At 57.4% G+C, this 45,309-nt stretch carries 37 protein-coding genes; 17 read left to right on the top strand and 20 right to left on the bottom strand.

Annotation, left to right across the window (positions count from 1 at the left end):
• Nucleotides 1-44: 44 nt before the first annotated feature.
• From CH74_RS07625 to CH74_RS07660, 8 genes are all read right to left on the bottom strand, one after another.
• Nucleotides 45-1,643: an isocitrate lyase gene (locus tag CH74_RS07625; RefSeq protein ID WP_048306868.1), complete on the bottom strand. Its 1,599-nt coding sequence runs from the start codon at nt 1,641-1,643 to the stop codon at nt 45-47.
• Nucleotides 1,644-2,049: 406 nt separating this feature from the next.
• A complete protein-coding gene (locus CH74_RS07630; RefSeq protein WP_048306869.1) occupies nt 2,050-2,493 on the bottom strand; it encodes a GNAT family N-acetyltransferase in 444 nt (147 codons plus the stop codon).
• Nucleotides 2,494-2,510: 17 nt separating this feature from the next.
• Nucleotides 2,511-3,728, bottom strand: a complete 1,218-nt coding sequence (locus tag CH74_RS07635) for a cupin domain-containing protein (RefSeq protein WP_048306870.1) — start codon at nt 3,726-3,728, stop codon at nt 2,511-2,513.
• A complete protein-coding gene (gene purB, locus CH74_RS07640; protein WP_048306871.1) occupies nt 3,725-5,089 on the bottom strand; it encodes an adenylosuccinate lyase in 1,365 nt (454 codons plus the stop codon). Before purB ends, CH74_RS07635 begins: the two co-directional genes overlap by 4 nt.
• A 66-nt stretch (nt 5,090-5,155) precedes the next feature.
• A complete protein-coding gene (hflD, locus tag CH74_RS07645) occupies nt 5,156-5,797 on the bottom strand; it encodes a high frequency lysogenization protein HflD (RefSeq protein ID WP_048306872.1) in 642 nt (213 codons plus the stop codon).
• Nucleotides 5,794-6,939: a tRNA 2-thiouridine(34) synthase MnmA gene (gene mnmA, locus CH74_RS07650; RefSeq protein ID WP_048306873.1), complete on the bottom strand. Its 1,146-nt coding sequence runs from the start codon at nt 6,937-6,939 to the stop codon at nt 5,794-5,796. Before mnmA ends, hflD begins: the two co-directional genes overlap by 4 nt.
• Nucleotides 6,940-7,014: 75 nt before the next feature.
• Nucleotides 7,015-7,464: an NUDIX domain-containing protein gene (locus tag CH74_RS07655; RefSeq protein WP_048306874.1), complete on the bottom strand. Its 450-nt coding sequence runs from the start codon at nt 7,462-7,464 to the stop codon at nt 7,015-7,017.
• Nucleotides 7,461-8,054, bottom strand: a complete 594-nt coding sequence (locus tag CH74_RS07660) for a pseudouridine synthase (protein ID WP_048306875.1) — start codon at nt 8,052-8,054, stop codon at nt 7,461-7,463. Before CH74_RS07660 ends, CH74_RS07655 begins: the two co-directional genes overlap by 4 nt.
• Before the next feature lie 117 nt (nt 8,055-8,171).
• Here CH74_RS07660 and icd point away from each other — a divergent pair, with 117 nt between their 5' ends.
• From icd to clpA, 3 genes are all read left to right on the top strand, one after another.
• The gene (gene icd / locus CH74_RS07665) at nt 8,172-9,428 is read left to right on the top strand and encodes an NADP-dependent isocitrate dehydrogenase (protein ID WP_048306876.1); all 1,257 of its coding nucleotides are present in this window, start codon (nt 8,172-8,174) and stop codon (nt 9,426-9,428) included.
• A gap of 199 nt (nt 9,429-9,627) precedes the next feature.
• On the top strand, nt 9,628-9,990 hold the full coding sequence (clpS, locus tag CH74_RS07670; protein WP_048306902.1) for an ATP-dependent Clp protease adapter ClpS: 363 nt from the start codon (nt 9,628-9,630) through the stop codon (nt 9,988-9,990).
• A 96-nt stretch (nt 9,991-10,086) separates the two neighbouring features.
• Nucleotides 10,087-12,351 (top strand): ATP-dependent Clp protease ATP-binding subunit ClpA, encoded by a 2,265-nt coding sequence (gene clpA / locus CH74_RS07675; RefSeq protein ID WP_048306877.1) that lies wholly within the window; start codon nt 10,087-10,089, stop codon nt 12,349-12,351.
• A gap of 216 nt (nt 12,352-12,567) precedes the next feature.
• Here clpA and infA read toward each other — a convergent pair whose 3' ends face one another.
• The 3 genes from infA to aat form a co-directional block, all read right to left on the bottom strand.
• A complete protein-coding gene (gene infA / locus CH74_RS07680; RefSeq protein ID WP_013332816.1) occupies nt 12,568-12,786 on the bottom strand; it encodes a translation initiation factor IF-1 in 219 nt (72 codons plus the stop codon).
• Nucleotides 12,787-12,925: 139 nt separating this feature from the next.
• Nucleotides 12,926-13,663 carry an arginyltransferase gene (locus CH74_RS07685; RefSeq protein WP_048306878.1) on the bottom strand — a complete coding sequence of 246 codons (738 nt, stop codon included), beginning with the start codon at nt 13,661-13,663 and terminating at the stop codon, nt 12,926-12,928.
• A 4-nt stretch (nt 13,664-13,667) separates the two neighbouring features.
• Entirely contained in the window at nt 13,668-14,372 is a 705-nt protein-coding gene (aat, locus tag CH74_RS07690) for a leucyl/phenylalanyl-tRNA--protein transferase (protein ID WP_048306881.1), read from the bottom strand.
• Nucleotides 14,373-14,617: 245 nt separating this feature from the next.
• On the opposite strand from aat, the gene CH74_RS07695 reads away from it, so the two are divergent.
• Together CH74_RS07695 and lolA are read left to right on the top strand one after the other, a co-directional pair.
• Nucleotides 14,618-17,917 (top strand): DNA translocase FtsK, encoded by a 3,300-nt coding sequence (locus tag CH74_RS07695; protein WP_082140339.1) that lies wholly within the window; start codon nt 14,618-14,620, stop codon nt 17,915-17,917.
• A 155-nt stretch (nt 17,918-18,072) separates the two neighbouring features.
• Nucleotides 18,073-18,705 carry an outer membrane lipoprotein chaperone LolA gene (gene lolA, locus CH74_RS07700; protein WP_048306883.1) on the top strand — a complete coding sequence of 211 codons (633 nt, stop codon included), beginning with the start codon at nt 18,073-18,075 and terminating at the stop codon, nt 18,703-18,705.
• Between the two features lie 31 nt (nt 18,706-18,736).
• Here the strand turns inward: lolA and CH74_RS07705 are convergent, their stop codons facing one another.
• Nucleotides 18,737-20,338 (bottom strand): phospholipase D family protein, encoded by a 1,602-nt coding sequence (locus tag CH74_RS07705; RefSeq protein ID WP_253272999.1) that lies wholly within the window; start codon nt 20,336-20,338, stop codon nt 18,737-18,739.
• A gap of 26 nt (nt 20,339-20,364) precedes the next feature.
• Nucleotides 20,365-21,723, bottom strand: a complete 1,359-nt coding sequence (locus CH74_RS07710; RefSeq protein ID WP_048306884.1) for a replication-associated recombination protein A — start codon at nt 21,721-21,723, stop codon at nt 20,365-20,367.
• 198 nt (nt 21,724-21,921) lie between these two features.
• Between CH74_RS07710 and CH74_RS07715 the strand changes: the two genes are divergently transcribed.
• Complete coding sequence (locus CH74_RS07715; protein WP_216594729.1) at nt 21,922-22,503, top strand: hemerythrin domain-containing protein; 582 nt, start codon at nt 21,922-21,924, stop codon at nt 22,501-22,503.
• 9 nt (nt 22,504-22,512) lie between these two features.
• Here CH74_RS07715 and CH74_RS07720 read toward each other — a convergent pair whose 3' ends face one another.
• From CH74_RS07720 to CH74_RS07735, 4 genes are all read right to left on the bottom strand, one after another.
• Nucleotides 22,513-23,775, bottom strand: coding sequence for a Y-family DNA polymerase (locus tag CH74_RS07720; RefSeq protein WP_048306886.1), 1,263 nt, complete (start codon nt 23,773-23,775; stop codon nt 22,513-22,515).
• Between the two features lie 2 nt (nt 23,776-23,777).
• The gene (locus CH74_RS07725; protein ID WP_053070670.1) at nt 23,778-24,218 is read right to left on the bottom strand and encodes a LexA family transcriptional regulator; all 441 of its coding nucleotides are present in this window, start codon (nt 24,216-24,218) and stop codon (nt 23,778-23,780) included.
• Between the two features lie 113 nt (nt 24,219-24,331).
• Entirely contained in the window at nt 24,332-25,432 is a 1,101-nt protein-coding gene (locus CH74_RS07730; RefSeq protein ID WP_053070671.1) for a 2Fe-2S iron-sulfur cluster-binding protein, read from the bottom strand.
• A gap of 38 nt (nt 25,433-25,470) precedes the next feature.
• The gene (locus tag CH74_RS07735) at nt 25,471-27,108 is read right to left on the bottom strand and encodes an ethylbenzene dehydrogenase-related protein (protein WP_172656315.1); all 1,638 of its coding nucleotides are present in this window, start codon (nt 27,106-27,108) and stop codon (nt 25,471-25,473) included.
• A gap of 486 nt (nt 27,109-27,594) precedes the next feature.
• Between CH74_RS07735 and murI the strand changes: the two genes are divergently transcribed.
• The 5 genes from murI (at nt 27,595) to CH74_RS07760 (ending at nt 37,031) form a co-directional block, all read left to right on the top strand.
• The gene (murI, locus tag CH74_RS07740) at nt 27,595-28,392 is read left to right on the top strand and encodes a glutamate racemase (protein ID WP_048306887.1); all 798 of its coding nucleotides are present in this window, start codon (nt 27,595-27,597) and stop codon (nt 28,390-28,392) included.
• 48 nt (nt 28,393-28,440) lie between these two features.
• On the top strand, nt 28,441-29,562 hold the full coding sequence (trmA, locus tag CH74_RS07745; RefSeq protein WP_048306888.1) for a tRNA (uridine(54)-C5)-methyltransferase TrmA: 1,122 nt from the start codon (nt 28,441-28,443) through the stop codon (nt 29,560-29,562).
• Nucleotides 29,563-29,763: 201 nt separating this feature from the next.
• A complete protein-coding gene (locus CH74_RS07750) occupies nt 29,764-34,611 on the top strand; it encodes an NAD-glutamate dehydrogenase (RefSeq protein WP_048306889.1) in 4,848 nt (1,615 codons plus the stop codon).
• Nucleotides 34,612-34,821: 210 nt separating this feature from the next.
• Nucleotides 34,822-35,982 (top strand): hypothetical protein, encoded by a 1,161-nt coding sequence (locus CH74_RS18965; protein ID WP_048306890.1) that lies wholly within the window; start codon nt 34,822-34,824, stop codon nt 35,980-35,982.
• Nucleotides 35,983-36,017: 35 nt separating this feature from the next.
• Nucleotides 36,018-37,031, top strand: coding sequence for a quinone-dependent dihydroorotate dehydrogenase (locus tag CH74_RS07760; protein WP_048306892.1), 1,014 nt, complete (start codon nt 36,018-36,020; stop codon nt 37,029-37,031).
• Between the two features lie 143 nt (nt 37,032-37,174).
• Here the strand turns inward: CH74_RS07760 and rmf are convergent, their stop codons facing one another.
• Nucleotides 37,175-37,381: a ribosome modulation factor gene (gene rmf / locus CH74_RS18220; RefSeq protein WP_082140338.1), complete on the bottom strand. Its 207-nt coding sequence runs from the start codon at nt 37,379-37,381 to the stop codon at nt 37,175-37,177.
• Nucleotides 37,382-37,615: 234 nt separating this feature from the next.
• Here rmf and rlmKL point away from each other — a divergent pair, with 234 nt between their 5' ends.
• Nucleotides 37,616-39,844 (top strand): bifunctional 23S rRNA (guanine(2069)-N(7))-methyltransferase RlmK/23S rRNA (guanine(2445)-N(2))-methyltransferase RlmL, encoded by a 2,229-nt coding sequence (gene rlmKL, locus CH74_RS07765; RefSeq protein WP_048306894.1) that lies wholly within the window; start codon nt 37,616-37,618, stop codon nt 39,842-39,844.
• Nucleotides 39,841-40,164, top strand: coding sequence for a glutaredoxin family protein (locus tag CH74_RS07770; protein WP_048306895.1), 324 nt, complete (start codon nt 39,841-39,843; stop codon nt 40,162-40,164). Before rlmKL ends, CH74_RS07770 begins: the two co-directional genes overlap by 4 nt.
• Before the next feature lie 12 nt (nt 40,165-40,176).
• Here CH74_RS07770 and CH74_RS07775 read toward each other — a convergent pair whose 3' ends face one another.
• Nucleotides 40,177-40,455, bottom strand: coding sequence for a hypothetical protein (locus CH74_RS07775; RefSeq protein ID WP_048306897.1), 279 nt, complete (start codon nt 40,453-40,455; stop codon nt 40,177-40,179).
• Between the two features lie 109 nt (nt 40,456-40,564).
• On the opposite strand from CH74_RS07775, the gene pdxB reads away from it, so the two are divergent.
• The 3 genes from pdxB to CH74_RS19485 are packed head-to-tail and all read left to right on the top strand — an operon-like array spanning nt 40,565 to nt 42,564.
• Entirely contained in the window at nt 40,565-41,716 is a 1,152-nt protein-coding gene (gene pdxB, locus CH74_RS07780) for a 4-phosphoerythronate dehydrogenase PdxB (RefSeq protein WP_048306898.1), read from the top strand.
• A gap of 45 nt (nt 41,717-41,761) precedes the next feature.
• Nucleotides 41,762-42,073, top strand: a complete 312-nt coding sequence (locus tag CH74_RS19480; RefSeq protein ID WP_253273000.1) for an MOSC N-terminal beta barrel domain-containing protein — start codon at nt 41,762-41,764, stop codon at nt 42,071-42,073.
• Complete coding sequence (locus CH74_RS19485; protein WP_253273001.1) at nt 42,049-42,564, top strand: MOSC domain-containing protein; 516 nt, start codon at nt 42,049-42,051, stop codon at nt 42,562-42,564. Before CH74_RS19480 ends, CH74_RS19485 begins: the two co-directional genes overlap by 25 nt.
• A gap of 41 nt (nt 42,565-42,605) precedes the next feature.
• On the opposite strand, the gene CH74_RS07790 is transcribed toward CH74_RS19485, so the two are convergent.
• The gene (locus tag CH74_RS07790) at nt 42,606-43,658 is read right to left on the bottom strand and encodes a class I SAM-dependent methyltransferase (protein ID WP_048306900.1); all 1,053 of its coding nucleotides are present in this window, start codon (nt 43,656-43,658) and stop codon (nt 42,606-42,608) included.
• A 167-nt stretch (nt 43,659-43,825) separates the two neighbouring features.
• On the opposite strand from CH74_RS07790, the gene CH74_RS07795 reads away from it, so the two are divergent.
• Nucleotides 43,826-45,127, top strand: coding sequence for a winged helix-turn-helix domain-containing protein (locus CH74_RS07795; protein ID WP_048306901.1), 1,302 nt, complete (start codon nt 43,826-43,828; stop codon nt 45,125-45,127).
• The last annotated feature ends 182 nt before the right edge of the window (nt 45,128-45,309 follow it).

The following is a 45,309-nucleotide window of genomic DNA, read 5'->3' on the forward strand; positions in this document are numbered from 1 at the left end:
AAAGCCTCCCCTCGCACTAGACAGCATTTAAGCCTGAATCGTGTTTAACCAAACTGCCCCATGGTGTTGTCCTTGCCTCCTGCCTTGAGTGCACCTTCACCGGAGAAGAACTCCTTGTGGTCGTCGCCCAGGTTGGAGCCGGCCATGTCCTGATGCTTGACAGTGGCGATACCCTCGCGGATCTCCTTGCGTTGCACACCGGCCACATAGGCCAGCATGCCTTCGTCGCCGAAGTAGCCCTTGGACAGATTGTCCGTGGACAAAGCCGCAGTATGATAGGTCGGCAGGGTAATCAAGTGATGGAAGATACCCGCTTCCCTAGCGGCGTCACGCTGGAAATTCTGAGTCCAACGATCCGCTTCCTTGCCGAGCTCGGTATCATCGTATTCGACGCTCATCAGACTGGCGCGGTCGTAGTTTGAGACGTCCTTGCCTTCCTGTTCCCAGGCATCGAACACCTGCTGACGGAAATTCAGCGTCCAGTTGAAGGACGGGCTGTTGTTGTAGACCAGCTTGGCATTGGGTACCGCTTCACGGATGCGGTTGACCATGCCGGCAATCTGGCCGACGTGAGGCTTCTCAGTCTCGATCCACAATAGATCGGCGCCGTGTTGCAGGCTGGTGATGCAGTCCAGCACGACCCGGTCTTCGCCGCTGCCCTTCTTGAACTGGTATAGACCGCTGGCCAGACGCTTGGGCTTGATCAGCTTGCCATCCTGCTTGAGTACCACGTCGCCGTTGTTGATGTCCGAGGCGGAAGCGATCTCTTCACCATCCAGGAAGCTATTGTACTGATCGCCCAGATCGCCGGGTTCATTGGTCACGGCGATCTGTTGAGTCAGGCCGGCCCCCAGGGAATCGGTACGCGCCACGATCACACCGTCGTCGACACCCATTTCCAGGAAGGCGTAGCGCACGGCGTTGATCTTGGCCAGGAACTCGGCATGGGGCACGGTGACCTTGCCATCCTGGTGACCGCACTGCTTGACGTCGGAGACCTGGTTTTCGAGCTGAATGGCGCAGGCGCCGGCTTCGATCATCTTCTTCGCCAGCAGGTAGGTGGCTTCCTCGTTGCCGAAGCCTGCATCGATGTCGGCAATGATCGGCACCACATGAGTCTCGAAACCGTCGATCTTGCTCTCGATCTCCTTGACCTTCACATCGTTACCCGCCTGCTGAGCTTCTTCCAGGCTGCGGAACAGGTGATTGAGTTCCCAGGCATCCGCCTGCTTCAGGAAGGTATAAAGCTCTTCGATCAGGGCCGGTACCGCGGTCTTCTCATGCATCGACTGGTCCGGCAGGGGACCGAATTCCGAACGCAGAGCGGCGACCATCCAGCCGGACAGGTACAGGTAGCGGCGCTTGGTGGTGCCAAAATGCTTCTTGATGGAGATCAGCTTCTGCTGGCCGATGAAGCCATGCCAGCAGCCCAGAGACTGGGTGTACTGAGCGCTGTCCGCGTCATAGGCTGCCATGTCGTCCCGCATGATCTGAGCGGTGTACTTGGCGATATCCAGGCCAGTCTTGAACCGGTTCTGCAGGCGCATGCGGGCTGCGTGCTGGGGATTGATGCCATCCCATTTGCCAGCCTGGGCTTCACGCAGTTGGGCAATAGCCTTGATCTCTCTTTGAAATGCTGACATGGAATCATCCTTCATCAGTTGAAAAAAATGCTTGAGCTGCTTGGGCGATCCGAAACACCCTGACGCATCGATACAAAAGTGTTGTCACAATCGACCGGTGTAGCATGATGCATAATGTCATGCTGCACCAGCGAAGCCTCGGTCTCGTTGCCACCATCGATGGACGATCGGTGGTAATGAACGCGCTAGAGACAAGCCGATATCAGAGCGATTGAAGAAACCCGTAGATAATGACTACATATCTGTCGCGCTGACGTTCCAAACTTGTCATGACCAGCACTATCACCCATGGGAGTAGGCATTAACAACTATTACTTAGGGGTAGAGAGGGTTGTAGTTTGACTACAGAACGAGTCGTTCGGTACTGCTCCTGTAGTTAAATTCCGAAGAATAAGAAGGAGAGAGATTAGAAATGATCGCGTCGTTCGCCCAAGGACAGCCGCATGCTGCGATGCGGTATGCCGGCGTCGAGAAATTCGTCACCGAAGGCTTGAAAGCCGAGTTTGCGATAAAAGCTCAAGGCTTGTAGTTGAGCATCCAGCAGCACTTCAGGATCGCCACGTTTCAGCGCTGCCGCGATGATGGCGCCCATCAACTGCTCGCCGACGCCCTGGCCGCGCTCCTCCTTGATCACGGCGACGCGGCCGATGTGGCCGTCCGGGAGCAGTCGCGCCGTGGCAATGGCATGATCGTCGCGGCATACCAGAAAATGCAGACACTGGGGGTCGCGTCCGTCCCATTCCTCTTCCTGGGGAACCGCTTGTTCTTCGATGAAGACAAGCCGGCGGATATCGCCGGCGGCTGATTTCAGCTGCTGCCAGCTGCCTTGGTGAATCACAGTCCGAGACATGGGGCTCATTTCCTTGCTTACTCTTCCTGTTCGCTATCGTAGTGCTCTAACTCATAAGGCCAGCTCAGGCTGCCACGATCGAGCAGTTGCTTTAGCAACTCGGCGCTGCCGGTATGGGACAAGGCATCAACATTGATGGGCTCACTGCCTGCCAAAAGCTTCGCCAGTTCGATATTACATGCCTGACCATCGCCGTCGACGAACAGGGTGGCGCCTGAGTCGCCATGATACCGATAGGCGAAACGCGACCCCAGGCTGCGCTCGAGTACCGCGCCTTCCTGTAATTCTGCGACAAGCGCATCAATGTCCGTGGGTGATTCACTGGGCACGAGTTGATCCGCGTACTTGGGTTGCGTCATGGCGCGACCAAACCACGCGCTCATCTGGGCTGGGTCATCGAGAGTGTCGAGAAGAAGGGCGCGCAGGCGTGCGATGGCGGCATCGTCGATTTCTCCCGCATGAGTCTGAGGCGCAAGATCCGGATCGGTATAGCGACGTGAGTCCGGCAGCTGCTCGCCCAGGTAGTCGGCGAATGAGGTAATCGCCTCATCCGCGGATAGTGCGCGAAAGCCCACGGAAAAGGTCATGCAGTCCTCGGAGCGGCTGACGCCGTGATGAGCGATACCCGGTGGCAGATAGAGCATGTCGCCGGGTTCGAGCAGCCAGTCCTGACCAGGCTGAACCTCGAAGCTTTCGAGAATGCGCAGATCGATGCCTGGAATAATGGGGGCATCGTCGCTGATCTTGCCCCCAAGCTGCCAATGTCTCATGCCGCTTGCCTGAAGCAGAAAGACATCATACTGATCGACGTGTGGACCGACGCTACCGCCGGGAGGGGCGTAGCTCACCATGATGTCGTCCAGGCGCCAGCGGGGCAAAAAATGAAAATGCTCGAGTAGCGCGTTGATCTCGGGCACATAGTGATCCACCGCCTGAACCAACAGCGTCCAGTTCTTCTCCGGCAGATGCGCGAAGGTTGCCTCATCGAAGGGGCCATGACTGACCTTCCAGGGCTTGTCCTGACCATGTCCATCTTGGCCATGCTCTTCTACGAGCCGCGCCTCGATGCCGTCCTCGCAGGCCAAGCCGGCCAGCTCGTCCGGGGAAAGCGGTGGAGCGAAATCAGGAAAGGCACCGCGAATCAGCAGCGGTTTCTTTTGCCAGTACTCGGCTAGAAACTCGGCAGCGCTGAGGCCGCTCAGCAGCGTCAGCGGTTCGTTGGCAGCGGTACTCATAGTGAACGGGCCTGTTCCACGGCGTTGCCGATATAGGTGCCGGGTGTCAGGGCCTTGAGCTCGGTCTTGACGTCATCCGGCAGTTCCAAGCCATCGATGAAGGCGGCAAAACCGATCTGATCGATGCGCTTGCCGCGGGTCAGAGCCTTGAGTTTTTCGTAGGGCTTTTCGATGCCGTAGCGACGCATCACCGTTTGAATCGGCTCCGCAAGCACCTCCCAGCTATTGTCGAGGTCGTCGTTCAAGCGTGCCGGATTGGCCTCGAGCTTGCTGACACCTTTGAGGGTGGCCTGATAGGCAATGAGGCCATAGGCTAGCCCCACCCCCAGGTTACGCAGCACCGTAGAGTCGGTGAGATCGCGCTGCCAGCGCGAGATCGGCAGCTTCTGAGCCAGATGGCCAAGCAATGCGTTGGCCAGGCCCAGATTGCCCTCGGCGTTCTCAAAATCGATGGGGTTGACCTTGTGGGGCATGGTCGAAGAGCCGATTTCGCCTTCCACGGTCTTCTGTTTGAAATATCCCAGAGAGATATAGCCCCAGACATCACGCTCGAAATCGATCAGGATGGTATGGAAGCGGCAGATAGCATCGAACAGCTCGGCGATATAATCGTGAGGTTCGATCTGGGTGGTATAGGGATTGAAAGTTAACCCCAGGCTCTCGACGAACTGCCCGGCATTTTCCTGCCAGTCGATTTCCGGGTAGGTAGTCAAGTGGGCGTTGTAGTTGCCCACCGCGCCATTGATCTTGCCCATTATCTCCACGGCCTGGATCTGCTTGAGCTGGCGGCGCAGACGATAGGCGACGTTGGCCATTTCCTTGCCCAAGGTCGTGGGGCTGGCGGTCTGGCCATGGGTGCGGGAAAGCATGGGCTGCTCGGCATGCTCATGAGCCAGGCGTTCGATGGCGGTGACGACTTCCTGCATGATCGGCAGCAGATCGCCGAGACCGTCCTTGAGCATCAGGGCGTAGGAGAGATTGTTGATATCCTCGCTGGTACAGGCGAAATGGATAAATTCGGATACAGCCTGCAGCTCCGACTGGTCTGCGATCTTTTCCTTGAGAAAATACTCCACCGCCTTGACATCGTGGTTGGTGGTGCGCTCGATATCCTTGATGCGCTGGGCGTCGTCCACCGAGAACTCGGCAATCAGCCGATCGAGAAAGGCCTGGGCATCGCTTGAAAGCGCCGGCACTTCCTGGATGCCCTCATGGGCTGCCAGGGCCTCCAGCCAACGCACTTCCACGGTGACCCGGGCGCGAATCAGACCGAACTCGCTAAAATGCTCGCGCAGGGTCTCGGTCTTGTTGCCGTAGCGGCCATCGACGGGAGAGAGGGCGGTAAGCGAAGAGAGCTGCATGGGGTTCTTCCGGTAGGTCGGACGCCCTTGAGGAGTCGGCGTCTAGAGGTCAATGTTCGAATCGAATCAGAGCAGTCGATCCAGAGATTTTTTCATTGCGCCGCGTTGGAGCAACAGTTTCCAGCGCCGGCCACCTTGCTGATGCCAGAGCAGGGCAAAACGAATACCTGATAGCAGCAGGGCGCGAACCCGTTCCGGCATCATGCGTTGCTGCAACAATGAAGGTTCGCCCTGCACCACAATGCGCTGGCGAAAGGTGGAGATGGTGTTCTGATAGAGCTCCCCAAGGCTTGCGACGACGTTTTCATGGGTGCCGCCGAAGTGCTCCGCCTGATCCTGAATGCGGACAAGGCGCTCTCCTAAGGTGTCCAACATCTCCGTCTGCTGGCGCAGCTTCTGCATCAGCATCAACAAAGTGAAGCCATAGCGCAGCACGTTGGGATTGATATCCCGTTCCCGGCCCACCACGGCGTTCAATATCTTGAGGCCTTGACGCAGATTGTTGTGGTGGCCGCCGTAAATGGCCTCGAAATTTTCCGGATCTGTGTCCAACGTGGCATTGATCAACGTTTCCCAAGCGCGTTCGTCGCACTGCCCGGTGCGGGCCAGCTGATCGACCAGCGTTGCTGCCTGAAATACGCCGGCCAGGGCAATGACCTGGCGGGCAGTAGGATCGTTCGGGGCCGTTTGAAAGGGAACTACGCTCATGCCGCCCGCGCCTCTTGTTGTCCTGTACTGCAAATCACCCCGCCACCCAGGCAGACATCGCCCTCGTAAAGCACCAGGGACTGACCCGGCGTCACCGCCCATTGGGGCGCATCGAATATCACATCGACACCGCCGTCGTCTCGCAGGCGCAGGTGACAAGGCTCCTCTGCCTGACGATAGCGGGTCTTGGCGGTCAGTCTTGACGGGCTAGCGGGAAAGGAGAGGGAAGGCGGAGTGCCGGCGATCCACTCCATCGCTTCCGTGGTCAGGGTGTCCGTGTAGAGCAGCGGATGATGCTTGCCCTGCACCACGATCAGGACGTTACGCTCGAGATCCTTGGCCGCCACGTACCAGGGCGCGTCAGGGTAGTTGGCCAGACCACCGATACCCAAGCCCTGACGCTGACCCAGGGTGTAGTACATCAGCCCGAGATGGTCACCGATGATATCGCCTTGCGGTGTTTCGATACGACCGGGCTGGGCGGGCAGGTACTGCTGGAGAAAGTCGCGAAAGCGGCGTTCGCCGATGAAACAGATGCCGGTGGAATCCTTCTTTCTGGCGGTAACAAGCGCGTGCTGCTCCGCCAGCTTCCGCACCCGGGGTTTTTCCAGTTCGCCGACCGGGAACAGCGTACGGGCGATAGCGGCTTCCGGGACTGCATGCAGAAAATAGCTTTGATCCTTGTTGGCATCGAGCCCCTTGAGCAGTCGGGGGCGGCCGTCACGTTCGCCGCGACGCACATAGTGGCCGGTGGCGATCATGTCCGCGCCGAGCATTTCGGCATACTCGAGAAAGACCTTGAACTTGATTTCCCGGTTACACAGGATGTCCGGGTTCGGCGTTCGCCCGGCCCGGTACTCTTCAAGAAAATGCTCGAATACATTGTCCCAGTACTCCGCAGCGAAATTGGCGGTATGTAGCTTGATACCCAGCTTGTCGCAGACCGCTTGAGCATCTGCCAGATCCGCCTTGGCGGTGCAGTATTCGGAGCCGTCGTCCTCGTCCCAGTTCTTCATGAACAGGCCTTCGACCTGGTAGCCCTGTTCCAGCAGCAACAGCGCGGACACGGAGGAGTCGACGCCGCCGGACATACCGACGATGACCTTTCCTGACGTGGCGCAAGACTCCGTGACTTCAGACATGAACGCTCTCGACTGAGAAGTGTGAGAATTTGATTGCGCGAAAGTATACCTGAAATCGGCCTGGGGCTTCGAGGGTCACCGCTCGTGGATGATATCGAGTGGATAAAGCTTTCCGCCGCGCAAATCCCGTAGGCGTTGCATGACCAGCGGGCTGCGCAGCCGCCCGGCACGATTGAGATCGTCGATTTCATCCAGGGTCAGCCAGTGCGCAGCAATGATGCCCGTATCCAGAGGATTGTTGAGCCGGGCCAGAGGCAGGCCCACGAAGCCATGGCTATGAAAGACCAGACCATCCTTGGTCGTATGGATGTAAAGCCCCAGGTAGTCGGTGATGGCTACTTGCCAGGCGGCCTCCTCGCGAGTTTCGCGAATCGCCGCCTCGGTTAGACGCTCCCCTGGCTCCAAGTGGCCGGCGGGCTGATTGAACAGACTGAAGGGGCCGCCGCGGTCTTCCTCTACCATCAAATAGCGCCCGCTACGCTCGATGACCGAGGCAACGGCGACCCGGGGTGTCCAGCGTTTCATGAGCGTCTCCTTGAGGCTCTGGAAAAGGTGGAGCGTCGCTTTATCGGCGCATGCAGTGTCTCACTGCGCCATTGACCCGTTGCCAACCCAGATAGCTGCCAGGGGCCAATGGCGGTACGAATCAGGCGCAGCGTAGGGTGGCCGATATGTGCCGTCATGCGCCTCACCTGGCGATTGCGCCCTTCACTGATGGTGATCTCAAGCCAGCTCACCTTGGTCTCGGCACGCCGACGGATCGGCGGCTTGCGCGGTGCCACGGCGGGTTCCATCAAACGTTGGACCCGCGCTGGTCGCGTCACGCCATCCTTCAATGCGACACCCTTGCGCAAGGCATCGATGGCTTTGTCGTTGGGTTCGCCCTCGACCTGAACCCAGTAGGTCTTGGGCTGCTTGTGCCGGGGATCACTGATGCGATGAATCAGTTCGCCGTCGTCCGTGAGCAGCAACAGTCCTTCGGAGTCGTAGTCGAGCCGGCCCGCGGCGTAGATGCCGGGTACATCGATGATGTCTTTCAGGGTGGCGCGTCCTTGATCATCGGTAAACTGGGAAAGCATCCGATAAGGTTTGTGAAGCAAATAGAGGGTACTCACGGGTCTTGGCGATCTCCGCCTAAAGATTGTCGGCATCTAGCAAGGCAAAGCCTACTCGGGGTCCATGAGGCGATGCTATACTTTCGGTTCTACTGATTACAGCACAGGGAGTCATCAATGGGATTCCAGAAAATTGTCGTTCCTGAGGGCGGCGAAAAGATCACCGTCAACGACGACGATACCTTGAACGTGCCAAATGAGCCGGTCATTCCTTTCATCGAAGGTGACGGTATCGGGGCCGATGTTACCCCGGCCATGAAGATCGCCATCGATGCAGCGGTTCAGAAAGCCTACAACGGCGAGCGCAAGATTCACTGGATGGAAGTCTATGCCGGTGAGAAGGCGACTCAGGTCTACGATGCGGATACCTGGCTTCCCGAAGAAACCCTTGAGGCGGTCAAGGACTACGTGATCTCTATCAAGGGGCCGCTGACCACTCCGGTAGGGGGTGGCATTCGGTCGTTGAACGTGGCGCTGCGTCAGAAGCTCGATCTGTACGTCTGCCTGCGTCCGGTACGCTGGTTCGAGGGCGTGCCCAGTCCGGTCAAAGGTCCCAAGGACGTGGACATGGTCATCTTCCGCGAGAACTCCGAGGACATCTACGCCGGCATTGAGTGGAAGGCGGGGTCCGCGGAAGCCGAGAAGGTCATCAAGTTCCTGCGCGAGGAGATGGGCGTCACCAACATCCGCTTCCCGGAAATGTGCGGCATCGGCGTCAAGCCGGTTTCCGAGGAAGGCACCAAGCGTCTGGTGCGTCAGGCTCTGCAGTACACCATCGATAACGATCGGGAATCCCTGACCTTCGTGCACAAAGGCAACATCATGAAGTTCACGGAAGGCGCCTTCAAGGACTGGGGTTACCAGTTGGCCAAGGAAGAGTTCGGTGCGGAGCTCTTGGATGGCGGCCCCTGGATGACCTTGAAGAACCCCAACACCGGCAAGGAAATCGTCATCAAGGACGTCATTGCCGATGCCATGCTACAGCAGATTCTGCTGCGTCCGGCGGAATATGACGTCATCGCGACCCTGAACTTGAACGGCGATTATCTGTCCGATGCGCTGGCGGCAGAAGTCGGCGGTATCGGTATTGCGCCCGGCGCCAACCTGTCCGATACGGTCGCCATGTTCGAAGCGACTCACGGTACTGCGCCCAAGTATGCCGGCCAGGACAAGGTCAACCCCGGCTCATTGATCCTGTCCGCGGAGATGATGCTGCGCCACATGGGCTGGGTCGAAGCCGCGGATCTGGTCATCAAGGGCGTGGAGAAAGCCATCGCCAAGGGCGAGGTCACCTACGACTTCCATCGTGTGATGGAAAAGGCTGTTTTGCTCAAATGCTCTGAATTTGGCCAGGCGGTTGCCGATAACATGTAATACTGACGTTGAAACGCGACCCCCGTTCGCATCGCGTGCGGGGGTTTTTTCGTCCTGGCCCTTGTAAGCTTGGCCCTATGGACGCATGTTTCAAGTGAACCCCGAGTGCTTCTCCACGTCTAATCAACGACGTTAATTGCACTTCGGCTTGTATTGATGGATATAGCCTCTTATGTTCAATAGTGATGAGAGATTGTCGATGACTGCCGCGGCAACACCTTTCCGGGTGGGAATGACACGCCCACCTGGTACGCAAGACGATACGGATGGCTATGTATCGGTTAGCCCAGCGGATCCAGAGCTGGACAAGCCACCACGCTACAAGGTGATCTTGCACAACGACGATTTCACGCCCATGGAATTTGTCGTCGAGGTGTTGCAGACATTTTTCTACATGGATAGTGAGAAGGCCGTGCAGATCATGCTGGCGGTGCATACCCAAGGCAAGGCGACCTGCGGCATTTTCTCTCGCGATATTGCCGAGACCAAGAGCCATCTTGTCAACGACTACGCGCGGGAATGCCAACATCCATTACTTTGTGATATCGACAGGGCCGACTGACGCCTGGCAACGTGCCAGTCTGGGGTTGCCAAATGCCCCAATGTGCCCGATTGTGAAAGTGCCGACGATGCCCGACGCGGCGAAAAGGGGACTGCCATGCTGAGCAAAGAACTTGAATTAACCCTTAATACGGCCTTCACGGTGGCGCGCTCCAAGCGTCATGAGTTCATGACCGTTGAGCACCTGCTGTTGGCCCTATTGGATAACGCCTCCGCGGCGGATGTGCTGCGTGCCTGCGGAGCCAACCTGGACAAGTTGCGCTCGGATCTGCAGGACTTCATCAACTCTACTACGCCGCTGATACCCGAAGGTCAGGAGGATCGTGAGACCCAACCGACCCTTGGTTTTCAGCGGGTTCTTCAGCGCGCGGTATTTCATGTCCAATCTTCCGGCAAGAGTGAAGTAACTGGTGCCAACGTGCTAGTGGCGATCTTCTCCGAGCAGGAGAGTCAGGCCGTCTACTTCCTCAAGCAGCAGAATGTGGCCCGCGTGGATGCCGTCAACTACATCGCGCATGGTATCTCCAAGGTGGCGGGGCACGGTCAGCCCTCCTCGCCCTCCCAGGATGCCGAGGAGGGTGAGGAAGGTATGAGCGAAGGCAATACGCATCCACTGACAGGTTATGCAACCAACCTCAACGAGCAGGCCCGCCTGGGTAAGATCGATCCGTTGATCGGTCGTGACCAGGAACTTGAGCGCACGGTGCAGATCCTGGCCCGGCGGCGCAAGAACAATCCCTTGCTGGTGGGTGAGGCCGGTGTTGGCAAGACCGCCATTGCAGAGGGGCTGGCCAAGCGTATCGTCGAGGAGGACGTGCCGGATGTGATCAGCGATGCGGTGGTCTACTCCTTGGACATGGGGGCCTTACTTGCCGGCACCAAGTATCGCGGCGACTTCGAGAAACGCTTGAAGAGCCTGTTGGCGGAGCTCAAGAAGCAGCCCAACTCGATCCTGTTCATCGACGAGATCCACACGGTGATTGGTGCCGGTGCGGCTTCCGGCGGTGTGATGGACGCTTCCAACCTGCTCAAGCCGCTGCTTTCCTCCGGTGAGCTGCGCTGTATCGGCTCGACCACCTTCCAGGAATTTCGCGGCATCTTCGAGAAGGATCGGGCGCTGGCGCGGCGTTTCCAGAAAGTCGATGTGGTGGAGCCTTCCGTCGAAGACACCATTCGCATCCTCAAAGGGCTGCGCGGGCGCTTCGAGGAGCATCATCAGCTCAAGTACACCGATTCCGCTCTGGACAGCGCCGTGCGTCTGGCGGATCGCTACATCAACGATCGCCACTTGCCGGACAAGGCCATCGACGTGATCGACGAGGCGGGGGCGCATCAGCGGCTGTTGCCTGTTGAAATGCGGGTGCCCACCATCGACGTCGAGCAGGTCGAGGCGATCGTGGCGTCGATTGCGCGGATTCCGCCCAAGAGCGTGTCCAGCTCCGATCGCAAGCTGCTGGGCAATCTTGAGCGGGATCTCAAGATGCTGGTGTTCGGCCAAGACGAAGCCATTCAGGGTTTGTCTGCCGCCATCAAGCTGTCCCGCGCGGGTCTCAAGGCCCCAGACAAGCCGGTGGGCAGCTTCCTGTTTGCCGGGCCGACCGGGGTAGGCAAGACCGAAGTGGCGCGGCAGCTTGCGCTGCTGATGGGCATTGAACTCGTGCGCTTCGACATGTCCGAGTACATGGAGCGGCATACGGTGTCACGCCTGATCGGTGCGCCTCCTGGCTATGTCGGCTACGACCAGGGTGGCCTGTTGACCGAGGCAATCACCAAGCAACCGCACTGTGTGCTGCTGCTCGATGAGATCGAGAAGGCGCACCCTGAGGTCTTCAACCTGCTGCTGCAGGTCATGGATCATGGCCGCTTGACGGACAACAACGGACGGGAAGCGGATTTCCGACATGTTATCGTGATCATGACCTCGAATGCCGGGGCGGAACAGATTTCACGGCGTTCCATTGGCTTCCAGTCCCAGGATCATTCGAGCGATGGCATGGAGATCATTCGCAAGACCTTCACGCCAGAGTTCCGCAACCGTCTGGACGGCATCATTCAGTTCCATGCTCTGGACCCAGCCGTCGTACGCAACGTCGTCGACAAGTTCCTGGTCGAGCTACAAGCGCAGCTGGACGAGAAACGCGTTCAGCTCGATGTGGACGAGCAGGCTCGCGCCTGGCTGGCGGAGAAAGGCTATGATCCGGAAATGGGGGCACGTCCCATGGCCCGGGTGCTTCAGGAAAAACTGAAAAAGCCGCTGGCGGAGATGATTCTGTTTGGCGAGCTGGCGGAAAATGGCGGGGTGGTTCACGTAACGGTGGACGGTGACGAGTTGCATCTGGAGACAGAAGCAGAGCTTGCCTGACCTTTCTTCCTAGCGTGGGAATCAGCCAAGTGGCCTGTGCGGACAAGAAATTGCCGTACAGGTCACGAAGGCTGTGTAAAACATTGGCAACAAAGCGCTCTATCGCCATCGATAGGGCGTTTTTTTTTATGGTTCTACGGGCAGGTATTTCGGTCGGGCACTTTCACGAATCGATTGCTGACGTCGAGAAACGACGGTATCTACTGCCAGGCAAGGCTAGCGAGAGCGATATACGATGCGCCCTTTGGACAGATCGTAGGGTGTCAGCTCTACCTTGACCTTATCGCCGGTCAGGATGCGGATGTAGTTCTTGCGCATCTTTCCGGAAATGTGCGCCGTGACCACGTGACCATTCTCCAGCTCGACGCGAAACATGGTGTTGGGCAGGGTGTCGACCACGACACCTTCCATTTCAATATGATCTTCTCTTGCCATCTAGGCCTTTCCTCGGATAGTCGTTCAAAGAGTCTTCATGCTGTAAATCACCAAAGCGGCCCACGAAAAAGCCGTCCTCGCTGATCAAGATAGCCCGATATTGTGCCGTATGCCGGGCGTCATGGCAAAAAATCGCTGATTATAAGGGGATGGTTCGCCGCCATTGGCGTCCATTGAGAAATTCCAGCGGTTGGAAAGCGCGCTTGTAGTTCATCTTGGGCGCTTCACGGATCCAGTAGCCAAGATAGACGTGAGGCAATCCGCGTGATCGAGCCAGTTCGATCTGACTGAGAACGGCAAACGTGCCTAATGAGCGTCGTTCGTGAATCTTGTTCGGATCAAAAAACGTATAAATGGCGGAAAGACCATGACTCAACAGGTCGATGGCTGCCACGGCCAGCAGTTTTTCTCCTAGCCGGAACTCCAGCAGGCGTGCATAGGGGTGTTCGAGGGTCAGGAAGGTGCGGTATTGCTCGTGACTCGGCGGATACATGTCCCCATCCGCATGACGGGCACGAATGTAGCGTGCATAAAGTGTGTAGTGCTCCGGATCGAAAACCGCGCGACGCTCGTGCATGACAAGATCCGCATTACGGTGCATCAATTTGCGCTGAGTGCGGCTTGGAGTGAAATCATCGACCGGGATGCGTACCGAAATACAGGCGCTGCAGCCTTCGCAATGGGGCCGGTACAGGTGTCGGCCACTGCGCCTGAAACCAAGGAGTGCCAGCGCATCATAGACTCCCTGGCCTGGCGATTCTTGAGGATCGAGAAACAAAGTGGTCGCCTCGCGATCCGGCAAGTAGCTGCATTCATGCGGGACGGTCAAAAAGAAGCGCAGATCCCGCTTGGGCTGGGGCGGAGCGCTACTGCTCACGATACTATCCTCCTGTGGTCTTCGACGAAGCGGCCTTGTTCCAGGCGGCTGTCGGCTGACATGTATATTGCTCAAGATAGTCGATGAATTCATCTCGAGCGATGTCTCTTGCCCCTAGACTGACCAGATGTGACGTATGCATCTGGCAATCGATCAGACCGCCTCCGTGAGCGTCCAGTCGATGAGCCAGATGAACCAACGCAACCTTGGAAGCGTCGCGTTCGATGCTGAACATCGACTCGCCGAAGAACATGCGGCCCAGGCCAACGCCATAAAGACCACCCACCAGGCGTCGATCCAGCCAGACTTCCACGGAATGAGCATGACCCAGGCAATGTAGCCGACAATAGGCATCCATCATGCTCGAGGTTATCCAGGTGCCTTCCGCATCGGCACGGGACTTAGCGCAGGCACCGATGACAGCATCGAAATTTTGATCGAAAGTGATTGTAAAACCCGCATTGCGCAGGCGCTTGGCCAGGCTGCGACGAACACGGATTTCCTCGGGAAACAAAACCAGGCGCGGATCTGGGCTCCACCACAGGATGGGTTGGTCCTGGGTGTACCAGGGAAAGATGCCGTGACGATAGGCGGTCATCAACCACTCGGGGGTCAGTTCCCCTCCAGCGGCGAGAAGACCATTGGGTTCGTCGAGCGCATGACGTGGGTCCGGAAAACCCACACAATGAGGTACAAGCCAGGGCAGCATGGAAAATTCATATCGCTGAGCGTTACGCTAGTCTGACGCGCTTGAGTGGTGATCTCAACGTCATTGCAAGACTAGCGCCATTTTACGGCCTGTTCTTCCCCTGTGCGCCGCCGCTCAGGCTCGGTATGATATTGGCCTGGAAAAATTAATATTCTTGCGCGTTAGAGAGGTGGTTCTTTCCTGTGAAGGTGAAAACGAACGTGCAGGTTAAAGAGGGGCGTCATTTGAGTGTCAAGAAGAAACCCGTGAATCGTCAGCAAACTACAGCCAAGGCAAAGGAAAAAGCACGCCGTTTTGGCTTGCGTCTGCAAGGATCCACTCGGGAAGGGGTCGTCATTCTACTATTGGCCGCCTGTGTGTTCCTGTTGCTGGCGCTGTTCAGCTATACGTCTCAGGACCCTGGCTGGTCCCAAAGCGGTCCTGAACAAAGTGTCGTCAACTGGATGGGGCGCATCGGTGCCTGGCTATCGGATGTCCTGTATTCCCTGTTCGGCGCCAGTGCCCTATGGTGGCCGGGCATGTTGGGGTTTGCTGCCTGGCGGCTGATGCGTCGTCGAGAGGTGCGTCTTGAGTGGGACGCCACCGCCCTGGCAGTCAGGGCAGGGGGATTTATCCTGCTCCTGTTGGCGACCACCAGTTTGGGGGCATTGCATTTTTATAGCCCCAATAGCGAGCTTCCCTATTCCGCCGGGGGCATTCTGGGGGAAGGGCTGCGTGATGCGCTGGTGCCGCTGGTAGGTCTGCGCGGTGCGACGCTGCTTTCCATGGCCTCTTTTTTATGCGGGTTTCCGCTTTTTAGCGGCCTGTCCTGGCTTACGGTCATGGATGAACTGGGGATGCGTGCTCAGCGACTATTGCGCTGGTTACGTACCCAGTTCGGCGGTGCCCGAGAGCAACTGGTGCGTACTCGTGAAGCCCAGCAAGAACGTCGTGAAGCTCGACAGGAAGAGACTCGACGGGAAAGACTTGATCCGTCTACAAACGCTATCGACGAATCCCCCTACGAACAGGATGAAGCATCACCCTGGTGGAAGCGCTGGTTGCCTTGGGGGCAGGACAAAAAATCCGGGCCGCATCTAAATCACTGGCAGACGGAACCTGCGCTAGCCGGCGGTCGGCGTTTGGAGCCGCATTTCGATGCTCAGCGTGATACCCAGCTGCAAGCGTCGTCGCGTGATGAGCCTGGCATGCCGTTACGTGCCGAGCGCGACACCAGCACGGCAATTCCCTGGGAAGTGCCAGCCCACACCCCTTCGGCCAAACAACCAGGTGCTGCGTATACGGCGCAAGCGCAAGAGGCGCGTCTCCAGTCAGGCTTCAGCACGGCGCCTGTTCAGCAGAATTCTCAACCTGAGACGCCGCGGTCAGATTCTGCTGTCAAGCAACCTGGCTCCGTTGCCAGCCCTGGCCACAATGAATCGAGGATTCCGGCCAGTTTGATGCGTCCTGTTCCCAATGAAGGGACCGCGCTTTCTACTCCTGTTTCTACTCCGGCTGCTACGCCCGTACCTTCCTCTCCGGCTACGTCGTCATCTTCCTTGGAAGGTCAGGCGCCAGCAGCACCCGCTCAGGAAACGACGCATCAACATGCTAGGGAGCCGCGAGGATTCGCCTCATCTGCCTCGTCACCTCATTCCGTGGTGCGTCAGGAGCCACCGGATATCAACTGGAACGAGTGGGACGAGAAGGAAGAAGAGGAGGATGAGCCTCGTCTTACCTGGAGCGATACAACGGCAGCAGCGAGCCGGGGAGATGCTCGTCAGGATAGCCAAACCTTGCCCCCGTTTTCGATTACCGATGAGGATACGGATATCCGTGATTCCGAACTCGAATCCGGCCAAGAGGTCGAAAATTCCCAAATTCAAGAGAGCATCAATATCCAGGAAGGCGGAGCCTCTGAAAATGGAGCTTCAAGCCCCCAGGTTGCGACCGCAGAGCAAGCGCGAGCTGCTGCCGCGAATCCCCAGGGCCCAACGCTTTGGACGGTAGAGCACCTGCAAAGCCAGCGCCCCAGTCTGGGTGATCTATCCGCTGAACCGGATGGCGAGCTGCCCTCGACGCGGTTGCTGACCCCCGCGGACCCGGCCAAGCCCAATTACAGTCCTCAGCAGCTTGCAGACATGGCGGAGCTGCTGGAAACGCGGCTACGGGAATACGGGGTCAAGGCAGAGGTGGTCGAAACCTGGCCTGGCCCGGTCATCACCCGATTCGAGATCAAGCCGGCGGCGGGGGTCAAGGTTTCCAAGATCAGCAATCTGGCCAAGGATCTTGCCCGCTCTCTGATGGTCAAGAGCGTGCGAGTGGTGGAGATCATTCCCGGACGGCCCACGGTGGGTATCGAGATTCCCAATCCCAATCGGGCGATGATTCGCCTGAGCGAGGTCACGGATTCCGATGCCTTCCAGCAGCCCACCTCGGCCCTGACTCTGGCCCTGGGGCATGACATCGGCGGTGGGCCAGTGGTGGCGAATCTAGGCAAGATGCCCCACCTGCTGGTGGCCGGCACCACCGGCTCGGGTAAATCCGTGGGCGTGAACGCCATGCTCATCTCGATGCTGCTAAAGGCCACGCCGAATGATCTGCGCATGATCATGGTGGACCCGAAGATGCTCGAGCTGTCGGTGTACGACGGCATCCCGCATCTATTGGCGCCGGTGGTCACGGACATGAAGGAAGCGGCCAACAGTTTGCGCTGGTGCGTGGCGGAGATGGAGCGCCGCTACAAGCTGATGGCGGCCATGGGGGTGCGTAACATCGCCGGCTTCAATGCCAAGCTCAATGAAGCCGAGCAGGCCGGCGCCCAGGTGGCGGACCCGCTGTGGGAGCCCCAGCCCTGGCAGATGCATGAGCAGCCACCGGTGCTGGAAAAGCTACCCTATATTGTCGTGGTGATCGATGAATTCGCCGACATGTTCATGATCGTCGGCAAGAAGGTTGAAGAGCTGATCGCACGATTGGCCCAGAAGGCTCGGGCCGCGGGTATTCATCTCATTCTTGCCACTCAGCGACCCTCCGTGGACGTGGTCACCGGGCTGATCAAGGCTAATGTGCCGACCCGCATGGCGTTCCAGGTCTCTTCCAAGGTCGATTCACGCACGATTCTCGATCAGGGCGGCGCCGAGGCCTTGTTGGGTCATGGCGACATGCTCTATCTGCCCGCGGGCTCGGGCATGCCAACGCGAGTGCATGGCGCTTTCGTTGATGACGACGAGGTTCATCGCATCGTCGAGGACTGGAAGCGTCGCGGCGAGCCGGAATACATCGAAGAGATCCTGACCGGTGGCGTCAATGCGGATGCCTTGGCCGGGCTCGAGGCGGAAGGCGGCGACGGCGACGATGCGGAACAGGATGCGCTTTACGATGAAGCGGTGATGTTCGTCACCGAAACGCGCCGCGCCTCGATTTCCGCGGTACAGCGCCGCTTCAAGATCGGCTATAACCGGGCCGCGCGGCTTGTCGAGTCGATGGAGTCTGCCGGCGTCGTCTCTTCCATGGGGAGTAATGGGAGTCGAGAGGTGTTGGCGCCACCTCCCGTAGGCGATTGAATAAATGCTTGGTTATTCGACAATGTCTGGGCGAGCGAAATCATGCAATCAATGAGAAAACAGTGATTTCATGACAGCAATCGTCTCGTTATGGCGGTCAATGAAGCGGTGCGATAACGCGAATTGAAGATTGAACAGTGAACGAAGGAGCAGGCATGAAGGTGTCAAACAGACTGGCAGTAATGGGAATGGCACTGATGATGCCCCTGGCCGCAAGCGCCGATGAGCAGGCCGCCTCGCGGTTGACGAGCTTGCTCGAACCTCTTGAAACCTATTCTGCCGGGTTCGAACAGCAGATTCTCGATAGCTCCGGTTCTCAACTGCAGAGCGCCGAGGGCACCATGCTGCTGTCGCGTCCGGGCAAGTTTCGCTGGGAGGTCGAAGAACCCTACAAGCAGGTCGTGGTGTCCGATGGTGAAGAAATCTATCTGTACGATCCGGATCTGGCTCAGGTGACGGTACAGCCGCTGGATACTCGGGTAACCCATACGCCCGCACTGCTGCTATCCGGCAGTGCCGACGCCCTGTCGGACGATTATGAAGTCTCCCGGCAGCAGCAAGGGGCCACCGAAACCTTCAGCCTGATACCCAAGAGCCCGGATACCTTGTTCGAGCAGCTCAAGCTTGTCTTTCATTCCGAGCAGCTAAGAGGCCTGCGCATGAATGACAGCACGGGCCAGCAGACGGCCATCAGCTTCCAGGACCCCCAGCACAATCTAACCATCGATTCATCCACGTTCGAGTTCGAGATCCCCGAGAACGTGGACGTGATTCGTGAGTCTCGCTAACGGTTGGCGATTTGCCTGTTGAGGCCGTTTTCTACAATAGCCAATCGATGGGTAGCAGCGTGAAGAACTTGACGGACTGACGCTTCCACCAGGACGTGTTGGGTTCGGTGTCGTAGCGTTTAGTCTGGCCGTCCACCTTGGAAAGCCAGTAGAGATCGTTCTTCTCGTTGAGTCTCACTTGATAAGCGCGGGTAGGAATTTTCTGCTCGAAGGTCTGGTGCAAAGCCTGGGCGACGCCCGGGTTCTCGATCAGAAAACCCAGCTCGGTATTGAACGTTGCCGAGCGGGGGTCGAAGTTGAATGAACCGATGAAAAGCGTTTCACCATCCAGGGCAAAGGTCTTTGCGTGCAGACTCGAGCTGGAACTGCTCAAGGGGGCTGGGCTGGCGCTGGGGGGTGCGTTTCTTTCAGTAGACTGCATTTCGAAGAGCGAAACCCCTGCCTTGAGCAGGGGTTTGCGCCATTTGGCATAGCCCGCGTGCACCATTGCCACATCCGTTGCCGACAGCGAGTTGGTGAGCACGTTGACGTTCACGCCTCGGTTGGCCAGACCGGTCAACAGCCGTGTGCCATGCTTGGTGGGCACGAAATAGGCGGATACGATATCGAGAGAGCGTTCGCTGTCTCGAATGATGCTGGATATCTGATCGATCAGATGACCGTTCGTCGGGGCCTCGCCAAGCCCTTTGGCAGGATCATCGCTCAATAGATGCGTAGGCGCCCAGACAAGCTCGAGTTCGCCGCTGAGTAGCTGGGTAACGGTGCGATTTTCCTCAAGTGCTTTTATGTAGGTCTGGGCATCGGGCTGCCGTTTGACACGTGCGGTGTGGGACGATAGATCCTCTAGCGTGCCTGGAGATGCCTCGGGAAGCAGCCGATTCACGGGGTAAGCTGAACCGCTGGCCCAGTAGCGGTCGAAATCCTCGGAGACTTCCTGTACCACCGGCCCTATGGCCAGGACGTCGAGATCGGAAAACAGCGTGCCGTCCGTGGCGCCGAAATACTCATCGCCGACATTGCGGCCGCCCACGATGGTAGCCTGGTTGTCAGCGGTTAAGGATTTGTTATGCATGCGCCGATTGGTTCTGGAAAAGTCCGTGACGAAGCCCAGGTACTTGAAGTTGCGGTGCTTGAAGGGATTGAACAGGCGTACCTGAATGTTCGGATGTTCGCTCAGAGCCGCCAGAAGGTTGTCCGAGAGACTGTTGCCGAGATCATCCAGCAATAGGCGCACTCGAACACCGCGCTCGGCGGCATCAAGCAGCGCCTGTATCAGCAGTGTTCCTGTCAGGTCGTCTTCCCAAATGTAGTACTGCACGTCTAAGGTGCGCTCCGCGGCCCGGGCCAGCAGCGCTCGAGCGGCGAAGGCGCCCCGCGGGTCGTCGAGCAGATAGAGACCGCTTACCCCGGGGTGTTTGGTCCCATGCTCACTGACTGCCTGGCCGAGCTGCGTCTCCTTGGCCTGGGCAAGAGGCAAGACGGACGTGTGAGAGCGATCTTCCAGAGAAGGCAATGAGGTGCAGCCACCCAACAGGGCCATACTGAACAAAGAACCAAACAGGGAAGCTGCAACGCCGAAGGAGGGCGTTGATTTCGAAGGCATGGCTTTCAAGGGCGCGGCTTTCGAGGGCATGGCGAAATCCTTTTCAAGGGTAAGATTTAGTCTGAGTTATTCGTATTCGTTTGATGATCGTCGGCTTGGGCATCTAGCTCCGCACGATAGGCCTGCATCTGCTTGAAGCGCTTTTCCTGGCCGTGTTCGCTAGGATCGAAGAAACGGGTCTTGGGTAATCCCTCTGGCCAGCAGTCGTGGGCGCTACCCGCCGGATAGCCCTGGGGCTCCTTGTGGGCGTAACGATAGCCCTCGCCATGGCCCAGGGATGCCATTAACTTGGTCGGCGCATTGCGCAGATAGACAGGCACTTCCAGGTCCGGGTTTTCCTTGGCAAATCGTTTGGCTCCCTGCCAGGCACGTTCGATGGCATTGCTCTTGGGGGCCACCGCCAGATGAATGGCAGCGTGGGCGATGGCCCGCTGACCTTCGTAATCTCCCAGGCGCAGATAGGCATCCCAGGCAGCGATGACCAGCGGCAGGGCCCGGGGTTCGGCGTTGCCCACATCTTCGGACGCGATGGCCGTCAGACGGCGCACCACATCGAGCGGATCGCCACCGCCTTGCATGAACTGGGCCATATACAGTAGCGCCGCATCCGGCCGGGACGAACGAATCGACTTGTGGATCGCCGAAAGCAGATCGTAATAGTGATCGCCTTGCTTGTCGAAAGCGCTGGCCTGATGACCAATGACTTCTTCGAGGGCATCCTTGTTCAAATACTCCTTGCCGTCCTCGGCGTGGGTGAAATCGCAAGCGGTTTCCAAAAGCCCAAGGGCACGTCTTGCATCGCCACCGCTGGCCCGGGCAAGTACTGTCAGCACCTCGTCATCGGCCTGGATATGGCGCCTGCCAAGGCCGTTTTCTTGATCACTCAGCGCATGGCGCAGCACCTGACGAAGCTCATCGTCGTCGAGCTTCTTGAGCACATAGACCCGGGCCCGAGACAGCAGGGCGGAATTGACCTCGAAGGAGGGGTTTTCCGTGGTGGCGCCGATCAGTGTCAGCAGGCCAGATTCCACATGGGGCAGCAGAGCGTCTTGCTGGCTCTTGTTGAGCCGATGAATCTCATCGAGAAACAGCACCGTGGGACGCTGCTGGCTCTGAGCGACCCGGGCGCGCTCCACGGCAGCGCGGATCTCCTTGACCCCAGCCATGACTGCGGATAGATGCTCAAGCTTAGCCCCGGAAGCCTCAGCCAATATTTCTGCCAGGGTGGTCTTGCCCACGCCTGGGGGGCCCCACAGGATCATCGAGCGCAATACGCCGCTTTCTGCCATGCGGCGCAAGGGTTTGTCGGGACCGACCAATGCTTGCTGGCCCGTGTAGTCATCAAGACTGCGAGGGCGCATGCGAAAGGCCAGGGGAGCGCTATCGCTCCGGGCGTGCTGACTGAACAGATCCATGAAATTGACTCGTGCCGAAAAAATCAGTGCTGGGGATTGCGCTTGAACTAGAGTAACGGTAAACGCCTGGTGACAATTTTAGCGAGCGCAATATGCCAGTAGCGACTAGGGTAAACATTCGAGTCGGGAAAGCGCATCTCATATCGCGTTTTATTTGACTCTGCTTAGCCCCCAGCAGAAGGAGGTACTACCATGCCCATGCTGACTCAATTACGACGAGATCATGCCAACATGGCGCGGTTGCTTCATGTGCTATCGCTCAAGCACAGAACCTTGGCCCATGGTAAGCGTCCGGATTTCCAACTGGTACGAGAAGTTGCGGACTACATTCTCGACTATATGAATAGTTTCACCATTCCCCTGGAGCGGCTTTACAGTGAACATCTTTTGGCCAAGGCGCCGGAAGCGGATGAGATGAGTCGCCAACTGGCCATCGACTATCAGGGGCTGCACGAGCGTCTGAATCAGCTTTCCCACAATATCGACATGATCCTCATGGATGCGGTCGTTCCCATGGATCGTTTCGCCGACGATCTCAAGGCGTATCTCGATGCGCACCGGGCCTATCTTCGCGCCGAGCGTGAAAAGCTGTTTCCGCTGATTCGAACGCATTTGACCGATGAAGACCAGCAGCGGCTACTCAAGATGCTGCCGGCGGGTGCAGAAGCCAGTCTTTCCCGGCTGCAAGAGGCTTATCCTCAGCTGTATGCGGAGTTCAAGGAGGCGCCGTCTCCCTTTGATCGTGATACGGAGAACGAGAATAAAAGCCAGAGCCAATAACGACGGGCATTAACCTGAACGTACGCTGGGCAACTCATCCCAATGAGTCGTGTAGCGGGCGGAGCGGTGGCGGCTGTTCATGCGCCATGCGCTCTGCTGGTGCTGTACGCCAAGGGTCAAGGCCTCGCGTCCATAGCGTTGACGAATGGCGTCCCAGGCCTGCATCAGCGCTTCTTGTCGTATCGGTTCACAGCCATCGAGCAGCGACGACTGGCTATGGCGCCGTGGGCTCAATTCGCTGAGCATGACGCCCATTTTCTGATAGGCATACCCTGGGCGCCAGAGCCGTTGCAGCAGCTGCTGAGCCTGACGATTGAGTCGTACCGTATCCGCGCTTGGGAAGGGCAATGTCATCCATAATGGGTGATGTTGTTGCGGGCCAGGGTGATGATGGCTGGTACGCAAAAAGACGCCCACGGCGCCTGCCAGCATGTCGTCCCGGCGCAGTTTTTCACCGGCCCGCTGACAGTGATGGCGCAATGCCTCGCTGAGTTGTCGGGGGTCGTTCAGCAAGCGGCCGAAAGAGCGTGAGCACAAGATGCTGCGGCGCGGTGACTCCAGATCCTGAGCCTTGATACAAGGCGTTCCCTTGAGCTCTCGGGCCGTGCGTGCCACCACGACACTGAAGCGTTTGCGTAGCAAGGACTCCGGGGCGTCCCGCAGGGCGGCGGCGCTGTCGATCTTTAGATCAAGAAGCCGCAGCGCCAGCCGTGCGCCGATGCCCCAAACGTCCTTGACCGACAGCTGGCGCAGATGCTGATCCAGCGCCGAGGCCGTGGCATCCGGCCAGATACACACCTGAGGCCGATTCGGCATGCGCTTGGCCTGATGATTGGCCAGCTTGGCCAGAGTGCGGGTCGGAGCGATACCCAGCGATACGGGCAGCCCCACTTCACGCTCTACGCGCTTCACTAGATCACGTCCCAGGCTTTCGAGATCGTCATTGATGCCGCGAAGATCGAGAAAGCACTCGTCGATGGAGTAGGGCTCCAGGGCAGGCACGAACTGAGCTAGAACCCGCTGCACGCGTCCTGAAAGATCGCCATAGAGCGCATAGTTGGAGGACTTCAAGACCAGTTTTCGTCGTTGAGCAGCCGGGATCTTATGGGCCGGCATGCCCATGGCGACGCCAAGCGCCTTGAGTTCTTGGGAGCGCGCAATCACGCAGCCATCGTTGTTCGACAGCACGCCGACCGGCATGCCTTCCAGCCGAGGGTCGAACAAACGCTCGCAGCTGACGAAGAAATTGTTGCAATCGATGAGGGCGTACATGCTCAGTTTGGCCTGCGGCAGTCATGAATGACATGACACACCAGCCCCCATAGCCGATAGTCATCGCTGTCTTCCAGAGGCAGGCACGCCTGACGTGAATCGCCGCCACGCAGCCACCAGCGCCTGCCTTGGCTCTCCAGGCGGTACAAGGCCAGTTCGCCATTGACGACGGCTACCAGCCATTGACCTGGCATGGCTTTTTGAGAACGATCGACGATCAGCAAGTCGCCGTCGTGAAAACCGGCCTTTTTCAAGGTGCTACCGGACACCCGCATGAAAAAGGTCGACGCCGGGCGGGGGATCAGGTAGTGATTGAGATCCAGCGGCGCTTCCTGGTAGTCGTCCGCGGGAGAGGGGAAACCACTGGCGCCGCGTCGTTCCCCGACACCAAAGGCATTTCTATCTCCAGAGGGCGTGGTAGTGGCGAAGCGGCTGATGGCCATGGGATCTCCAGAAACAAAAAGTGTCGGCGAATTGATACTGTAAAAATAACCAGTATTCAGTTTGCCGGCAACCTTTGAATAGAAACACCTTGGCCACGCTTTTCAACGTTTCTTCAAGTTAAAAAACTCATGAGGCGCTTCACCAGGCCGCCTTCAGAGGGGCTAACGGCACTGGGCTCGGCGCGAAACACGTCCGCATGAATGTCGTTTGGCGAGACGCCCTTGATAATGCCCATCTCTCTGACCGCCTCCACCATTCCTGGAGAGCCGGCGGTATAGAGAGGAATGCCGGCCAGGGAATCGAAGTCCGCCGCGAACACATGATGCAGGGCGCCTTTACGATACGTTTTTGGTAAGTGCGCGTCGGACAGTCGAGTCTGGATTTGATGGGTTTCCGCCTGGGTGGATTTCGTTAGAACGATATGTACCCACAGGTTGGAATAACGATCGGCAAGCCATGCCAGCTCCTCTTCCGCATGAAGGTCGCCATGCTCTCTGACGCCGTAATAGAGGTGAATGGGCTGCTCCGGCCGTTTCGCAAGCGCCGTGCGCACAATCGACAGAATAGGCGCAAGGCCGCTACCTCCCGCCACTGTCAAAATGGTGTCTTCATGCTCCTCGCGTAGATGAGCGGTGCCGAAAGGGCCTTCGAGGTGCACGGTATCGCCCGGTTGCAGACGTCGAGCAATGTGGTCGCTGACCAGCCCCTCCGGCAGATGGGTGATATGGAATTCCAGCAGGTCGGCGCCGGACAGGTTGGCCATGGAATAGGAGCGTGCCGGCAAGTCGCCGATTCGAAGGCGCGCGTACTGACCCGCCATGAACTCCATGGGAGCGCCTACAGGCGTCAGCCAAAGCCGAATCACGGAGCGCGATTCCCGCTCTATCTTGTGAACCGTCGCACCGTGACTGGCCGGGGCAAAGGCAGGTTGCTGCGCCCCTGTTTCCTGCCAGAACACAACGATATCCGTCTTGGGTCGGCAGCGACAGGCCAGCACGAACCCGTCTCGCCGCTCTTGAGGGCTCAGCGCAACGTTCAGGCAGGGATCGTGACGAACCTCACCCTGCAACAGACGCGACTTGCACTGGCCGCATTCCCCGGAACGGCAGTCGTGAGGGTAGGGAATACCGGCCTTGAGGGCCGCATCGAGTATCGTGTCCTTTGAAGTCTCAACAGGATGAGGCCACTGCTCTATCAAGATCTGCTTTACCATCTGCTTCTCCTTTGCCTGGCGGCAATATGAGTCAAGCGTTACCGCATGACCATGCGTACGGGATGCAGATGCTGGCTGTGACGTGTCTGGGTATGATCGAACACGGCAACCCACATATAGAGCGGCTTGTCCGGACTCAAGGCCGCATCGAATTTCGAGCCGGTATCGAGTTTGCGCTCGGCTTCCAAGGTCCAGCGTCCGTCTTGCCATTTTGCGGCAGACAGCACCTGACCACGATCGCCTTGAGTCTGGCCTTCATGCAGTACCGAAGGCATGATCGTGCCCACCGGGTAGGTATCCGCTTCCTTGCTATAGGGGATGGTGTCCTCCATGGCCAACCAGAACTGACCTTCGTCACTCGTTTCCGGATCAAGAGAAGCGTTCTGCAGTCCATCGATCAACCCGGGGTCCTTGGGTAAGCGTTTGGGTATGACGATCTCGGTGTCGAAGCTCTCCCAGTTCGAGGTGTAGCCGCCGCCGGTCTTGGGGTCCTGGGTATAACCGCCGGTATAGCGATCCTTTTCCGGATCGGGATCCATCGGCGGGCCGAAGTAATTATCATCGATCTGGCCTACGGCGCCGGTACGCACGGACTTCCAATGCCACACATCGACCAGGGAGTCATCGGTGGTGTAGTGCAAGCCGCGGCCATTAGCCGGCGCGGGCTTGTCGGCAATCGGCTTCGGACCCAGGTGAGAAGTACCGGCCCCGGCAATAGAGGAAGACGAGGCAAACATGACGCCGAACTTGTCCTCGTAATAATCGTTTTCATCATTGATGTCGTATTGGGACTGCAGCACCTGCCACCCTTGATCGGTTTTCTGCAGGGGCAAATGCTTGCGACTGCGCGTCGAGTCGGGCCATTCGAACAGCGTATAGAGCTTTTCATCGTCGTGAATCATGCGCACCGTGACATCTTCCCCGGCGGGATTGTTGACCCCTCGACCGGTCGCAATGGTGACCGCCGGCGCCTTGGACCATGCCTCGTCATCTGCTTTGCCATCGATCAAAGGTGCAGACTGTGCCTGGGTGACAGGCAAATCTTCGATGACATTACGGTCGAGTGTATATATTCCCGCAGCGGCAGCACCGGCGACTGCAACGGCACTAATTGCCGCTGCACCATAGGCAGCGGTAGGGTTTAAAATCTTGAGAAGCTGCGGAATGCCGCCAAGTGCCAGTTGGGCGATAACGTGCAGCAACACATAAGCAATGATGGCCCAGGCAAGAAACTGATGGGTATCCGTGACCAGCCAATAAGGAAATAGCCCTGGCGCAAGATAGAGAATAAGTCCGGTTATTACCGCCATGAAAAGCAAAATGAAAGCTATCCAGTAAATAACTATATTTAATGTTTTCAGCCGAGTGCGGCGATCATTGGATGTTAATCCACCTTGTTGACCGGTTTTAATAGAGACTCGATTAGCCAACCGTGCTCTGATCAGAAAGATGATATAAGCGATCATGACGACGCCCAACGCCATGGCGGCCCAGCTATGCCACTGAATCACATCGCCTTGAAGAAGAATGCCGTTGAGTATGGGTGCCAGGGTGGCGTTGGGGTTGTCTGCAGCGATTCTAAAGCCGCTCAAGAGGCTAAATATTAGCGTTATAACCAATGCCCAGTGCAAGCAGATTGTCGTGATATCGGTCTTGGGGATTTTTTTTGAAGCCACTGCATTTATCCTTTTTGATGTGATGGCAATGATGCTCAAATTGTCCGCGAGACATTAATAGTTAAAATGTTTATTGGCAACTCAAATAAAATTGAAAACAGCGTTTTATATTTTTCGCAAAATATTACCGTGTCAACTTAAGTAGGTAAAAAGTGTTTTTTGTTTTCTGCAATGTTGTGAGAAATATTACAGGCATTGGTGGCGTAATTTTCATATTAAGAAATTAAATTAAAATAATATAAATATTTTGTTTGTCTCTTTGTAGAGACATTTATGATGGGGTTTATCCAATAGCAACAATTAATTTCTACGCGATCTTTTTATATGACGATGTTATCGTCTTAATTATGCTCAATTTAATAACCACTTGAGCGCTGATTGTCCCATTGAATACTGGGTGTCGCCGTTCGCCGAATAGTCGGCCCTGCAGACATTGATATAATGTTTTTTTTAAAATGCGAGAACATGAATAGAAAGTAAAATCACATGAGCAGACCAATCCTTGTCTTCGATTCCGGTGTTGGCGGCCTGTCGGTCGTTGCGGCCCTACGTCACCGCTTACCCGGAGCGGCGCTGGCTTATCTTTGCGATAACGCCATGCTGCCCTATGGCACCAAGCCGGATGACTGGCTGGTGACACGCATTGCGGATGTCTGCTGTGCCGCAGTAACGGCAAGCAATGCCAGCGCCTTGGTGGTTGCCTGTAACACCGCCAGCACCCTGGCACTGCGCGAACTGCGTGCTCGTCTTAACATTCCGGTAATCGGCACAGTGCCCGCCATCAAACCCGCCGCGATGGCGACCCAAAGCGCCACTTTCGGTTTACTTGCGACCTCGGCCACGGTTCGTCGACCCTATACCGACGCCTTGATAGGCGATTTCGCCGCGCACTGTCATATCGTTCGAGTGGCTGCGGATAGCCTGGTCACACAGGCCGAACGTAAGCTTCGGGGGGAGGCAGTGGACATTGCCGAAATAACTCACGCGCTGTCGCCTTTCTGGACCGTGGCCGAACTCGATACCGTGGTGCTGGGTTGCACGCATTTTCCGCTACTGCGCGATGAGCTGAATGCCTGCGCGCCGCGCCGGATCACCTGGATCGACTCCGGTGACGCCATTGCCCGACGTGTCGCGCAGGTCATGATCGACGTTGCGCCAGCCAAAACCGTAGAGTCTGCCTGGAGCAGCGCCCCGACCCCGGCGCTGGCCAAAGTGCTTGCCGCCTATGGTTTTGCTTCGCTAGAACCGTTGCCACCGTTGCCAACGTCATCGCCACTGCCTTGAGCCAGAGCGCCGACGCTTTATCATTCATCATTTTATCGAGGAGACTGTGTGGCCGTACCCGTCGTCGAACCCGAGCGCTACTCGCAGCAGCTAAACGCCAAGCGCGATGCCATCACTCACCGTTTCGCTCATTTGAATCCGCCGTCGCTGGAGGTCTTTGCCTCGCCGCCAAGCCACTTTCGCCAGCGCTGCGAATTTCGCCTCTGGCACGAAGACGACGATCTGTTCTACGCCATGTTCGACGTCGATCCTGACGATCCGAGCAGCAAGAAGATCGTTCGACTCGATCAGTATCCGGTGGCAAGTGAGCGCATCAATGAGCTGATGCCGCAGCTGATCGAGGCGTTGCGTGACGATCCCGTGTTGCGCCACAGGCTGTTTCAGGTGGATTTTTTGACGACCCTTGCCGGCGAAGCGCTCGTCAGCCTGATTTATCATCGCACCCTGGATGATGCCTGGGAGCATAAAGCGCGAGAATTGCAGGCACGCTTGAACGTCATGATCATCGGCCGTGCCCGCAAGCAGCGCCGGGTGCTCGAACGGGATCATGTCTGGGAACGACTGACGTTGGACGATGATCGCGAGTTCGTCTATCAACAAGTGGAAAACAGCTTTACCCAGCCCAACGCCCAGGTAAGCCGTAAGATGCTGACCTGGGCAAGGGACGTGACCCGCAACAGCCAGCGGGGCGATCTGGTGGAGCTTTACTGTGGCAACGGTAACTTCACCGTCGCCCTGGCGGGGAATTTTCGCCGGGTGCTGGCTACCGAGATATCCCGCACCGCCGTTGCCTCGGCCCAGATCAATCTCGACGCCAACCATATCGACAATGCGGTGGTAGCCCGCATGTCTGCGGAAGAGTTTGCCCAGGCCCTGGCCAACGAGAAGACGGGACGGCCGCAAGGTCGGCGGGCGAGCGCCATGGGTCTCGGGGAGTACGTCTTCACTACGGTGCTGGTCGATCCTCCCCGGGCCGGGCTTGACGAACATAGCTGCGAACAGCTGCGGGACTATTCCCGCATTGTCTATATCTCCTGCAATCCCGCCACGCTGTTGACCAACCTCGAGCAGCTCAAGGATACCCACGCCATTACTCGGTTTGCGCTGTTCGATCAGTTCCCCTGGACCGATCACTGCGAATGCGGCGTGTTGCTCGAACGGCGTGCATAGGCTGCATTTCCCGAGGTTTGCCCTGCACCATTCAAGGGCAATGCGCTTCTGGCATGCGCCATGAAGAAGCGGGCATGTCGATAGGGGCGACCAGGTGAGCTAGAGTAAACTCATGCACACGCGCAGCGGCGCAGCCAATCAAGTTGCGCCGATGAACATTTACCGGCCGCAAATGGCGCCCGGAAGTAGCCGAGGTGATTGATGCAACACGTCGCAATCGATGACAAGAATGAATTTCTGGCGCAGCTAAGGGAGCAGCTCAGGAAGCGCTTGCCTCAGGACAAGGTGAAGAAGATCGCTGCGTTCGCCGAGGACTTCTACGCCAATGCACCCTTTGAGGACCTGATCGAACGTCACCTTGACGATGTCTACGGCGCAACATTGTCGATCTGGCACTTCATTCAGCAACACGATCCTAGCCAGCCCAAGGTCGGCGTCTACAACCCGGATTTCGAGCGGCACGGCTGGCAGTCTACCCATACGGTGGTGGGCGTGCTGCATGAGGACATGCCGTTTCTGGTGGACTCGGTGCGCATCGAGCTCAACCGCCGTGGGATCACTGTACATGCCATTCACAACGCGGTGCTGGCGGTAGAACGCGACAAGCAACATCAACTGGTCCGGGTTACCTCGGTCAATGCCAAGGATGCACCCAAGACCCGGGAATCGATCATCGTCGTCGAAGTCGATCGTCATTCCGACGAGGCGGTACTAGAAGAGCTTGAGACCAGCCTGGAAGGCGTGCTGGTGGACGTTCGCACCGCCGTGGAAGACTTCGAGCCGATGCGCGATCAGGCCAAGGCGGCGCTTGATGAGCTCAAAAAATCACGCCCCGAGCCCGTCGATTCAGAAGATTACAAAGAGACCCTCGCTTTTCTTGAATGGCTGATTGACGACAATTTCACCTTTCTCGGTTACGACGAATACGAGGTCGATGGCAAGAAGGGCAAGGCCAAGAGCGGCAAGGGGCTTCATCACGTCGAGGGCAGCGATCTGGGCGTTTTCAGACTCGATCAGCCTCGTTATCGCGAACATATTCGCAGTGAAAAGCACATCGTGGATGAGCATATCCGTACACCGGAGCTGATCTCCTTTGCCAAGAGCGCTCATCATGCCAGGGTGCACCGCCCGGCCTATCCGGACTACATCATCATCGATCGCTACGATGACAAGGGCAACGTCATTGGCGAGCGGCGTTTCATGGGGCTTTATGCGGCATCGGTGTACAACGATTCGCCGCGCAACGTGCCGATGCTGCGCAAGAAGATCAATACGGTATTGAAGGCCTCGGGATTCAATCCCAGCGGTCACAATGGCAAGCAGTTGATGAACATTCTCGAGGTCTTTCCACGAGACGATCTGTTTCAGATCGATACGCAGGAGCTCACCGATACCGCCCTTGGCATTCTCAATATCCGCGAGCGCCGCCGGGTGCGCCTGTTCGTGCGAGAGGATCGTTTCGGACGCTTCTACTCTTGCATGGTCTTCGTGCCTCGAGATGTGTTTTCCACGGATCTGCGGGTGCGCATACAAAAGCTATTGTGCGAAGAACTCGACGCAGAGTTCGGTGACTTCAATACCTATCTTTCCGAATCGGTGCTGGCGCGAATTCAGTACATTCTGCGCTTCAACGATGAGAAGCCGGTCGAATACGACCTGCGTCGACTCGAGAAGAAGATCTCGTCGATTGCGCGTAGCTGGAAGGACGATCTGCAGAGCGCCTTGGTCGAAGGCTTCGGCGAAGAGCAGGCCAATGTGCTGCTTAATCACTATCGCGATGCTTTTCCGGGAAGCTATCAGGACGACTTCACGGCACGTACGGCGGTTTACGATCTGCATCATATTGGAGAGCTCGAAGAAGGCGCTCCGATCTCCCTGAGCCTTTACCGTCTGGTGGAAGAGGACGTCGAAGGCATCAATCTCAAACTGTTTCACAAAGACAGCCCGATTCCCTTGTCCGATGTTCTGCCGGTCATGGAGAACCTGGGGCTGCGGGTGATGGAAGAGCGCCCCTACGGCATTCACGCCGAGGATCGCTCCTTCTGGATTCATGATTTTGCCTTGGAGCACCACGCCAGCGAGATCGTCAACCTGCAAGAGATGCGAGAAGTCTTCGTTGATGCCTTCCGACGCATCTGGACCGGAGAAGCGGAGAACGACTCCTTCAATCGGCTGATCATCGGCGCCAACCTGAACTGGCGCGAAGTAGCCATGCTGCGGGGCTATGCCCGCTATTTGAAGCAGATACGCTTCGGCCTTTCCCAGCGTTATATTGCCAATGCCTTGGCAAGCCACCCAGAGATCACTCGAGAACTGGTGACGCTGTTCGAGCTGCGTCTCGATCCGGAGCAACAGGAGCGGAAAAAAGAAACGGACGCCTGTCTCGAGCGACTCAACGAACTGCTCGACAGTGTGGCAAGTCTCAACGACGACCTACTGCTGCGCCGTTACATCGAACTGATTCAGGCGACGCTGCGAACCAACTACTATCAGCGTGCGGACGACGGCGGGAGCAAAAGCTACATCGCCTACAAGCTCGAGCCTACCCAGATTTCCGACATGCCCAAGCCGCGGCCTGTGTTCGAGATATTCGTCTACTCGCCCCGGGTCGAAGGGGTGCATCTGCGTGGTGGCAAGGTGGCCCGAGGCGGGCTGCGCTGGTCGGATCGCCATGAAGATTTCCGTACCGAGATTCTCGGGCTGGTGAAGGCCCAGCAGGTCAAGAACGCGGTCATCGTGCCGGTGGGCGCGAAGGGTGGCTTCGTGTGCAAGCGCATGCCCGTCAATGCGGATCGCGACGCGATTCAAAAAGAGGGCATTGCCTGCTATCAGCTATTCATTCGGGCTCTGCTCGATGTCACGGACAATCTCAAGGGAAGTGAAATCGTGCCGCCAGAGGCGGTAGTGCGCCATGACGAAGACGATCCCTACCTGGTTGTCGCGGCGGACAAGGGTACGGCTTCGTTTTCCGATATCGCCAACGAGATTTCTTTTGAGTACGGCCATTGGCTGGGGGACGCCTTCGCTTCCGGTGGCGCCAACGGCTACGACCACAAGAAGATGGCCATCACGGCCCGGGGTGCCTGGGAGTCGGTGAAGCGCCATTTCCGTGAGCTTGGCGTGAATACCCAGGAAGACGAGTTCACCGTGGTGGGCATTGGCGACATGGCCGGGGACGTGTTCGGCAACGGCATGCTGCTCTCGGACAAGATACGTCTGGTGGGTGCCTTCAACCACATGCACATTTTCATCGATCCGGAGCCGGATGCGGCCAAGTCCTTTCAGGAACGCAAGCGTTTGTTCGAGCTGCCGCGCTCGAGCTGGGAAGATTATGACAGCAGTCTGATCTCGGAGGGCGGTGGCGTCTTCAAGCGCAGCGCCAAGTCGATCACCATCACTTCTCAGATGAAGAGCCTGTTCGGTATCAAGCAAGACAAGCTCTCACCCAGCGATCTGATCAGCGCCATGCTCAAGTCAAAGGTCGATCTGATCTGGAACGGCGGTATCGGTACCTATATCAAGTCGAGCGAGGAATCGAATGCGGACGTGGGTGACAAGGCCAACGATGGTCTACGAATCGATGGTCGCGAAGTCAACTGCCGAGTAATCGGCGAGGGCGGCAATCTGGGCATGACCCAGCGCGGACGCATGGAAGCGGCTTGGCGTGGGACTCAGCTCAATACCGACTTCATTGATAACGCCGGCGGCGTGACCTGCTCGGACCAGGAGGTCAATATCAAGATCCTGCTCGACGACATCGTCAAGCAGGGCGACATGACCGACAAGCAGCGCAACAAACTGCTGGCGGACATGACCGAGGACGTCGCCAAGCTGGTGCTCTCGAGCAACTATCGTCAGGCTCAGGCGCTTTCCTTGTCGGTGATTCTCGCCAAGCAAAACATGGGCCCCTATCGGCGCTTCATCAACGAACTCGAAGCCAGCGGACATCTTGATCGAGAGCTTGAGTTCCTGCCGCAAGACGACGCCTTGGTCGAGCGCTCCAATGCGGATGAGGGTCTGACCCTGCCGGAACTGTCCGTATTGATTTCCTATGCCAAGAGTACCTTGAAAGGCGATCTGATCGAATCCAATGTGCCGGACGATCCCTACGTCCAGACCTGCATTGAATCCGCTCTCCCGGAGGTGCTGGTCGAGCGTTTCGGCAAGCAGCTCTACGAGCATCGTCTCAAGCGGGAGATCGTCGCCACTCAGATTGCCAACGATCTGGTCAATCACATGGGCATCGTCTTCACCAGACGCCTGATCGACACCACCGGGGCGGGACGCGCGGAGATCGCACGGGCCTATATCATCGCTCGGGACAGTTTCAATCTAAGCAGTCTGTGGAATCAGATCGAGGCGCTGGACAACAAGGTCGATTGTCAGGTGCAGTATCGCATGATGCTCGAGCTGAGAAGCCTGATCTATCACATGGCCCGCTGGTTCCTGCGTCAGCGTTCCAGTCAGTCGGTGCAGGAAAACATCGAGTACTTTGCGCCGCGCTTGAAACAGCTTCAAGAGAGCATCGGCAAAAGACTGAGCGGAGACGATCTCAAGGCCTGGAAGAAGCGTCGCGACGATCTTGAAAAAGCCGGTGTGCCCAAGGCTCTTGCGGACATCATCGCCGCGACCAATCAACTCTACGCAGGACTTGGTATCATCGGTGCGGCGCGTCAGACCGATGAGAAGATCCAGCGGGTAGCGGACGTCTATTATGAACTGGGCCAACGTCTGGATCTGCCTTGGATGACGGATCAGGTCAACGCTCTTGAAGTACACGACAGCTGGCAGACCCAGGCCCGAGAAGCCTTCCGGGACGATCTTGATCGTCAGCAGCTGGCGCTAACGGTCAACGTGCTGAACCTGGAAGATGCCCCGAAGGAGGCCGAGCCTCGAGTAGAGGAGTGGATCAAGCGTCATGCAGATCTTTATGAGCGCTGGTGCAAGTTGATCCACGAAATGAACGCTGGCGCACAGACAAGCTTCGCCTTGTTTGCCGTTGCGATTCGCAAGCTGGTCGATCTCTCGGAAAGCAACAGCGAAGTCTGAACGGCCAGCGAAAGCCAGCCGTAGAGTATCAAGCCGTACAAGGCCCCTGTCCGACATGGCTCGGACGGGGGCCTTGTTTTTTTCTTGAATTTTCTTCCAAGTGAACGGCACGAAACGCTTTTGTTACTCAAAGGATGCGTATACCGTTCTCTGGTATGCTGTGCCACGAATCGGGCAGCGATTTTTTTAACGTCATTGTAGAGAGGCTTCATGAAATATCGTGCACTCCCTGTCGTCGTGGCGCTGGGGTTGTCCAGTGCGGCGCTCCCCGCCCTGGCGGACAGCCCGGCGTTGCAACGTGCCGAAAAGGCTGCCGCCAAGGTCGATCTAAGCCGTTTCTTTACCTCGCGCACGGATGCACGCAGCCAGAGCTTTGGTTTTGGTGGCACTCACGAGCATGCCTTTACCGTTGAAAGGACAGGGCGCTACGTATTTACCAGCAATACTTTCGTCGGCGATTCCGACGACTACCGTATCAACGCGACGCTGCTGGACGCTCAAGGCAACGAGTTGGCGAGCGCAAAAGGGCTTGGCCAGAATGGCGGTTTGCGCCTGGTAGAAGAACTCGAGCCGGGCAATTACGTATTGCGCGTTTCCGCGGATAAGTTCGGTAGCGAGGCCGGAGGCGGTGGCAATAGCTATACCGTGTCGGTGGCGGGACTCGACGCCCAGGGCAAGCGCCTGGATGCGGATACCAGCGGTATCGATGGCGGTTCGAGCATTCAGTTCGGTGGGCCCGGACGGGATGGGCGTACCACTGGCTTCGTCAATAACAACGATGAAGTGGCCACCATCGCGGCGCCCAAAACGAGCCCCTCTACAAGCACTTCTCAAGAGGCGCCCAGCGAGGGGGCTTCCGGGTCGGCAAGCGTGAACGCAAATCAGGCACCGCCGTCCTTGTCCTCTCAGCAGCAAAGCGCGCTTGACGTGCCTCCACCGCAAACGTCCGCTAGTGATAGCGTTGGCGTCCAGGAGCGTAGCGCCAGCACAGGAAAAGAAGGCGATGCAGGAAGCGAAGAAGCGTCTTCTAAGCAAGTGCCGGAGGCATTCGATGAGCTCGTGGCGGATATCGATATTCGCACCAAGGGCGAAGTGTTGAGTTTCGATGTGGCCCAGGCCGGCACCGTTTCCATCACGAGTTCTACCTTTGTTGGCAGCGAAACCAGCTATCGTCTTGAAGCACGGGTGCTGGATGAAAATGGCAACGTGGTCGCCAGTGACAAGGCCAAAGGGTTCGAAGGTGATTTCGATATCGAAACGCGGCTGACGCCAGGACGATATACCGTCTGGGTCAGTGGCCAGAAGTTCGGTAGCGCCAACAGCGGGGTCAACAATTACACTCTGCGAGTCCAGCAGCTCGACACTCAGTAGATATTTATGACAGCCACTTGCAGTAGACACTCATGATGTACGGCCTTGCCCGCGCGCTGCTTTTTCGGCTCGACCCGGAAAGGGCTCATGATCTCTCTCTCAAGAGTCTGAATTTTATGCACCGTGCGGGCATCTTGAATGCCCGCCATGACAGTGACGATCCCATCGAGCTGATGGGGCTTCGCTTTGCCAATCCGGTGGGGCTTGCGGCAGGGCTGGACAAGAATGCGGATCATCTTGATGCCCTGGGGGCGCTGGGATTCGGCTTCGTCGAGGTAGGCACGGTGACTCCGAAGGCTCAGCCGGGCAATCCGCGCCCCCGCATGTTCCGGGTACCCCAGCGCCAGGCCATCATCAATCGCATGGGGTTCAACAACGCCGGTGTCGATCATCTGCTGGCCAATGTACGCAAGAGCCGTTACAACGGTGTGATCGGCATCAACATCGGCAAGAATCTGACCACACCGGTGGAACAGGCCGTCGATGACTATCTAACCTGTCTGACGCGCGTTCATGCCCACGCGCACTACATCACCGTCAATATCTCCTCGCCCAATACCCCGGGGCTGCGCAACCTGCAGTTTGGTGAGCATCTCGATGCGCTGTTGGGGGCGCTACGAGAGGAATGCTCTCGTTTGGATCGGCAAAAGGGCAAGCCAGTGCCCCTGGCGGTCAAGATCGCTCCAGACATGACGCCGGAGGAAGTCGGTCTCGTTGCCAAGGCTCTGTCTTCCAATGCCATTGATGCGGTGATTGCGACGAACACGACCGTCTCTCGTGAAGCGATCAATGGATTGCCACATGCGGATGAGCAGGGTGGCTTATCCGGCGGGCCGGTGTTCGAGGCGTCCAACCGGGTGATTCGCGAGCTGCGACGACAATTGCCTAATATGCCCATCATCGGCGTCGGGGGCATCGATAGCGGTGAGAAAGCGAAGGCAAAACGTGAGGCGGGAGCGGACCTGGTACAGCTTTATACTGGATTCATCTACCGAGGACCTGGCTTGATCAACGAGTGTATCCAGGCGCTACAGAGCAACAAGAAGTAGAGCATCCTGAAAAAAGAACATGCTTAGACGATGAGTTAAAACAGAAAGGCCCGTGGTAGAAACACGGGCCTTAATGGGGCTCTTTAACCGATCCTTTGGCTGAACGCTTTCGCTGATCAATGGACCGGAAAGCTATTTCAGAATCAAGTCACCATGGGGTTTTTATGGATACCGGAAACGCCTGTCATTCCCGACCATTGATCCCCACGACCTTCACGCCAACCGCTCATCCAGTACTCGCGAATATTGATATCCTGACTGGGACAATCATCTCGGGAGCGGCCTCCCATACCAGCCTTGTACCCGTGGACATACGCACGCTGGAAGGGATCACGTTTCTGTCGTTTCATCGGATGACCTCACTAAAGATCGAAATTTGGACTCAGAAAATACCAATCAGGAATACAAGAAAAATTCCTTGCATCATTCCCGAGCCCGGACACGAAGCGCATGCGTTTTTTAGTAGCTACTAGACTTAATGTTTAGACTAGTTTACTTAGGATTGTCGAGTCTAAAATTGTTACACGCACGTTACAGGCAAGATAACAGAGGATTGAAGCGCACCATGCCGGGATTCATACGCCATGCCTGAGCACCAAAAAAATGACACCATGACCTTCTTCGCGACCTGTCCCAAGGGTAATGAAGCGCTACTGGCTGCTGAAATTTTGAGTCTGGGCGGGCAGGCGAGTAAAAGCACCGTGGCCGGACTCTATTTTCAAGGAACTCTTGAGACGGCCTATCGCGCCTGCCTGTGGTCGCGACTGGCCAATCGTATCGTGCTGTGTCTTGCACGAGAGGAGGGCATCGAGCGCCCGGAGGATCTTCAGGAAGTAGCGAAGCATATTGACTGGACTCAACATCTAGCGCCTGGGGCGACCCTGGCGGTGGATTTCCACGGTCAGTCCCAGCATATTCGTCATACTCGGTTTGGCGCTCAGACGGTCAAGGACGGGGTGGTGGATGCGCTACGCGAAGCCGGTCAGGAGCGTCCCCAGGTAGAGCTTCGTCAGCCGGATCTTCGTCTGTTCGCGCATCTTCATCGTGGCCGACTGACCCTGGGGATTGATCTGGCCGGTACCAGTCTGCATCAGCGCGGCTATCGCCGCGATCCTGGCCATGCACCCCTCAAGGAGAATTTGGCCGCGGCGCTTTTAGTGCGAGCGGACTGGCCGGCCCGGGCCAAACGCGGCGAACCGCTCATTGATCCGCTGTGCGGGTCCGGCACCCTGGTCATCGAAGCAGGACTGATGGCGGCGGATATCGCGCCCAATCTCAATCGAGAACGCTTTGGTCTGCATGGCTGGGCAGGCCACGATGAAGCGCTCTGGCGCGAACTCAAGCGCGAAGCCGAAGCCCGGGCAAGCCTTGGGCGACGGCGAATCAAATCAAAGCTCTACGGCGTCGATCAAAGCCCTCAGGCGTTGTCTGCTGCCAAGAGCAACGCCATGCGCGCCGGCATTCCCGCGCTGATCGACTTTCAAGGCGGCGCAGTCGTTCGACTACGTCGGCCAGAAGATTGCAATGAGCCGGGGTTAATGATCACCAATCCTCCTTACGGCGAGCGTATTGGCGAGCTGCCGGAGCTGGTGCCCCTGTATGCGGACCTGGGCGAACGAGCACGCCGTGAGTTTCCTGGTTGGACTCTGGCCCTGTTCACCGGCAACCCGGAGCTTGGCCATCGTACCGGGCTGCGGGCACGCAAGCAGTACGCCTTCAAGAATGGCGCCCTGGACTGCAAGCTGTTGATGATGGATATACCTGCGAACGACGTATCTGAAAGCAGCGCGTCGGGAACCCTCGAGCAGGAAACGTCAAAGCCGGAGTCCGTATCCCGGCGCTCGGAAGGCGCGCAGATGTTTGCCAATCGCCTGGAAAAGAACCGCAAGCGGCTAAAAAAATGGCTCAAGCAGAGCGGCGAGAGCTGCTATCGGCTCTATGACGCGGACATGCCGGAATATGCTCTTGCGGTGGATGTGTATGGCGATCGGGTGCATGTGCAGGAGTATGCGCCGCCAAAATCCGTCAACGCTGCCCTGGCCCAGCGCCGATTGATGGACGCGCTGGGGGTGATTCCTGAAGCGCTTGAGGTGCGGCCCGATCATATTTATCTCAAGCAGCGCGAGCGCCAGACCGGCAAGGCCCAGTACCAGAAGCGCGACAGCAGCGGCGAGCGTTTTCAGGTGAGAGAGGGCAAGGCACTGCTGTGGGTCAATCTGCGCGACTATCTGGATACGGGGCTTTTTCTCGATCATCGTCCGGTGCGGCGCCGAATTGCCGAAATGGCCGCCGGCAAGCGCTTTCTCAACCTGTTCTGCTACACCGGTACCGCCACGGTGCAGGCTGCCTTAGGTGCTGGAGGGCGAAATGAAAAGGGCGGCGCCAGCGACAGCGTGAGCGTGGATCTTTCCAACACCTATCTGGAGTGGGCTCGGGACAACCTGGCGCTCAATCGTATCGATCTCAGTCGTCATCGGGTGGTGCGGGAAGACTGCTTTCACTGGCTTCAAACCGCTAGCAGCGAGTTCGATCTGATCTTTCTCGACCCGCCGACCTTCTCCAACTCCAAGAAGATGGAGGAGAGTCTGGATATCCAGCGCGATCATGGCCGACTGCTGGATCTGGCCATGGCTCGTCTGGCAGCCGGAGGAACGCTGATATTCTCCAACAATCAGCGACGCTTCAAGCTGGACGACGGCGTGCTCGAGCGCCATGCGGTGGAGGACATTTCGGCCCAGACCTTCGATCCGGATTTCCAGCGCCGGCCCAATCTGCATCACTGTTTCCTGATTCGTCACCGTGAGGACTCATGAGACGACTGACGCTTTACACCACCCTGGGCTGCCATTTGTGTGAGCAACTCGAAGCGGAGCTTTCCCGCATCGGAACGGACGACATCGCGCTCCAGCGGGTCGAGATCGCCGATAGCGACGCCTTGATCGCAGACTACGGCATCCGGATACCGGTGCTAGCGGACGAGCAGGGCGATGAGCTGGAGCGTGGCCTGGAGCCTGATCGACTGGCGGCCTGGCTGGATATTCGGGGTCTGCTGGCGTTCGTCGAGGAGTCGCCGCAAGTCCCTGAGAAACCAGTAGGCGCACGGCAGGTCAACGGCCGGCGCTTCTTGGGCTAGCCTTTCGTTTGATCAGAGATCGAGCAGCGACAGCTGCCGCACCGCATCGCGGCCTTCAGGGCTTTCGTCACTTGCCTCGAGCACCTTTTGAAAGCCTCGTGCCCCTTGGATATTGGCAACGTCTTCGAGCCACATCAGCGCCTGATCGTGGCTGCCCGCCACCTGGTGCTTGAGCCCGCCGAACTGGGTACCAATCTGGCCCCAGGCACGACTGAATATCCAGTCGCCGAACATATCCTGATGGACGTGCACGAGCACGTAGTCATGATGACTTTCCCAGCGGACGATCACGGGGTCTCCTTGGTGAGGGGCTCAATCCTTGTGGCGCTTGAAAGCACGTCCTAAGATGACGGCAATATTGTAACCGCCTTCAGGCTGCGAACAAGGAGCAAGACACCCCATGCGCCTACTAGTGGATCAGAACGTGCCCTTGGCGGAGGAATTTTTCGGCGAGCTGGGCGAGATCACCCGAATGCCGGGCCGCGAGATCGATAATGCTGCTGTACGCGATCAGGATATTCTGGTGGTCCGTTCCATCACCCCGGTCAATGCCGCACTGCTGGAAGGTTCCAAAGTACGCTTTGTGGGTACCTGCACCATTGGTACCGACCATGTGGACCTGGACTACCTTCAGGAGAAAAAGATTGGCTTTGCCAGCGCCCCGGGCAGCAATGCCGAATCCGTGGTCGATTACGTGCTTTCCAGCCTGTTGATGCTGGCGGAAGAGCAGGACTTCGTTTTGGCGAAGCGTACCGTGGGCATCGTTGGCGCCGGCAACGTGGGTGATCGTTTGCGTCAGCGTCTCGAAGAGCTCGACGTCACCTGCCTGATCTGTGATCCGCCCCGGGCCAAACAGGAAAACCGCGATGACTTTCTTGATATCGATACCCTGATCAAGCGCGCCGACATCATCAGTCTGCACACGCCCCTGACCACGGAAGGAGAGTATCCCACTCGGCATCTTCTGGATGCGGCACGTATCGCGGCGCTGAAACCGGGAACGCTTCTAATCAACACCGGGCGAGGTACCTGCATCGATACCATGGCATTGCGCCAGCGCCTCGAGGAGCGGGGGGATCTGAGTACCGTGCTCGACGTGTGGAAAAACGAGCCCGCCATCGATCAGGTGCTTTATGATCTGGTGGATATCGCCACGCCTCACATCGCCGGCTATAGCCTGGATGGCAAGATGCTCGGTACCGAACTGGTCTATCAGGCCGTGATGCGTCATTTCGGCTTGCCCGCCCGGCGCAAGCTTGGCCAGATCAAGCCGGACAACTGGTTGCGCAAGATCGTACTGTCAGGATCGGCGCCGCCCATGGAGGCGCTGTCTTTATGTGTGCGAGCCTGTTACGACGTGCGACGCGACATGCTTGGCTTCGATCGTTATCGCCGGCGGCTGGGCCTGACCCAGGCGTTTGACCGTTACCGCGCCGAATATCCGGTGCGCCGGGAATTCTCGACCCTGAGGGTGGAGTTGAAGAAGAACAGCGGCGATCTGCGCGATGCCATCGAAGGTTTTGGCTTCAAGCCCAAGCTCGCCGGCAAATAACGGCACGTTTAATATCGAAAGATGCATTCATTAGAGAGGCGGCCGATGTCCTCCGATACCTTGCACCTGTCAGCGCTCTACCGCTACCCGATCAAATCCACTGCCGGTGAGCCGCTGGAGCGTGCCGTTTTGGGCGAAGAGGGGATCATGGGGGATCGACGCTTCATGCTGGCACGACCGGACGGTATATTTCTCACTGCCCGTTCTCATCCGCAGCTGGTGACGATTCGCGCAGAACTGAATGACAAGGGGATCGTGCTGCATCATCCAAGCCTCGAGCCCCTGGCGCTCGAGTTCGACGCCTTCGAAAAAGAGCCCTTCGCGACCCAGATATGGAACGACAGTTTCGGGCATTGACCACCACGCCGGACGCCGATCGCTGGTGCGAGCAGGCCATCGGCGAACCGGCACGTTTTCTATGGTTGGGGGAGCGGTCACCGCGCTATCGCCAAGCCATCGGCAAACGGCTCAGTTTCGCCGATGGCTTTCCCTTGATGCTGATCGGTGAAGCCTCTCTTGAGGATCTCAACGAGCGTGCCCCAGGCGATCACATCATGGCCCAGTTTCGGCCAAATCTTGTGGTCTCTGGCGGCTTGCCCTTTGCCGAAGACAAATGGCATCTGCTGCGCATCGGTGACACGGAACTCGCGGTACGCAAGCCCTGTACCCGCTGCGCCATGATCACCGTCGACCCGCAGACCGGCAACTTCATCGACAAGCGCGAACCCCTGCGGACTCTAGCGGGATATCGGCGCGGGTTGACCGGACAAGTCGAATTTGGTCAAAACCTGGTCGTACTGACCGAGGGCGAGCTGGAGGTGGGCATGCCCGTCGAGGTGCTGGGCTAGGCACTTGCTCAAGAGGCGCCGCCGTCTTTGGAACTCGCTCGTCATGGCCGTGCTTCGAAAATCAGATTGAACGGCGTCTCGGCGACGCAATTGAAACTTGTGAAACCGCCTTCATCCACGACGATTTTACGCAACTTCTTCGGCCCGGCCTGAGCGCCTAAAGCTGAGCCGACTTCCTGATCCAAGGAAGTGGGTATGCAGATCATGGTGGAGGCGGCGTAATAAATACGTCCCACGGAATTGAGATTGTCTTCGAGTCGATCCTGAGCGAAGGGCTCGACGATCAGCCAGGTGCCGTCGTCTTTCAAACGACGGCGGATATGGCGCGCCGCGCCCGCCGGGTCACCCATGTCGTGCAGGCAGTCGAAGCAGGTAATCAGGTCATAATCGTCGCCGGGAAAGTCTTTTGCACTGCCGAGCTCAAAGCGTAAGTTGTCGCTTTTATGATGATCGACGTGCGCTCTTGCCTGATCGATCGAGGCGGCGTGAAAGTCGAAGCCGATGAACTGCGAATTGGGAAAGGCTTCGGCCATGAGAAGCGTTGAGTGGCCATGACCGCAGCCGATATCCGCAACTTTCGCGCCACGTTCGAGCTTTTCGACCACGCCATCTAACGCCGGCAACCAGTCGGCCACCAGATGGGCCCTGTAACCTGGCCGAAAGAGCCCCGCGACGGCACAGAACAGGCAGCCCGACTGATTACCCCAGCCCACTCCATCGCCGGTGTGAAAAGCAGCCTCGATCAAGGGCTGATTGTCCAGCATGGCGGCGGCGGTATCGAAGGCTGGCACCATGTATACAGGACTATCCTTTATTGCCAGTACCATCGCTTGTTCTTCGGGCAGAGTGAAATCCTGGGTTTGCGGTGAGTAAACAATATAGTTGGAGGCCACATTGTAGGACAGCCATTCACGTACGTAGCGTTCGGCCAGCCCTGTTGCTTTGGCCAATCCGCCAAAGGTCAAGGGACCTTGCGCATACAGGGTTCGATAAAGCCCCAAGGAGTTTCCCATGCGTACCAGGGAAATTCCGTAAGCACCGCCTAAATCGTGCAGCATCTGTCCAATGAAATCGTTGAGCTTGTCTTCTTTCATGGAATTGTTTCCTTGTAATGACTACGATCGTTGATACCTGACAGGGCCATGCCACCTTATAAAGAAACAACTAGAATGCATTGGAGAAGGATTGAAGGCTGGTTGAATAATTCATGGAGATAGTCTGAAGAATTCCTTATCGGCACTTACCCCAGGTAAACAATCACATGCTTTACTCTTTCAACCAGTGCTGGATCGATACGGATAAATTTGAGTTGACTCTGGCGAGTCATCGTGTGGCGGTGGAGCCACAAGTGTTGGACTTGCTGATATTGCTGATCGAAAACCGTGAGCGTGTAGTGAGCAAGAGCGAGATTCACGAATCGATCTGGAAGGGGCGGATAGTGTCCGATGCCGCATTGAGCAGCCGGATCAAGGCGGCGCGTCGAGCGGTCGGCGACGACGGCTCGACGCAGTGCTGCATCCGCACTATCCATAGACGCGGATTTCGTTTTGTCGCTGACGTCGATACCGGGGCAAATCCAGAATTGAAAGCCAGCCACGTGGTACCTGTGGCGACCACATCAAGGCCCGCTTCACGCCCTATCATGTGCTATGCCAGAAATGGCAGTTTCCAAGTCGCCTATTACTTGTTCGGCAATGGCCCTATCGACCTGATGCTGGCGTTTGGCCCTGTCGCTCATCTCGATGATTACTGGGACAACCCTCACTTCAATCGCTGGCTGACATGCCTTGGTCATTTGGCGCGAGTGGTCATTTTCGATAAACGTGGTGCCGGTCTACCCAATACCGTAAGTCCCATGTCGGGCATGGACGAACGAATGGACGACGTTCATGCGGTGATGGGTGCAGTAGGCTTCGAGCGCGCCGTAATCCTGAGCATTTCCGAGGGTGCTCGATATCTGGAGGAGCGAATCCCGGACGCCCAATGTTTGGAGCTCCCCAGCAAGGACTATTTACCTCTTGTTAGCGATACCGCGACAATCACCATTGAGACCATTGCCAACTTTCTGAAGAATCTGCCCACGGTCACTATAAAAAATAGAATTCTGACCACGGTTATAGTCGCTTATTTTGATAAACCCGTGATCGGTCCTGTCGAGTCCGATAACCAGCTCTTGGATGAGGATCGCGATATCGCTATCACCAACGCGCTACATCAGTTTCGCGGTCAGCGCATTCGTCGCGACAATCGAATATTGATAGCGACATTCGATGGTCCCACAAGAGCCTTACAATGCGCGCTGACGATTGTACGCGACCTAAAGCAAAAGGGTGTGCTGACCCAGGCCGGCGTTCATACCGGTGAGGTCGACGTGCTCAACGATGATATCAATGGAAGCGTCAAGGACATTGCCAGGTGGGCCGCGGATGTTGCTGATGCCGGCGAGGTCGTCGCTTCCGGTACGGTCAAGACCCTCGTTGACGGTTCACACCTTACGCTAGTGGCTCGTGGTGAGCCCACCAATATTGAAGGTAATGGTCGTCTGTATCGCGTATCGGGGTGACAGCGTGATCCAGACGCCGACGAAAAAAATCGTGCATCAGCGTAATCAGCTGGTTGGGACCACCTGAATCACACCGGTTTTTTGTAAAGACCATTTCATTTAAGTCAGGCCGCTATGACCTTCCTGCCTGACGCTACTCTTGATGAGTTTGCTTGGTTCAATGATTTCCAGCGGCGCACTAC

This window comes from Halomonas sp. PR-M31 (assembly GCF_001039575.1).
GTDB lineage: Bacteria > Pseudomonadota > Gammaproteobacteria > Pseudomonadales > Halomonadaceae > Modicisalibacter.

What these genes read in the sequence shown, in the direction of transcription:
- CH74_RS07730 (WP_053070671.1), bottom strand. Translation starts at nt 25,432, where the DNA reads ATGGTAAAGCAGATCTTGATAGAGCAGTGGCCTCATCCTGTTGAGACT.
- CH74_RS19480 (WP_253273000.1), top strand. Translation starts at nt 41,762, where the DNA reads ATGTCCTCCGATACCTTGCACCTGTCAGCGCTCTACCGCTACCCGATC.
- CH74_RS07770 (WP_048306895.1), top strand. Translation starts at nt 39,841, where the DNA reads ATGAGACGACTGACGCTTTACACCACCCTGGGCTGCCATTTGTGTGAG.
- CH74_RS07630 (WP_048306869.1), bottom strand. Translation starts at nt 2,493, where the DNA reads ATGTCTCGGACTGTGATTCACCAAGGCAGCTGGCAGCAGCTGAAATCA.
- mnmA (WP_048306873.1), bottom strand. Translation starts at nt 6,939, where the DNA reads ATGTCTGAAGTCACGGAGTCTTGCGCCACGTCAGGAAAGGTCATCGTC.
- CH74_RS07635 (WP_048306870.1), bottom strand. Translation starts at nt 3,728, where the DNA reads ATGAGTACCGCTGCCAACGAACCGCTGACGCTGCTGAGCGGCCTCAGC.
- CH74_RS07625 (WP_048306868.1), bottom strand. Translation starts at nt 1,643, where the DNA reads ATGTCAGCATTTCAAAGAGAGATCAAGGCTATTGCCCAACTGCGTGAA.
- pdxB (WP_048306898.1), top strand. Translation starts at nt 40,565, where the DNA reads ATGCGCCTACTAGTGGATCAGAACGTGCCCTTGGCGGAGGAATTTTTC.
- infA (WP_013332816.1), bottom strand. Translation starts at nt 12,786, where the DNA reads ATGGCAAGAGAAGATCATATTGAAATGGAAGGTGTCGTGGTCGACACC.
- CH74_RS07655 (WP_048306874.1), bottom strand. Translation starts at nt 7,464, where the DNA reads ATGAAACGCTGGACACCCCGGGTCGCCGTTGCCTCGGTCATCGAGCGT.
- CH74_RS07720 (WP_048306886.1), bottom strand. Translation starts at nt 23,775, where the DNA reads ATGTACGCCCTCATCGATTGCAACAATTTCTTCGTCAGCTGCGAGCGT.
- CH74_RS07725 (WP_053070670.1), bottom strand. Translation starts at nt 24,218, where the DNA reads ATGGCCATCAGCCGCTTCGCCACTACCACGCCCTCTGGAGATAGAAAT.
- rmf (WP_082140338.1), bottom strand. Translation starts at nt 37,381, where the DNA reads ATGAAACGACAGAAACGTGATCCCTTCCAGCGTGCGTATGTCCACGGG.
- lolA (WP_048306883.1), top strand. Translation starts at nt 18,073, where the DNA reads ATGAAGGTGTCAAACAGACTGGCAGTAATGGGAATGGCACTGATGATG.
- CH74_RS07760 (WP_048306892.1), top strand. Translation starts at nt 36,018, where the DNA reads ATGTACGGCCTTGCCCGCGCGCTGCTTTTTCGGCTCGACCCGGAAAGG.
- hflD (WP_048306872.1), bottom strand. Translation starts at nt 5,797, where the DNA reads ATGAGCGTAGTTCCCTTTCAAACGGCCCCGAACGATCCTACTGCCCGC.
- aat (WP_048306881.1), bottom strand. Translation starts at nt 14,372, where the DNA reads ATGCTGCCCTGGCTTGTACCTCATTGTGTGGGTTTTCCGGACCCACGT.
- clpA (WP_048306877.1), top strand. Translation starts at nt 10,087, where the DNA reads ATGCTGAGCAAAGAACTTGAATTAACCCTTAATACGGCCTTCACGGTG.
- clpS (WP_048306902.1), top strand. Translation starts at nt 9,628, where the DNA reads ATGACTGCCGCGGCAACACCTTTCCGGGTGGGAATGACACGCCCACCT.
- CH74_RS07750 (WP_048306889.1), top strand. Translation starts at nt 29,764, where the DNA reads ATGCAACACGTCGCAATCGATGACAAGAATGAATTTCTGGCGCAGCTA.
- purB (WP_048306871.1), bottom strand. Translation starts at nt 5,089, where the DNA reads ATGCAGCTCTCTTCGCTTACCGCCCTCTCTCCCGTCGATGGCCGCTAC.
- CH74_RS19485 (WP_253273001.1), top strand. Translation starts at nt 42,049, where the DNA reads ATGGAACGACAGTTTCGGGCATTGACCACCACGCCGGACGCCGATCGC.
- CH74_RS07710 (WP_048306884.1), bottom strand. Translation starts at nt 21,723, where the DNA reads ATGGATCTGTTCAGTCAGCACGCCCGGAGCGATAGCGCTCCCCTGGCC.
- CH74_RS18965 (WP_048306890.1), top strand. Translation starts at nt 34,822, where the DNA reads ATGAAATATCGTGCACTCCCTGTCGTCGTGGCGCTGGGGTTGTCCAGT.
- rlmKL (WP_048306894.1), top strand. Translation starts at nt 37,616, where the DNA reads ATGCCTGAGCACCAAAAAAATGACACCATGACCTTCTTCGCGACCTGT.
- icd (WP_048306876.1), top strand. Translation starts at nt 8,172, where the DNA reads ATGGGATTCCAGAAAATTGTCGTTCCTGAGGGCGGCGAAAAGATCACC.
- CH74_RS07705 (WP_253272999.1), bottom strand. Translation starts at nt 20,338, where the DNA reads ATGCCCTCGAAAGCCGCGCCCTTGAAAGCCATGCCTTCGAAATCAACG.
- murI (WP_048306887.1), top strand. Translation starts at nt 27,595, where the DNA reads ATGAGCAGACCAATCCTTGTCTTCGATTCCGGTGTTGGCGGCCTGTCG.
- CH74_RS07715 (WP_216594729.1), top strand. Translation starts at nt 21,922, where the DNA reads ATGCTGACTCAATTACGACGAGATCATGCCAACATGGCGCGGTTGCTT.
- CH74_RS07795 (WP_048306901.1), top strand. Translation starts at nt 43,826, where the DNA reads ATGCTTTACTCTTTCAACCAGTGCTGGATCGATACGGATAAATTTGAG.
- CH74_RS07790 (WP_048306900.1), bottom strand. Translation starts at nt 43,658, where the DNA reads ATGAAAGAAGACAAGCTCAACGATTTCATTGGACAGATGCTGCACGAT.